Genomic DNA, 41,413 nt, shown 5'->3' on the forward strand with positions numbered 1-41,413 from the left:
ATATTCCCCAATACTAATTCCCAAGCCCTGCCTACTGAAGGGTCAGAACGAAATGGGGATGAACCTGTGGATAACCCATATGTGTGGAGGAACGGTCGCGAGCGGTGGTGCGGCGGGCGGTCTCTCCCGTGGCTGACATGCTGGGTCGCAAGGGCTGCGCCCATCGACGATTCTGGCAGCGTGGCCTGCAGAAACTGTTCTCGGCGGTCGGGATTTCTCTGTGCTCACGGGCCCATATTGTGGGGGCGGAACGGCATAGAGCGGGCGGGACCGCGCACGGTAAGTGGGATTGCGCTGAGCTCAAAAAAGTTCCGGAACTTCTCGGAGAGAAATGGATTTGTCAAGACGGGCCGCGTAAATGTGGATAACTCGCGTTAGGGGGGAATGGTGCGGCCAGGCTCTATGTGAATCGCTCCGGTGACGCCGAGGGCGAGGGCGAGGCCGAGGGCGAGGGCGAGATCCGGGAGCACGCTGTCGCGCACCGCCAGCGACGAGCGCTCGCGACCCAATCCTCTGGGGATGACCCGACCCCTGTACATACAGCGACATACAGCGCACGATGGCTCCATGGCGACGCCCCACCCGATGAACCCCATCCGATGAACCGCTCCACGCCCCCGTCGATCCGTGCGACCTCCGCGAACCCCTTCACCCCCGGCTTCGGGCTCACCCCGATGATCCTCGCCGGGCGCGACCTCGCGATCGAGGAGTTCACCGCGGCGCTGGCCGGGAACGTGCCCGAGGCGAGGGCGATCCTCATCTCGGGTGCGCGCGGCTCGGGCAAGACCGTGCTGCTCACCGAGTTCCGGGAGCTGGCCCTCGACGCCGGATGGACGGATCTGCGGCTGCACACCTCCTCGACCTCCCTGGTCGAGGAGCTGCGGGGCCAGGCCATCGCGCACCTGAGGGAGATGGACCCTGACGCAGAGACCTCGCGGCTGACCTCCGCCGGGGCCTTCAACGTCAACGCCTCGCGCGACGTCATCCAGCGCTACGAGGGGGAGGGGGAGGTGCTCTCCACGGTGCTCGACCGACTGGCCCAGCTCACCGATGAGGATGGCGGAGGGCTGCTGATCACCCTCGATGAGCTGCAGTCGGTCGAGCGTGATCAGCTGCATGCCCTCACCCAGCACGTGCAGGACCTCATCGGGTCCGGCCATGCCGTCGCCTTCATCGCTGCCGGGGTGAGGCCGGGGGTCGATGCGCTGCTGGACCATGAGCGCACCACCTTCCTGCGCCGCGCCCACCGGATCGAGGTGGGCAGCGTGGATGTGGGCACCGCGGCGGAGGCGATTCGCATGACCGTCGCCGACACCGCGAAGACGATCACCCCCGAGGCTGCAGTGCTGGCCGGCGAGATCTCGCGGGGGTACCCCTACCTGATCCAGCTCGTCGGCTCGAAGGCCTGGCAGAACAGCGGCGAGGCGGACACGATCGAGATCGAGGACGTGCGCGGCGGGCGCGACGCCGTGGTCGCGGCGATGATCAAGAACGTCCACGGCCCGGCGCTGCGCGGGCTGAGCCCCCGCAAGCGCGAGTACCTCCACGCGATGCTCGCGGACGAGGGGCCCTCCGCCGTCGGCGACATCGCGGCACGGATGGGCATCGACCCGCGCAACCAGTCCACCTACCGCGAGCGCCTCATCGAGGAGGAGCTGATCCGCCCCGCCGGGCGCGGCTTCGTCGAGTTCTCCCTGCCCTACCTCGGCGATGCGCTGCGGCATGAGGCGCGGGAGGGGGTGGGGGCGGATGTCGAACCAGATCGCGGGGTCCGACGCTCTCACCGTGCGCGGCGCAGCCCTCGACGATAGGCGGAGGCGGGCGCCGGGACGGCGTCGGTAGCGTGAAGGGCACCATGAGCACGATCATCAGTAAGTCCCAGCGCCCCGTCCGTACCTACACCACCGGCCCCATCACCAGGGCGCTGCGGTGGTTCGCGGTGCTGTCGACGGTCGGCATCACGGCCTGGCTGCTCGTGCGCTACCCCTCCCTCCCGGACACGGTGGCGACCCATTTCGACGCCCGCGGCGAGGCCGACGACTGGGGGCCGAAGTGGTCGATCCTCGTGCTCGCCGGCGTGATGCTGCTGCTGTCGCTGGGCTTCGCCGCGCTGTCGACGCGGCCGCGGGCCTTCAACTATCCGCTCGAGATCACCACGCGCAACGCCCAGGCCATCTACCGCGAAGGGGAGCGGATGATGGTCTGGACGCTGCTCGCGATGGTGGTGGTCTACCTGGGGATCGCCTGGTCGGTGCTGGAGACCGGTGGGGCGCCGCTGATCGCCGCGGGGCTTGCGGTGATGGTCGCGGCGGTTGTCGTCGGGGTGATCCGCCTGGTCCGCGCCGGGCGCTGAATCGGCGCCGTCAGAGCCGTGCGAGCGCGAGGGCGATGTTGTCCGGGGCGCCGGCGGTGAGGGCGAGGTCGACCAGCCGGGCGGAGAGCGCGTCGACGTCGTCGCGGCTGTTCTCCAGCGCCTCCACCAGCGTCTCCGCCAGGGCCGACGGGTCGACGACGGCGTGCAGTCCGTCGGTCGCGACCAGCACCAGATCGCCCGGGGCGAGGCGGCGTACCAGCAGATCTGGCGCGGTGGGAGCGCCCGCGGCCAGCGCCCGGTTCAGCACTGCGCGATCCGGATGCGCGGCGACCTCCTCGGGGGAGAGCCTGCCCGCCTCGACCAGCGAGCGCAGACGGGTGTGATCCTGCGTGACCACGTCGACCTGCTCGCCGCGCACCAGCACCACCCGGGTGTCGCCGAGATGCGCGATGTGGAGCTTCTCGCCGTCGATCAGCGCCGCGGTCAGGGTCGAGCCGGCGTCGCCGTCGGCCGGCACCAGGGCTTCGGCGGCGGCCCAGGCGGTCTCGAGGGCAGCCAGCGGCGCGGCCGACGGATCGGCCTCGAGGGCCGACGAGAGCGCCGCCGCGAACGCGGCGAGGATCTGTGAGGCGAGGCCATCTGCGCTGCCGAGACCATCAGTGCTGCCGAAGCCATCGGCGACGGCGAGTAGGGTGCGGCCGCCCGGCAGCTCACGGACCAGCACGGCGTCCTGCTGAGCGCCTCGGACGAGGCCCTGATGGAGCGCCGAGGCGGTGCGAGGGGTGAGGGTGGAAGTGGTCATGATGTCCTCCGTCGGACGTTCCCCGAGGTCACGGGCGAGTGAGCGGACGGACGCGGCACGGGAGAGGGCGTCGGCCTCCTCCTGCCGCCACCAGGAGCGCAGCTCCGCGGCAGCGGCATCGCTGTCCAGATCGCACAGCACGCCGATGCGCGCGAGCCCCATCCCGAGGCCGCGCAGCGCGGCGATCAGCCGCGCCCGCTCGACCTGGTCACCGCCGTAGGAGCGGTAGCCGGTGAAGGGGTCGACGCGTCGGGGCACGAGCAGTCCCGATTCGGCGTAGAGGCGCAGCGCCTTGGGGCTCAGCCCGCTCGCGGCGGCCAGCTCCCCGATGCTCAGCAGCGTCTCGTCCATGCCATCCTCCGTCATCTCTCGCCCGGTCCCCGGGCTCCGGGTCTCTCCCGGTGAGCACCACGTTCCGGATTGTCCCAGGGGGAGAGTCAAGCGCTGCCGAGAATATTCCGTCGACCAGCACGGATCTGGTGTGGTCTGCTTTCCGCATGCATGTGATGATCCGACCCCTGGACCCCACCTCCGATCTCGAGCTCGACCAGTACCTCGCGCTCGGGAGGGCGCTGGACGAGCACACCTACGGCGGCAGTCAGGCCCTCACCCGGGAGCAGCTGCGGGCGCAGTTCAGCGAGTCGCCGTACTGGATGGTGCGGCGCTGGGTGGCGATCGCCGAGGTGATCGAGGGCGGCGAGCTGCTCGTCGGCCGAGCGAACACCTTCATGCCGCTGCAGGAGAACCTCGAGACCATCTCCGTCGGGGTCTCGGTGCATCCCGCCTTCCGCGGTCAGGGGATCGCGACTGCGCTGGTCGAGGAGGTGCTGCTGCCTGCGATCCGCGAGTCCGGCCGCACCCTGGTCGAGGGCTATGGCGAGGTCCCATCCGAGGGCGACCCCGACAGCCCCGAGGAGCCCGTGAACCGGCTCGCCCGCCGGCTCGGGATCACCCGCAAGAACCTCGCCGTCTGCCGGGCGCTGGCACTGCCGCTCGAGGCCTCCCTGCTGGAGATGCTGCAGGCCGAGGCTGCGGAGAAGATCGGCCAGTACCGGGTCGAGGTGTGGGACGGGGAGATCCCCGAGGAGCACCTCGAGACCTACGGCCTGCTGCTGCGCCAGCTCGAGCTCGATGAACCCGACGAGGACGTCGAGCACGAGGCACCCGAGTACACCCCGGAGCGGATCCGCGAGAGCGAGCGCCGCATGCGCGAGGCGGGGACGCTACGGATCACCGCAGTGGCCATCGCACCCGACGGCAGCTTCGCCGGGAACTCCGAGGTCCACGTGCACACCGCTGCGGACAGCACCCTCGGCTGGCAGGAGAACACCCTGGTGATGCCCGAGCACCGCGGGCACCGGCTGGGCCTCGCGCTCAAGGTCGCCACCCACCGTCAGCTGGGCGAGCGCGCGCCGCAGCTGCGGAGCCTGGTCACCTGGAACTCGCACGTGAATCCCTGGATGATCCAGATCAACGAGAAGCTCGGCTACCGCGCCCTCTATCGGGAGCTGGTGCTGCAGGGGCGTCCCGCGCTCTGAGTCTGAGCCCCGAACCTCCGACACGCCGCGCCGCCTCCCGCTCGGCGGCGGCTGTCGGGCTAGGTTCGGCCGCATGGGAGCGGACGATCGATGAGCGTGCAGGCGAAGCACCGCAGGAGGCCCCGGCGCGAGCGACCGCATCACCAGTTCACGATCGCCATCGCGATCCTGTCGTTGGTGATGGCCGGGGGCATGGTCGCAGGGCTGGTGACCAGCGTCGCGGGGCCCGACGGCGGGACATCGGCCGCAGGCTCCGAGCTGCCGCCCGGCGAACCCTCGAACACCACCCGCCTGACCCACCTGGACAGGATCACCGGGGACATCACCCCGAAGTCCGTGGTCGCGAGCCCGGCCGGCACCGTCATCGCGAACAACATGATGTACAGCCACTCCTCGACGCTCTACGACGCCGAATCCCTCGAGCTCACGAACACCGTGGCCGACACCGTGGATCTCGCCGAGTTCGGGTATCCGGACCGCGCCGGGACGACGGAGGGAGCGCCCGTGGAGGCGGTGTTCTCTCTCGACGGGAAGTACGCCTACGTCTCCCAGTACCGCCTGCGCGGCCCCGGCGAAGGAGCCGCTGCCACCGACGACTGCGCAGGTGGTGAAGAGATCGGGCGCTCCGCAGTGTTCCGCCTCGACATCGCCGCCGGTGAGTGGGACCAGGTGATCGAGGTGGGACGGGTCCCGAAGTTCATCTCCCTCTCCGCCGACGGCAGCACCGCGCTGGTCTCGAACTGGTGCGATGAGACCGTCTCCGTGCTCGACCTCGAGGCGGGGGAGGAGGTCCGGGAGATCCCGGTGGACGCCGCTCCGCGCGGCAGCGTGATCCTGCCGGACAACCGCACCGCCTATGTCACCGCGATGTACGCCGATGAGCTGTACAAGGTCGACCTCGAGACCGGGCAGAGCGAGCTGGTGCTCGAGACCGGGCGCAAGCCCCGCCATCTGGTGCTCTCGCCCGACGCGACGCGCATGTACCTCACCGTCTCCGGCAGCGATGAGCTGCTCGAGCTCGACGCCGCCACCGGCGAGGTGCTGCGCACCGCGCCGACCGGCCGCGAGCCGCGCACTATGGCGATCTCCCCGGACGGCCTCGCGCTGTACGTCGTGAACTACTACGCGAACACCGTCTCCAAGTTCGACACCGCGACCCTGGAGGAGATCCAGAGCGTCGAGGTGGGCAAGAACCCCATCGGCATCACCTACGAGCCCACCCAGCGCCGGGTCTGGGTCGCGAACTACGCCGGTTCGATCGACGTCTTCGACGACACCACCTCCTCTGGCGGCACGCTCGAGCCATGAGGCACGATGGAGCCATGAGCCAGGACCTCGAAGGCATCGTCACCGCGACCCGTGAGATCGACGCACCGGCCAGCGCGATCTTCGCGCTGATCGCCGATCCCTCGCAGCAGCCCCGCTGGGACGGCAACGACAACCTCGCCGAGGCCGCGCCCGGCCAGCGGGTCCATGCCGTGGGCGAGCTCTTCGTGATGACCAATAAGAACGGCGGGGTGCGCGACAACCACATCGTCGCCTTCGCCGAGGGGCGCGAGATCGCCTGGCGCCCGGCACCGCACGGCGAGCAGCCGGCCGGCCACCAGTGGGGCTGGGAGCTCGAGCCGCTCGAGGACGGTCGCACGCGCGTCACCCACACCTACGACTTCACCGCGCTGCCCCCCGAGCAGGAGAAGCGCCTGGCCAAGGCTCGCCTGATGACTGCGGAGAGACTGATGGCCTCGATCGACCGCCTCGTCCGGCTCGCCGAGGAGGGCGGGCAGTCCTGAGCTCGGCACCGGAGGGGCCCGTCGACCCTGAGCCCGTCGACCCGAGGACCCTCGGGCCGGTGATGGCGCCCGACGTCGCGCGCGTCGAATCTGCGATCGAGCAGGCCGCGCGGCGCGGGGACTTCGACAACCTCCCCGGCGCCGGGAAGCCGCTGAACCTGCCGGCCACCCACGATCCGGACTGGTGGATCAACCAGCGCCTGGCCAGCGGCGAGATCGACAGCCAGGCCCTGCTGCCGGTGGTGGTGCTGCTGCGCAAGGAGTTCGAGCAGCGCGCGGAGACACTCGCCGCGCTGACGGACGAGCGCGCGGCCCGCGCCTACGCCGAGGATTTCACCGAGCGGGTCCACCGCGACCGGCGTGAGAACCCCTTCCAGCGGATGCTCGCCCCGGCCTGGGATCCGGACGACGCGGCGCAGCGGTGGCGGGAGCTGCGGGCGGCAGCGCCGACATCGGTGGCGGAGCCGACAGCTCCGCAGGAGTCGGTGGCCGAGCCCCGCCGGCGGCGCTGGTGGCAGCCCCGCCGGCGGCGCTGGTGGCAGCCGCGCCGACGGGGCTGATCGAGACGTAGGAACTGTGCTGTTCCGGGCTCGGTGGCGCACGTTTCCTACGGCTCGGTCAGCGCAGTGCCTGCCCGGCGGCGGCGCACCACTCCTCGGGATCGCTCAGCGCCGTCGGCGCCCCGTTCGCCCGCAGCCAGGTGCACACATTGACGCAGTCACGGCGCAGGAACTCTGTGCCATTCGGGTTCGCGATCAGGTCGATCACCTGCGGGACGTCGATGATCACCGGATCGGGCTCGTTCTGCCGAGAGTCGACGAGGATGTTGTACGGGGAGAGGTCGCCGTGGACCAGGCCCAGGAGGGCGAGATCCAGGACCGCGCCCCGCAGCAGGTGGGCCCAGCGCTCGATCGTGCGTGGATCAGGCGTGGTCTCCTGCAGGCGCGGGGCGGCGACCGTGCCGTGCTCGTCGTCGGTGCCGATGAACTCCATGCACACCTCGGTGCCGACGAGCTGGATCGGGTAGGGCACCGGCAGCCCGGCCTCCCACAGCCGGCAGAGCATGTCGAACTCGGTGCGGGCCCACTGCGCGGCGGCGACCTGCTTGCCGAAGGCGGTGCCCTTGGCCATCGCCCGGGCCTCGCGGGTGTCCTTGGTGCGACGGCCGTCGGTGTAGGCGCTGCCGCGGTGGAAGGTCGAGTGGTCGGAGGAGCGGTACCGCTTGGCGACCATCAGCACTGCCTCGCCGGGAGCACCGCTCAGGAGCTCCTCGGGCAGGGCGCGTTCGAGGAGGAAGGCGTCGGCCTCCTTGCCGGTCTTGAGGATTCCGAGCTCGGTGTCGATCGCCCCGTCGTGCTGGACGACCCAGTCGGGGAAGGGCTGCGGGCCACGGTCGATGGTGCGGGCGGTCTCGGGCCAGGTGGACCAGCGCTGATCCTCGTCGAGCTCGGCGATGGTGGCGGTGAACATGGCGTGGGCGAAGAAGGCGTCCTGGTCGAAGGACGTGGCCATAGGGGTCTCCTGAGGGAGGACCTGCGAGTTGCTCAGCAGGTCGTGGCGGAAGGGAGGACTGCAGGGGTCAGCACGGTGACAACCATCAGCTCCTCCTTCCCTCAGGGCTCCACGCGGAACCGGGGACAGCGTATGACGGGACGTCGGCGGAGTGCGAGCGAATATTCGGCAAGCGAGGAAAAGGCGTGGTGACCAGTGGATTGGGGAAAACTCTCGTCGCCCGGAGAGAGGGCAGGGTGCCGAGGAGGAACCGCCTCCGCGCGCGACGGTCACGCTGGCGCCGCTGACCATCTCCGAGGCCCTGCTGCCCACGGTGCCCGTAAGAGCCGGGACCTGGACCGCGACGCTCCTGCCTGACGGCGAGGGCCGCTTCCCCGGGGTCCATCTCGCCGAGGACGGCGAGGACGTGGTGGTGCTCGCCATCGAGCAGGACGTGCCCCGGGGATACCGAATCGTCGGGGCCAGGTCAGAAGTGCTCAGGGCCGGGGAGTGAATCGAGGGGCAGCCGTCGGCCGTCACAGTCATGATGCGATTCACCAGAAGCTGTCCCGATCGCCGGACGAATGTGGTCAGATTTCAGGATGACCGCCTCGCGCTCCACGCTCCGCACCGTCCCGCCCCGCACCGTCCCGCTCCGCCCCGCTCGCCGCTCCGTGCTGCTCTCCGGCGCTCTCCTGGTGCCGCTCGGACTGGCAGGATGCGACCCGGAGCGGGACGGTCCTCCCGAGGAGCTGTCCGCGCCCACCCTGAACTTCGAGCCGATGACGAGCGACGAGAAGCTCCTGCCCGAGCAGCCCATGCTCGAGGACTCCTGGAACATCTCGCCGACGGACGAACACCCTCTGGCGGTGCTCGTGAGCCGGACTCTCGCCCAGGAGCGGGATCTCTTCGTGATCACGCGCGAGCAGCCGAGAGGCATCGCGGTCCCGATCGATCCGGCGACGACGGGGCTCGCCGTCGACCGCCACGCGGCCACGGTCGGAGTCCTCGCCTCGACCGTCGTGGACGCCGAGCATCGGCAGCAGCTGTGGAGCTCCGCGGACCTCGCCGACTGGACAGCGGTCGAGGTCACCGGCATCGACCGGGAGATCGCGGCCTTCGGCGGCGGGATCGTGGCCTCCGCCGTCAACGGGCGCACCGTCGCCGTCTGGGAGCTGCCCGCCGACGGCACGGCTGCCGCTCTCACCGCACTGGAGGTGCCCGAGGGTGTTGAGTGGGAGGTGCTGGACGTCGCACGGAACAACGCGGCGATCGTGCTGCTGGTGACCGCGAGGGACGCCGCCGGCACGGAGGCGCCCGCGATCCTGGCCTCTCAGGACTCCGGCGCCACCTGGGCAGAGCCTCAGGTGCTTCCCGACGACGGGAAGGACGCCGTCGCCATGTCGGTCTCTCCCCTCGGCGAGGGCTTCGTGGTGATCGGGAGCCACGAGCCGGCATCGGATGACGGCGCGTATATGAGACCGACGGCCTGGGTGAGCCCCGACGGCACCTCCTTCACGCAGGAGGAGATCCCATTACCGGCGTTCGGCCTGGACGGATGGACGAGGAGCGGCGAGAAGATCCCCGTGGACGATCCCATCGACTGGGGGTCATTCGGTGCGTCCCCGGCGGTGGTCGACGCGAAGACCGGGACTGTCCATTTCGCGGCCATCCTCGAAGACGACTGCCGCTGCGCGACCCGGTCCGCTGAGGGGACGTGGACGGTCTCAGACATGGGCGACTTCGTCGGGCACACCCTCACCCACGGCGCGGCGACCCCCGACAGCCAGATCCTGCTGGGTGAGACGAGCACCTACGCCCGTGAGGGCGGTGGCGGATCCCTCGCACTGGGGCTGCCCTTCACAATCGGTCGGAATTACATCCGACTGATACACGATGTGCACAACGGTATCGATGCCGTGATCCAGGGCTACCGGAGCTTCGTCGACAAGTCGAGCACACATAGCTCGACCTCCGTCGCCAGCAACCTCGGAGTGAGCATCCGCGATGGCGGATTCGTCCTCGCCGAGGACTTCCCCCAGCAGGTGGAGGAATGGGACTGGGGCCGGGTCCATCGGCTGCCGGACGGGGTGGAGATCCTGTCCGGCCGGGAAGAGGACGAGGACGGCAACGGACAACTCCTCTCCCTGGCCCGGGGCGACGGCGAGTGGGTCGACACCGAAGGGCTCGAGATCCCCGGGCTCTACATGCTGGGAAGCACCTCCATCGTCGGCGAGACCAGCTACTTGTCCGGTGCTGGCACCATCGCGGACCAGGACGGATCAGCCCTGGGCGGGATCAAGGTCCTCTCCTCCTCGGACGGGCTCACCTGGGAACAGGTCGGATCGGGCCCCGACTCGCCTTCGGAGGATCCCGCCTTCGGCGGAGGTGGATACATCACGACCGTCACCTCTGTCGACGGAGTCCTCATCGGCCTGGGGACGGCAGTGGCCGAGCACGGTCTGAATCGTGCCGCGACATTCGTCCTCACGGTCGGTGTCTGGACGCCGCGGGTGATCGAAGACATCCCGCCGGGCCTCAACTTCGGCTTCCCCTACCTGGTCGGGGACGCCGTGCATGTGTTAGCGGCAGGCTATGACAGGGTGTATCACGGTGTCCTCGCTGCGGACGGGAGCTGCACACGGACCTACCTGTCCTCGGACCAGGAACAGCGCGATATGCTCACCGACCTCGGCGGCGGGGCGCTGCTCGCCTCCGGGTGGAGCCGGACCGCCTCGGCCTTCGGGGCGTGCGTGTGGGCGAGCCGAGACGGCGGCGAGACGTGGGCGGCGACGGTGCTCCCCGAGCATGAGGGCCGGTTCCCCCGCGTCGACCTCGCCCGAGACGGGGAGGACGTCGTGGTCATCGCGGAGCATGACGATGCTCCAGTGGGCTTCAAGATCATCGGTGCGCAGAAGGCCGTCCTGCCGGACACAGGATCTGAAGGGTGACCCACGCGAGGAAGACCGCCGGATGCCTGGCGACGCTGCTCGGCGGAGCGGGGATCCTGCACCTGGCCCGGCCCGAGCCTTTCGACAGCATCGTCCCACCGGCGCTGCCCGGCCCGGCGCGGACCTACACCTACGCCTCCGGGGTGGCGGAGCTCGGCATCGCCGGGCTGCTCGCCGTGCCGCGCACCCGACGGCTGGGCGGGATCGCCGCAGCGGCGCTGTTCGTCGCGGTGTTCCCCGCGAACCTGCAGATGGCCTACGACTGGCGCCACGCCCGGCCCCGGAAGCGCGCGATCGCGTGGGGGCGCCTGCCGCTGCAGGCGGTGCTCATCGCGCAGGCGCGGCACGTGGCGCGATGACGGCACCTGTGCCCGCAGCCATCCTCGATGATCTCGAGCGCTGCCGGGTCCAGCGGCGCACTCTCGCGATCCTCATCGCGGGACAGATCGTCTCCGGCCTCGGCGTCGGTGCGGCGTTCAGCATGGGCGCGCTGCTGGTCGCCGCGGTGACCGGCAGCGAGGCCTGGTCCGGGATGGCCGCGACCATGAACACCCTCGGTGCCGCGGTCTTCGCGATCCCGCTCGCGATGCTCGCACGCCGTCGCGGCCGACGGGTTTCGCTGACCACGGGCGCCCTGTTCGCCGCGCTCGGCGCCCTCGCAGTCACCGTCGCCGCGGCGCTCGACAGCCCGGCCCTGCTGCTGCCCAGCATGGCCGTGATGGGCATCGGCTCCGCCCTGAACTTCCAGTCGCGCTTCGCCGCGACCGACCTCGCGACCGAGGCGACCCGCGGCCGGGACCTGTCCCTCGTGGTCTGGTCCACGACCCTCGGCGCGGTGATCGGCCCGAACCTCGCCGAGCCCAGCGACGCCCTCGGCATCGCCCTCGGGCTGCCTGCGCTCAGCGGAGGGTTCGTCATCGCCGCTGCAGCTCAGCTGGCGGGTGCGCTGCTGTATGCGATCGCGCTGCGGCCGGATCCGCTGCTGCTGGCGCTCGGCCCGCACCGAGTGGTGCCCGCCGGGCCGGAGCGTCGGGCGGCGCGCGGTCTCGCGATTCTGCGCGCCAACCCGACCGCCCGCAGCGCCGTGCTCGCCGTCGCCCTCGGTCACGCCGTGATGGTGGCACTGATGGGGATGACGCCGATCCACCTCATGGGCCACGGCGGGTCCCTGTCGATCGTCGGCATCACGATCAGCCTCCACGTCGCGGGGATGTTCGGGCTCTCGCCCGTGTTCGGGATCCTCACCGACAAGATCGGCGGGCGTGCCGTGATCCTCGGCGGTCAGGCCATGCTCGCCGCCGCGATGCTCATCGCGGCGGTCGGCGCGGAGAGCAACGCGCTGGTCGCGGTCGCGCTCACACTGCTGGGCCTCGGCTGGTCCGCGTCGAACGTGGCCGGGTCGACCCTGGTCAGCGGCGCCGTCCCCACTGCGCAGCGCCCGGCCGTGCAGGGCACCTCGGACCTGCTGATGAACCTTGCCGGGGCGACCGGCGGCGCGCTCGCCGGGCTGATCCTCGCCGGGATCGGATTCTCGGGCCTGGCACTGGTCCTGCTGGTGCCGGTGGTGATCGTGACCGCGGACCAGCTGCGGAGGCGCCGCTGAGCGAAGGGCTCAGGCGCCGGCGGCCTGCTGGGCGCCCATGACGGCGGAGGTGCCCAGGTCGCTCTTGGGCAGCGGCTGCTGAGCGGAGAGCGCCTCGGTCCAGGCCTCGGTGGTCACGACCGCGGCCAGGTTCGAGTTCAGCACCGCCATGATCGTGCGGTGCACCGTCTCGGCGGAGGCGAAGCCCGCGTCGTTGGCGATATTGATCGCGCTGGTGGCGTCGGACAGCACCTCGGTGGTGAACCCGAGGCCCTCGCCCTCCACGGCGGAGGCGAGGATGCAGTTGTTGGTCATGTAGCCGACCAGGGTGACAGTGTCGACCTACTGCTGGCCGCCGCGATGCTGATCGGGCAGTGATCGCGCGGAGGTGACCTCCCGGCGGTTCAGAGTTGGGACTCGAGCCGCCCTGCCACGATCGTCGCGAGCACCGTGGTCTCCTGCAACAGCTCGGAGGCCTCTCGAGCGGCGGCGTCGACCATCAGCCCGTCGGCGCCGAGTGGGACGTCGGCGAAGGGTGAGTGCTCGAGCAGCACGATGTCTCCTGGGCCGCCCACCTGCAGGGACGTGATCTCGTCGGTGGAGGCGGCGAGGGCCTCGCGGGGCTGCAGCTGCTGGCCGGGATGCCAGCCCGGGCGCTCGTCTGCGCTGCGGTGCACGGCGGCGGCCATCGCGAGCCAGGGATCCAGCGGTGCGACGGGCGCATCGGAGCCGAGGGCGAGCGGCACTCCGGCGTCCAGCAGGTCCCGCAGCCGGAAGGCCTGGGTGCCGTGCCCGGGCCAGATCGCCTCGGTCGCGTCCCGGTCGTCCAGCAGATGCGCGGGCTGGACGGAGGCGATTACGCCTAGCGCGGCCATCGCGTCGATGTCGTCATCGGTGAGCATCTGCGCATGTTCGATCCGGGCGCGCTCGACGCCGACGCTCCTGATCGCATCGAGCGCGACCTGCGCGGCGGCGTCCCCGATCGCATGGACCGCGGCGGCTAGACCCTGCGACGTCGCCCTGGTCAGCACCTCGCGGAGCGCCTCGGGGCCGACGCTGAGGACACCGCGCCCCGCATAGCCGTGGCCGTCGGTGTAGGCGTCACGGGTGTAGGCCGAATGCGAGCCGAGGGCACCATCCACGATCACCTTGAGCGGCCCCATCGTCACCAGGCCCAGTTCATCGAGCACCGTGCCCGTCGGGCCGGGTGCCGCAGCGAGCTCCTCGGGGTAGACGGCAGTGCGGATCCGCATCCGGGCTGCGCGGTGCAGCCATTCCTCCCACGGCCGGCCCCACTCCATGTCCGTCATGCCCACCACGCCGCGCTGCAGGGCTTGACGCTGCAGCATCGCCGCGCCCGTGGCCACCGACTCGGCGACCCCTGGCAGCTCGGGCAGGCGCGGGGCGATCACGAACCACTCCTCCTCCGCGACGATCCCGTCCCGCGGCGGCATCCCCAGGGCACGCAGCGCGGCGGAGTTCAGCCAGGCATGGTGCGCATCCCCGCCGATCAGCACGGTCGGCACCGCGCCGGTGGCCTCATCGAGCGCCGGCACCGTCGGCTGCACCGCGAAGTCCACCAGGCGGTGCCCGAAGCCGATCAGCGCCTGCGCGGGATCGAGGGCGGAGTCACGACGTGCGGCGAGCTCGGCCCGCACCAGTTCGAGGATCACGCCCACGCTGCCCGCCCCGGAGGTGTCCAGGCGGGCATGGGCCTGGGCGAGCTGGCCGGAATGGACATGCTGGTCCCACAGGCCGGGGATCGCGAGGGCGCCGGCGGCCTCGTGGATCTCCTCGCCGGGAGCAGCTCGGAGGTCGGTGGCGAGCTCGATGATCACCCCGTCGCGAAGCCGCAGGTCCACCGGGCGGGCCGGCGCCTCTCCCGTGGCGGCGTTGAAGGGCCGCACCTGTCTGATCAGCACCGATCCAGACTAGCCGCACGAGGTCATGACGACTGTCATGGCCCGGTCATGACCGCGGGGACTGGGGCGGGGGCCGCCGCTGCGGAAGCCTGGAGCCATGACCACGACCACCGCCTCCGCCACGGCTGCCGAACCCGCCTCCACCACCCCCGCCGCTGCCGCCACCGCTGCGATCAGCCTGCGCGGGCTCACCAAGCACTACGGGAGCGTCCGCGCTCTCGACGGCCTCGACCTCGAGATCCAACCCGGGGAGATCGTCGCCCTGCTGGGCCCCAACGGCGCCGGCAAGTCCACGGCGATGGAGATGATGGTCGGCCTCGCCACGCCCGACGCCGGCACCGTGGGCGTGCTCGGCACCGAACCCGCGACCGCCACCCGCACCGGACTGATCGGCACCATGCTCCAGGCCGGCGCGCTGCTGCCCGACCAGTCCGTCCGCTCGATGCTGCGGATGCTCCACTCCCTGCAGGCCCACCCGATGCCCATGGCCGAGGTGATCGCCCAGGCCGACATCCAAGACCTGGTGAAGCGCAAGATGGGGGCGCTTTCCGGCGGGCAGGCTCAGCGGGTCCGCTTCGCGATCGCCCTGCTCGGCGACCCGCAGGTGCTGCTGCTGGACGAACCGACCGTCGGGATGGACGTCGGCGCTCGCCGCGCCTTCTGGGACCAGATGCGGGACGTCGCCGCGACCGGTCGCACCGTCGTCTTCGCCACCCACCACCTCGACGAGGCCGAGCGCGAGGCTCGCCGCGTGATCGTCATGGACCGCGGCCGGGTGGTCGCCGACGGCACCGGCGCCGAGATCAGCGCCGTCGTCGCAGGCCGGGTGATCACCCTGCGCGGTGCGGAGCCCGCACAGATCGCCGCACTGCCCGGCGTCGAGAGCGCCACGGCCGACGAGACGGATCCCCGCCGCGTGCGTGCCGTCTGCTCCGACTCCGACGCCGTGCTCAGGGCGCTGTTCACCTCGCCCCTCGCCGCCGATGTCCACGAGGTCCTGGTCTCCGCACCCGGGCTCGAGGAAGCCTTCCTGCGCATCACCGACCACGAGGGAGACCAGCGATGAGCCACGCCGCCGCCACGTCGGCCGCCCGAACCATCACCGATCAACGGAGCTCCGTCATGACCTCGCCGACCATCGCCACCACGCTCACCTCCACCGCCGCCGCCGGGATGCCAGCGCCGCGCACCGCCGCCGCCCCGTCGGCCGCGACCCGCACCGTGCGCTACGCGCTGCACACCACGCGAATGACCGTCACCAACGTCATGTTCATGGTGTTCACGATCGCGATGCCGGTGGGGATGTACCTGCTGTTCGGGATGATGTTCGGCGATGAGGCCGAAGGGACCGCCCGCGGGATGATCATGGTCAACATGGCCGCCTACGGCGGGCTCGGCGCTGCCGTCACCGCCGGCACCCAGATCCAGGAGGACCAGCGCAACGGCTTCCTGCGTCAGCTGATCGTCGCGGGGCTGTCCCCGCGCTCCTTCCTGGCCGGCTCGGTGATGGCTGCCAGCGCCGTGATCCTCCCCGCGCTGTTCGCGGTGGGCGTGGTCGGGATCGCGACCGGCGTCGAGGTGGCGCCCGGAAGTTTCCTCACCACCCTGGTGGTGCTGTGGCTGGGACTGCTGCCCACCATCCTCATCGGCCTTGTGCTGGGCATGGTCCTCAAGGGCGGCGCGGCGATGGCGGGAGGCGTGGTCACCATGATGGCGATGGCGATCTTCGGCGGGCTGTGGATGCCGCTGGAGACGTTCCCGAGCTGGATGCAGCAGATCGGGCACGCCATGCCCACCTACTGGATCTCGCGACTCGGGCAGTGGTCGATGTACGGCGGGGAGCTGCCGGCGACCGGCCTGCTTGTGATCGGCGCCTGGACCCTGGTGCTCGGCGTGCTGTGCGCGTTCAGCTTGCGCCGCGCCGTGGGGCTGAAGCGTCGCTGACACAATGGCCGCCATGGGAACTCTCGAGGCGACGACGTGGGGCACCGGCGTGCGCGGCAGCCAGGAGCAGGATCCGGCGTCCCGTCTCCTCACCCCGCGTGCGCTCCACCGGGCCGCGCTCGAATCCGGCGGGCTCACCTACTCCCTCGCCCCCGTCCTGTTCATCGCGATCCCGGTCGCCTTCGCCTGGATCCAGAACCCGGGCCCCGGAGCCGCCGTCGTCACCGGGCTGCTGCTGGTCTACGCCGTGGTCTTCGTGTACTGCTGCGGCATCAGCCTGTACCCGCTGCGGGTGCGGCTGGCCTGGTTCGCCCTGTGTACCGGGCTGCTGCTCGTGCTCATCCCGTTCCTCGGCCTGAACGTGCTGTTCATGGTGATGTTCCAGGCCATGACGCATGTGCTTCTGCTGCCGTGGAAGTGGGCGGTGCCGACGATGGTGGCGATGAGCCTCGCCGTCATGGTGCTCGCGATCGTCACCGGGGTGTACGTGGCCGCCGGCCTCGCCCTGACGGGCATGCTGATGTCCTGGGGCATCGGCTACGGCATCCGCCAGGAGCTCCTGCAAGGGCAGCTCGAGGCCGCCCAGCACCGCAACGCCGTGCTCGCCGTCGCTGCAGAGCGCGAACGCATCGGCCGTGACCTGCACGACCTCGTCGGTCACTCTCTGACCTCCCTCACCATCTCCGCGCAGCTCGCCCGCAGGCTCCTGGACTCCGATCCCGAGGCGGCCCGCGAGCAGCTCGTCCACATCGAAACCACGGTGCGCCAGGCCCTCGCCGATGTCCGCGCCACCGCCTCCGGCATGCAGCACGTCCGCGCCGCAACCGAGATCGCGTCGGCCCGCACCGTGCTGTCCACGGTCGGCATCCAGGCCGAGGTCCCCACCGCCCTGCCCCCGCTGCACGACGACCTCGCCGAACTGTTCGGCTACGTGATCCGCGAAGGGGTCACCAACATCGTGCGCCACTCCCGCGCCACCCGAGCCGAGATCAGCGTCAGCGAGGACTCCGTGAGCATCGAGGATGACGGCGTCGGCATCCCCCAGGGAGCGGACCGCTCCGGGCTGCGCGGCCTCGAGGCACGGATCGCGCTCGCCGGCGGGCGCCTCGAGGTCCGCTCCTCCGAGACCGGGACCCGCCTCACCACGACCATGGGAGCGGCGGCATGATCCGCCTGGTGGTCGCCGACGATCAGGCGATCCTGCGCTCGGGCCTGGTCGCGCTGCTGCGCCTGGAGAGCGACCTCGAGGTGGTGGGGGAGGCGGCCGACGGGGCGGGCGCCCTCGCGGCGGTGGCCGAGCACCGCCCCGATGTGCTGCTGCTGGACGTGCAGATGCCCGCCGGCGTCACGGCCGAGGGCGAGGAGGGTCCCGCGGATGGGATCGAGGTCGCCGAGGCTCTGCGGGGGCGCGACGGCGCACCGCGGATCATCGTGCTGACCACCTTCGGCCGGGCCGGCTACCTGCGCCGCACCATGGAGGCCGGGGCACACGGCTTCATGGTCAAGGACACCCCCGTCGAGCAGCTCGTCGACGCGGTGCGCCGCGTGGACCAGGGGCTGCGGGTGGTGGACCCCGAGCTCGCCGCGCAATCCCTCGCCGTCGGCGCGAGCCCGTTGACCGCCAAGGAGACCGAGGTGCTGCAGGCTGTCGCCGCCGGCGGCACCACCGCGTCGATCGCGCGGAGCCTCTTCCTCTCCGAGGGCACCGTGCGCAACCACCTCTCCGCCGTGATCGGGAAGCTCGGGATCACCAACCGGGCCGAAGCCGTGAGGACCGCCTCGGACAACGGCTGGATCTGACCCCTGTCCAGTCAGCCCGCGTAGCCTTTCGGGGTGCACACGATCGAATCCCCGTTCGGCCTGCTGATCCAGATCAGCGTGCCGATCTTCGCGATCGCCTCGATGCTGTCGATGGGCCTGCGCACCCCGCTGCGCGCCTTCCGCAAGCAGCTGCGGGACCGCCGCACCGTCTTTGCGGTGCTCGGCGCGAACTTCGTGGTGGTCCCCGCCGTGGGCACGCTGCTGATCTGGCTGCTGAAGGACCTGCTTCCGCACCAGACCGGGGAGGGCTTCATCATCGCTCTGTGCGCCGCCGGAGCCCCCTTCGTGCTGCAGCTCGGCGCGATGGCCCGCATCCCCTATGGCGAGACCGCTGGCCCGATGGCGGTGCTGCTGCTCGGCTCGATCCTGTTCATGCCGCTGGTGGTGCCCTTCCTGCTCCAGGACGTGACCGTGCAGGGCTGGGCGGTGGCGCAGCTGCTGCTGGGCACCATGCTCTCCCCGATGATCGCGGGCATTGTCATCGCGGCCGTCTGGCCGGGGTGGGCCGACCGGTTCGCCCGCACCGCCGGCAGCGTCGCCGCGATCTCCGCGGTGCTGATGTTCCTCTCCGGTTTCGGAGCCAACAGCCACCTGGTGCTGGATCTGCTGCTCTCACCGGTGCTGCTGGTCGCGGCAGGCCTGGTGGCGCTCGCCTTCCTCACCGGCCGCATCGCCGGAGACCTCGCCGGGGACACCCTGACCGTCCATGACGGACCCGCGATCCTCACCTCCCAGCGCAATATCGCCGCCGCCCTGCTGGTGGCCCGCACCGGCGCCGAAGGGTCCGACGGCGACGGCTCGATCGTGGTCGCGATCCTGCTGCTCAGCGCCGTCGGCTTCGTGATGCTGGTGCCCTACGCGCTGGCAAGCGGCGTGCTGCGACGACGGCGAGCGGGGGAGAGGACCTCCCTCGGCGTGCTGCTGGGCGTGGTGGGCCCGAAATCGGACTGAGCCTGAGCGGTCACGTACTCCTCGGTATCCCCTCTGAGCTGTCGCCTAGGAGAGGTCGCAGCGACAGCTCAGAGGGGATACCCGCGAGGAAGGGGAGAGCAGAAGCACGTGGTCAGTGCTCGGGACCCCGCCTAGGCTGACCGGGTGACATCCCTGCTGCGCATCGTCCGCTTCACCCGTGCTCTCGCCCCGCTGTACATCGCGATCATCGCCTGCTCCGTGCTCACCGCGGTCGCGGGCCTCGCGGTCCCCTTCCTGATCGGTCACGCGACCGACACCGTCGCGGGCGCCGTGGGCGGGCAGGGCGCGACCGGCACCGCCGTGCGCACCGTCATCCTCATCGCCGTGGCGGTGCTGGTGGCCGAGCTGGCCGTCACCGTGATCTCGAACGTCGGCGGCTGGTTCGGCGACGTGATGAGCAACCGGATGCGCACGATCCTCTCGGTGCGCTACTACGACAAGCTGCTCCACCTGCCGCAGCGCTGGTTCGACGGCGAGATCACCGGCACGATCGTGGCGAGGCTGAACCGTTCGATCACCGAGATCACGAACTTCACGAAGATGATGTCGAACTCCTTCGCGTCGATGCTGATCACCACCGCCGCGGTGCTCGCGATCAGCGCCTACTACGCCTGGCCGCTCACGGTGCTGCTGCTGATCGTGTTCCCCGTCTACGTGTGGCTGACCTCGCTGACCTCGGTGAAGTGGCAGCGCCTGGAGGGGGAGAAGAACGAGCAGATCGACATCGCCTCGGGCCGCTTCGCCGAGGTGGTCGGGCAGATCCGGGTGGTGAAGTCCTTCGTGCGCGAGCGCGGGGAGCTCGCGGACTTCTCCCGCCGCTTCCGCTCCACCGACGCCACCACGCGTGCGCAGTCCACGCACTGGCACCGGATGGACGTGATCCGTCGGGCGTTCCTGAACCTCATCTTCTTCGGCATCTACGTGATCATCTTCGTGCGCACCGTCCAGGGGCAGTTCACCCTCGGCGAGATGGTGCTGCTGATCCAGCTGATGGCCATGGCCAAGGCCCCGGTGGAGTCGATGAGCTGGGTGATCGACTCCGCCCAGCGCGCGATCGCCGGCTCCAAGGACTACTTCCGCGTGATGGAGACCCCCGTGGATCCCCGCACCGCCGCGGTGATGGCGGCGCGGCCGACGGATGCTGCGGATGCGGGCCACGCGAGCGGCACCGCCGCGGCCGACGAGCGGGCCGACGAGCGCGCCGGCGACAGTGCGCTGTCGACCGTGCAGGCCGCGGCACCGGCGGCTGTGCTCACCGTGTCGCCGGCGATCGAGCCCGTGCCCGGTGCGCCCGTGGTCGCGTTCCGTGATGTGTCCTTCGCCTATGAGGACGGCGAGGACGTGCTGCACGAGATCGACTTCGCGGTCGAGCGCGGCGAGAAGATCGCCCTGGTGGGGGAGTCCGGCGGCGGCAAGTCCACCATCGTGAACCTGCTGCTGGGTCTCTACGAGCCGCGCCGGGGCAGCATCGAGGTGGTGGGCCACCCGAGCGCGGACCTGCCGCTGGACCAGCTGCGCTCCCGTATCGGGGTGGTCTTCCAGGACGCCTCCCTGTTCTCCGGCAGCATCCGCGACAACATCTCCTACGGGCGGCCCGAGGCGAGCGAGGAGGAGGTCGTCGACGCGGCCCGTCGCGCGAACGCCGACACCTTCATCCGCCGCTTCCCGGCCGGCTACGAGCAGGTGATCGGGGAGCGCGGGCTCAAGCTCTCCGGCGGGCAGCGCCAGCGGATCGCGGTGGCCCGCGCGATGCTCAAGGACGCCCCCGTGCTCGTGCTCGACGAGGCCACCTCCGCCCTGGACACCAAGGCCGAGATCCAGGTGCAGAAGGGGCTCGAGGAGCTGATGACCGGGCGCACCTCGATGATCATCGCCCACCGCCTCTCCACAATCGCCGGGGTGGATCGGATCATCACCCTGAGCGACGGGCGCATCGATGAGATCGGCTCCCCGGCCGAGCTCGCCGTGAGCGGCGGCATCTATGCCCAGCTGCTGGACCTGCAGAGCTCGGGGAACACGAAGAAGCTCGCGACGTTCGACATCACCGGCTGAGGCGGTTGTCGCTGACCGGTGAGAGGATCGCTTCATGACCTCCCACCCTGCCCCTGTCCGTCCGGACGTTACGGAGACCCAGCTCATCGGAGGCGTGGAGAAGCGCACCATCGAGATCGTCGACTATGACGAGCGCTGGCCCGACTGGTATCTCGCCCACGAGCAGCGGATCCGCGACGCGCTCGCCGGCGCCGGTATCCAGATCGAGCACATCGGGTCGACCTCCGTCCCCGGCCTCGCCGCGAAGCCGATCCTCGACGTCCTGGTCGTGGTCGAGCACATCACCGCCGAGGAGGACCATGCCGAGCCGCTCGTGCGGGCCGGCTACGAACTGCGGGTTCGTGAGCCGGGGCATCGTCTGGTGCGCACTCCGGAACGTGACGTCCATGTCCATCTGCTCGAGCGGGGTGACCCGGGCATCGAGGCGTACCTCCTGCTGCGCGATCGGCTGCGGACCGACGCCGCGGACCGTGCGCTCTACGCGGAGACCAAGCGCGAGCTCGCCTCGCGGGATTGGGAGGAAATGAACGACTACGCGGACGCCAAGACCGATGTGATCGCCGCGATTCTGAGCCGTGCACGCCAGCGCCGTGGGGTCGCTGAGTGAGCACCTGGAACGGCGTGGCGGAGGCATATCGACGGTCCTTCGCGACTCTGTGTGCCGGGACCGATGACGCTCTTGTGGAGGCGACAGGACCGGCGCACGTCCATCTCGACGTCGGGTGCGGGACAGGTAGCCTCGCGCTCGCTGCTGCGCGTCAGGGCCGACGGGCCATCGCGGTCGATCCAGACCCGGACATGGTCGCCGTGACCCGCAGGGCAGTGAGCACCTCGGGACTCGACGTCGATGTCTTCGGCGCGGGAGCACCGTCACTTCCGCTGGACGACAGCTCGGTTGATGCCGTCACCGCGAATTTCGTCATCAACCATGTGTCCGATCCTCGCGCGAGCGTCCGTGACCTTGCCCGGGTGGCCGCACCGTCGGCCCGGGTAGCGATGACGATCTGGCCCGCATCTCCGGGGCCGCATCTCGCCGCTTATGCGAGCGCAGCTGAGGGAGCCGACGCAGTCCCAGTTCCGAGCTCTCGGCTGGCTCCTGAGCGGGACTTCGAGCGCAGCCCTGCGGGGCTCGCCGAGCTGGCAGAGGACGCGGGGCTGCGCACCGAGCACGCGGGGGAGGTGCACTGGACCTGGCGGGTCACAGCCGACGATCTGTTCGCCGGCATCGCCGGTGGCATCGCAGGGCCCGGCCGAATCCATCAGGCGCAGACGGAGGCGGTGCGGGAGAAGATCGAGGAACGGGTACGAGGGCTGTGGGCGCACTATTCCGCCGATGGCGGCGTCCTCACCTTCCCGGTCACCGCAGTGCTGGTGGTTGCGGTCCGTCCCTGAGCAGCCGAGGCAGGATCCGCACCAGCACCACCATGCCGAGCAGCTCGACAAGGGTCTGGGTGACGACGGCGGCCGGGACGAGCGGGGACGGCATCGCGAGAGCTAGCGGCAGCACGACGAGGGAGTTGCGGGTCGCCGCAGAGAAGGTCAGGGCGCGGGATTCACCGACCCCGAGCTTCGCGAGCCGGGAGACGAGGATCCCGGCGGCCGTCGCCAGGACCAGGAATCCGGCGTAGATCGGCACCAGGGCCAGCAGCGCCGTGCCCGCGCCGAGCACGCGCGGAGTCTGGGACGCCACCACCGTGACCAGCACCAGCACCATCAGCGGCACCATCGCGGGGGAGAGGTCCCACCGCGGGGCGAAGCGTTGGATCAGGGCGGCCACCAGCAGGGGGAGCAGCACCAGCAGCACCAGCGCGCGCAGGAACGGGACCGGGTCGATGAGCCCCGCCGCCCCGCCGCCGCTCAGCAGCGGCACCAGCACCGGCAGGGCCAGCATCTGGGCGAGCATGAGCAGCGGCGTCGCCGCGAGCAGCCGTTGGTGAGCGCCGCCCGCGAGCGCGGTGAACACGATGACGTAGTCGATGCAGGGGGCCAGCAGCACCAGCAGGGCGCCGATCAGCAGTTCAGGGGAGTCGGCGAGCGGCCGGGTGAGAGCCCAGACGATCAGGGGGACTGCCAGGAGGTTGACTGCCAAGAGGGCCAGCAGGAAACGGCGATCCGCCAGCGCCGCCCCGATCCCGCGCAGCGTCACCCCGAGAAAGGTCACCAGCAGCAGGGCGGCGATCGCCGGTTCCACCGCGAGCTCGAGGGCCGGTGCCGCCCCGGGCAGGAGCGCCCCGAGCACCGCGCCCGCCCCGATCGCCAGCAGGTAGATCGCGACCTGATGACGCTCGGCCCACCGCCGGCTCTGCTCACGCTCCATACCCAGCGACGGTAGCCCGCGGATCCAGCGAGCATTCGGGTGCTTCGCGATAGCATGGCTCCGATCACACAGTCGCGGGGGAACGAAGGAGCTGACATGGGATTCATCCAGGCATTCAAGGGCGCGGTCGGCGGGATGCTCGCCGATCAGTGGAAGGACTTCCTCACCGTTCCGAACGGTCTGCCGCAGACGGCAGCACTGTTCCCGGCGGTCCCGCGGGGCACCAACGCCGGCCGCGGCTCGAACACCCGCGGCTCGGAGAACATCATCTCCAACGGGTCGAAGATCCTGGTGCCCCAGGGCTACGGCCTGATCACCGTGGTCGATGGCCGTGCGACCGGCCTGATCACGGAGGCCGGCGGCTACGAGTTCAACGACTCCTCCCCGGATGCTCGCTCCGTCTTCGCCGGTGACGACATCCTCGCCTCCACCGTCGGCACCTCCTGGGAGCGGTTCAAGTTCGGCGGCCGCCCCTCCTCGCAGCAGCTCGCCTTCTACGTGAGCCTCAAGGAGATCCCGGATAACCGCTTCGGCACCCAGTCGGAGATCTACTGGGACGACGCGTACCTCAACTCGCAGGTCGGCGCCGTGTGCCGCGGTTCGTACACGCTGCGGATCATCGACCCGCTGCTGTTCGTGCACAACTTCGTGCCGGCCACCTTCATCTCCGCGAACGCTCCGGTGTTCGACTTCGCCGATGTGGACAACAAGGCCGGCAGCCAGCTGTTCCAGGAGGTCGTCGGCTCTCTCGCGCAGGCGTTCTCCCGCTACACGAACGATCCCGACAAGGGCAACCGGATCTCCAAGATCCAGGGTGATTCGGTGGGCTTCGCGCAGTCGCTCTCCGCCGCCGTCGAAGAGGGCTACCGCTGGTCCAGCGACCGCGGCCTCGCGATCGTGAAGACCGCGATCGTCTCGATCGAGTACGACCAGCACACCCGTGAGCTGCTCAAGGACGTGCAGAAGGCCGACGCCCTCTCCGGCGCCCGCTCGCAGTCGTTCATGAACCAGGCCGCCGCGCGCGGCGTGCAGGCCGCCGGGGAGACCGGTGGCGGTGCGGGTCTGGCGATGTTCGGGGCGGGCATGGGCGCGGCCGGCGGCATGGTCAACCCCGTCCAGCCGTGGGCGCCGCCGGGCCAGCAGGGCGCCCCGCAGCAGGCCGCGCCTCAGCAGGGTGCACCTCAGCAGCAGACGGCGCAGCAGCAGGCGGCGCCGGCGCAGGACGACCCGGTGGCCAAGCTCGCCCAGTACAAGCAGATGCTGGATCAGGGCCTGATCTCCGACGAGGACTACGAGGCGGCGAAGAAGGCCGCTCTCGGCCTCTGAGCCGGCGCCCCGCAAAGCGATGACAGTGCCTCCTGAGCGCCCGCCGTGGGCGCGACCGGACCAGCCTGCCAGGCCTTCTCAGCCTGGCGGGCCGGTCCCGCCCGCCCCGACCGGGCAGCCGCTGCGTCCCGGACAGCCCGGACGGGGGGCAGCGCCCGACGGAGACCCGCGGTTCACCCCGTCGGGCGCCCCGAGTGCCGCACCGCAGGCGATGCCCCAGTGGCCCGCCGGCGCTCAGCCCGGCGGCGCTCAGCACAGTGGAGCTCAGCAGGGTGGAGCGCAGGGCGGACCGCCCCAACAGCCACCGAAGCAGTCTCAGCAGCCCCCGCAGCAGCAGATGCTCGGGAACGACGCGGTCGCCGGGGCGGCCGAGGCGGCGCTGAAGCACTCCTCGAACCGGATCATCGACACCAGCTCGGGCAAGGACGACGGGCTGAACAAGTGTCCCCGCTGCGGTGGTTCGGACATCCACTATTCGCTGAGCGCGAAGGCGCTGTTCTGCTCCTACTGCCGACACACCTGGAACGAGGAGAACGCGGAGCGGGCCTTCGGGCTGGACTCCTCGATCGCGGAGCTGCGCGGCCACACCCTGGCCTCGGGCACAGCGGACATCCGCGAGGACCTCACCACCGTGACCCTGAAGTGCCAGGGCTGCGGCGCCGAGGTGGTCATCAACGTCGAGCAGCAGCTGCAGGCCCGTTGCCACTGGTGTCGGCAGACCCTCTCGATCAACACCCAGATCCCCAACGGCGCGATCCCCGATGCGGTGCTGCCCTTCCAGCTCACCCGCGAAGAGGCGATCGAGCGCATCAGTGCTTTCGCGGGCAAGCGCAAAGCCTTCGCGCACGCCCGCTTCAAATCGGAGTTCGTCCCCGACAACGTGATGGGCGTGTACATCCCGTACATGGTGGTGGACGGGAACATGCATGCCGTCCTCCAGGGCACCGGTGAGGTCACCACCCGCCAGTACACGGTGCGGCGGAAGGTCGGGAAGGACAACTACGTCACCGAGACCTACTACGACGCGGACGTGTACTCCGTCCAGCGAGCCTTCGACCTGCTGGTGGACGACCTCACCGTGGAGTCCGCCGAGCGCTTCGATGTCAAGGACAACAAGCAGGCCACGAACAACATCCTCAATGCGGTGCAGCCGTATGACACCGAGAACGCCGTCGCCTACAACTCGAACTACCTCAAGAACTTCACCTCGGAGCGCCGTGACCTGAACGTGCGCGACGTGGACGACGAGGTCGAGAACCGATTCCTGGCGATCGCCCGGGCGAAGGCAGGCCCCACCATCGGCCGCTACGACCGCGGGGTGCGCTGGGAAGAGGAGGGGGTCGCCGTGCGCGGCACCCGCTGGGTCTCGGTGTACGTGCCGGTGTGGCTGTACAGCTACGCGGACTCCGCGAAGGGCGAGGGCTCCCTCGTGCACTACATCGCGGTCAACGCGCGCAACGGCAACACCATGGGTTCGGTGCCCGTCTCGCACCCGAAGATCTTCGCCGTGGCCTGCGCCGCCGGCACGGTGGCCGCGGTGATAGCGGGCGCAGTCGGCGTCGGCTGGTTCCTGATGGGATGAGGCCGACGATGATCCAGAGGATGCCCGCCCACTGCCCCCGTTGTGATGGTCCTGCCCGAGGAGGATGCGATGCTCCCGCTGCTCGCTGAGCTGGCCGCCGATCCGACGACCACGATGCTGCTGGCCGACTCCGACTCCGGAGCCATCGGCATCGCATTCCCCTTCCTCGCCGGCCCGGCGGTGTTCGCCGCGGTCTACGGCGGGATCTACCGCTACTACCGCAACACCGACAAGCGCCACCAGTTCGAGAAAGAGACGGAGGTCGCCGTCGGCAATCTCCGTCAGGGCGATCGGAAGGTCGGGACCAACAACCGCCAGAAGAGCAGCTCCATGTCCGGGCGCAACAGCACCGATCACCTCAAGCGCGTGCGCCGCGTCAAGGTGCAGTGACATGAGCGCCGAGGTGATCGTGGTGGGAGCCGGGCTGGCGGGGCTGGTGGCCGCCACCGAGATCGCCGACGGCGGCAGGCGCGTGCTGCTGCTCGAACGCGAGGGGGAGCAGGACCTCGGCGGCCAGGCCTGGTGGAGCTTCGGTGGGCTGTTCCTCGTCGACTCCCCGGAGCAGCGCCGACTGGGGATCCGCGACAGCCTCGACCTGGCCCGCCAGGACTGGCTGGGCTCCGCCGCCTTCGACAGCCCCGCAGACCACTGGCCACGGCGCTGGGCAGAGGCCTACCTGCAGTTCGCGGCCGGGGAGAAGCGGGAGTGGCTGCGCGAGCTCGGCCACCGCAGCTTCCCGGTGGTGGGCTGGGCCGAGCGGGGGGACGGTCGCGCCGAGGGACACGGCAACTCAGTGCCGCGCTTCCACATCACCTGGGGCACCGGCCCGGGGATCCTCGAACCCTTCCTGCACAAGCTCGCCGCACATCGCGAGGCCGGCCGCATCGTGCTGCGCACGCGGCACGCGGTCGAGGATCTGCTGGTCGAGGACGGGCGCGTGACCGGGGTGCGCGGCAGCGTCCTCGCAGCCGAAGCCAGCGCGCGCGGAGTCGGCTCGACCCGAGAGGTCACCGGGGAGTTCGAGGAGCACGCTGCGGCGGTGCTGGTGGCCACCGGCGGCATCGGCGGCAACCAGGAGCTGGTGCGTCAGCTGTGGCCCGCGGAGCTGGGGACCATGCCCGAGCAGTTCGTGCACGGGGTGCCGGCGAGCGTGGACGGCACGGGGATGCTCGCCGCGACCCGGGCCGGCGGTCACTGGATCCACCAGGACCGGATGTGGCACTACACCGAGGGAATCCGCAACTGGGACCCGGTCTGGCGGGGACATGGGATCCGCATCCTGCCCGGCCCCTCCTCGCTCTGGATCGACGCCCGTGGGAGACGGCTGCCGGCGCCCGCCTATCCCGGCTTCGACACCACCTCGACGCTCCGCCACCTGCGCACCACCGGCCATGACCACTCCTGGTTCGTGCTCACCGCGAAGATCATCGAGAAGGAGTTCGCGCTCTCCGGCAGCGAGCAGAACCCGGACCTCACCGGCAGGGACGTCCGGCAGGTGCTCTCTCGGATCAAGCCCGGCGCGCCCGGCCCGGTGCAGGCCTTCCTCGATCACGGCGAGGACTTCCTGCAGGCGGATTCCGTTCCCGACCTGGTCCGCCAGATGAACGCGCTGACAGGTGAGGAGCTGATCGAGGCTGAGGAGCTCGAGCGCGTGATCCGCGCCCGGGACGCAGAGGTGCGGAACCCGTTCTCGAAGGACGCTCAGATCACGGCCCTGCGCGGAACGCGGAAGTACGTGGGTGACCGGCTGATCCGCACTGCCGCCCCGCATCGGCTGCTGGATGCGAAGGCCGGTCCGCTGATCGCGGTGCGCCTGCACGTGCTGCTGCGCAAGACCCTCGGCGGCCTCGAGACCGATCTCGGCGGGCGGGTGCAGCGCGAGGCGGGTACGGCCGCCGGCACCGAGCCGCTGCCCGGTCTGTACGCGGCGGGTGAGGCGAGCGGGTTCGGGGGCGGCGGCGTGCACGGGCACAACGCCCTCGAGGGCACCTTCCTCGGTGGCTGCCTCTTCTCCGGCCGGCAGGCCGCCCGCGGCGTGCTCGAGGACCTGCGATGAGTACGGCTCCGGGATGCCGGGCGCTGCTGCTCATCGGCGCGGTGGGGGTCGGGAAGACGACCACCGCCGACGCGACCGGCGCGGAGCTCGAGGCGCGTGGCGTCCCCGGCGCGGTGATCGACCTCGATGCGATCCGCCGAGCCTGGCCCTCCCCGCCGGGGGATCGCTTCAACTCCTCCATCGAGCTGGCGAACCTGCGCGCCGTGGCCCGGAACTACCGGGAGGCTGGCGCGCGGCGGCTGGTCGCCGCCGGGGTGATCGAGGAGAGGCGGCATCGTAGCCGGTACGAGGAGGCGATGGGCGCCCCGCTGACCGTCGTGCGTCTCACCGCGCCGCGGGAGCTGGTGCGGTCGCGCCTCCGCCGCCGCCACGAGCTCGACCCGGAAATGCTGGCGTGGCACCTGGACCGCTTCGACGAGCTCACCGCCATCCTCGACGCCGCCGAGATCGAGGACCACATGGTCCCGATCGCCGAGGACCCCCGCGCCACGGCCCGCGCCGTGCTGGCAGCCGCTCTGCCGGAGGGGAGGGTCTGAGCATGGAGATCACGAGCAGCCCGCTGGACGACCTTGACGGGGTGCTGGGTGTGGCAATGACACACCTGCTCGAGCTCGGCAGAACGGAGGGGACACACGTGCACCTCGCGCGCCTCGCGGCGGGCTCTTCGCGGCCCAGGCATCCTGCGGGGCCGGACCAGCTCTTCCACGTCGTGTCGGAGCGTGGGAGCGTCGCGACATCTGACGACGTGCGCGTGCCCGTCGGCCCCGGCGACTCCGTGCGCTGGACGCGCGGCGAGGAGCACACGCCCTGGGCGGAGACGGGCATGACGGTGCTCATCGTCCAGCACCGGGCGGCGGACTGACCCGCCCGGCTCACTTCCCGGTGCGCTCGGCCTCCTCGAGCAGGATGGTGGAGAAGTCGTGCTCGCTGTGTCCGGCGGCGATCTCCGCCTCGAGCGAGGCGAGCGCCCCGTGCAGGGCCGGCAGGTCGGAGCCGGGGCGGGGCCCGGCGTCGTCGCTCGCCGTCCCGTCGGCCGTGCCGACGACGCTGTCGATCATCAGCCGGGCATCCTTCGCGATCGCATTCGCCGTGAAGTCTCCGCCCTCGGTCGTGCGCTCGCCGCGGACGAAGGGGCCCTTCATCGTGGCGATGAAGGCGAGACCGGTCCCGCCGAGCATCTCGAGGGTCTCCTCGGCGGAGGCGCCGGTCGCCTCGCCGAGGGCGAGCGCCTCGCGCAGGCCCTGCGCGCTGATCGCAAGGGCCAGGTTCGCAAGCAGCTTCCCGACGGCGGCCTTCCGGCCGGAATCCACCCCGATCAGCCGCGTCGGATCGGCCCAGGGGGCCACCAGCTCCATCACCCGGGCCCGCAGGGCGGCGTCAGGGGTGCCGACGTAGACGCCGAGCGCGCTGTGGCGGGCGGGGCCCAGCGAGCCGACCACCGGCACACCCACATAGGTGGGGACTGCGGCGGCGAACTCGTCCGCATCGGCGGGGGAGACGGTCGTGGTGTCCACCCAGGGGATGCCCCCGGGGATCAGCGCGGGCGCGATGACCGTCTCGCGCACCGCGTCGGGTCCGAACAGGGAGGTGATGACCAGTTCGGCACCGTCGACGGCCGCAGCGGCGGTGGCGGCGACCGCGGCACCCGCATCGGCCAGCCGCGCGGTGCGGTCCGCGGTGCGGTTCCAGACCGTCAGCTCGTGGTCCTTGATCAGGTGAAGGGCGAGCTCGGTGCCCATGCGGCCGGTTCCCAGGAATGCGATTCTCATGCTCCCCAGTCTGTCATCTGGCGCGCATCTGGCGCGGCTCACGGGAGGGGGTGCAGGCGGGCCGTCCACAGCGAACTGTCGTGCGCTCTCCGGAGAGTGCACAATGGAGGGTATGACTCCTCGCGTAACCCGTCGTCGAGCACTCGTCGCGGCTGCTGCCGCCGGTTTCGGTCTGCCCGCCGTGGCGGAGGCCGCCCCGGCACCTGCTCGTCACAGCGGCCGCTTCCAGAACCTGCGAGTCGCGACCTTCAACGCCTCGCTCAATCGGGGCCGGGCCGGGCAGCTGCTCGAGGACCTCGCCACCGGTGAGGACCCGCAGATCCGCGCGGTCGCCGAGGTCATCCAGATCAACAACCCCGACGTGCTGCTGCTGAACGAGTTCGACCACGACGAGGCCGGTGCCGGCCTGGACCTCTTCCGCGAGAAGTACCTCGAGGTGCCGCAGAACGGCAAGAGCGCGGTCTTCTACCCCTACGTCTTCACCGCCCCGGTGAACACCGGGGTGCCCAGCGGGATGGATCTGAACCGTGATGGGACCGTGGGCGGGCCGGATGATGCCTGGGGCTTCGGGGAGTTCCCCGGCCAGTACGGGATGGCGATCCTCTCCCGCTTCCCCATCCTCAAGGATCAGGTGCGCACCTTCCAGAACCTGCTCTGGGCGGACATGCCCAGCAACCTGCTGCCCACCGAGTTCTACGGCCCGGAGATCGCGGCCCGGCTGCGCCTGAGCTCGAAGTCGCACTGGGACGTTCCGGTGCAGGTCGGTCCGAGCACCCTGCATGTGCTGGCCGCGCATCCCACCCCGCCGAGCTTCGACGGGCCCGAGAAGCGCAACCAGCGCCGCAACAGCGACGAGATCCGCCTGTGGGCCGACTACCTCAGTCCCGGCCGACGCTCGAGCTGGATCGTCGATGATGCCGGCATTCGCGGAGGGCTCGCACCCCAGGAGCAGTTCGTGATCCTGGGCGACTACAACTCCGATCCGCTCGACGGCGACTCATGGCCCGGTGCTATCGATCGGCTGCTCTCCCATGCGCGGGTGCAGGACACCAAGCCCCGCAGCTCGGGCGCGGTGGAGGCTGCGACCACGCAGGGGGCGGCGAACCGCGAACATCTCGGGGACCCCCAGTTCGACACCGCCGACTTCGGCGACGATCCCGCCCCGGGCAACCTCCGGGTGGACTATGTGCTCCCCTCTCGGCCGCTCCAGGTGGTCTCCTCCGCGGTGTTCTGGCCGTCGCAGGGACACCCCGGCAGCGAGCTGACCGGCGTGTACCCGTTCCCGACCTCCGATCATCGCCTGGTGCGGGTGGACCTCCAGCTCAAGTCCTGAGCCCTGCGTGAACGCACTGTGGGGTCGTAGGCTTCTGACATGACCTCCGCACTGCCTCCGATCATCGACATCGCCCACCTGCAGACGCTGCTCACGGGAGCCGCTGCGGGTGACAGCCAGGTCCAGCTGCTCGACGTGCGCTGGGCGCTGGATGGTTCCAAGGGCCATCACACCTATCTCGAGGGTCATCTGCCGGGTGCGGTCTACCTCGACCTCGACACCGAGCTGGCCGCTCCCGCCCGGCGCGAGGCGGGGCGTCACCCCCTTCCTGCGGCGGCTGACTTCGCGGCGTCGCTGCGCAGGGCCGGCATCACGGAAGGCTCCACCGTGGTCGCCTACGACGACAGCAACGGGGCCCCGGCCGGTCGCCTGGTGTGGATGCTGCGAGCACTGGGGCACGACGCCGCGGTGCTCAGCGGCGGTCTGGATGCCTGGGACGGGCCGCTGGAGACGACGGACGTGCGTCCCACAGCCGGTGACGTGCCGGTGCGTGACTGGCCCGCGAGCCGCATCGCCACCGCTGACGAGGTCGCCGCCGGGGCGGCCCTGGTGATCGATGCCCGCGCCGCCGAGCGCTACCGCGGGGAGGTCGAGCCGATCGACCCCCGCGCCGGGCACATCCCCGGCGCCGTGAACCTGCCCTTCGCCGAGAACCTGGATCCGGAGGGCCGCTTCCTGTCCCCGCACCAGCTGCGTCGCCGCTTCGAGGCCGCCGGGGTGCGCGAGGACCGTGAGACCGTCGTGTACTGCGGCTCGGGCGTCACCGCGACCCATGACCTGCTGGCTCTGGAACGTGCAGGCTTCACCCGGGTGCGCCTGTTCCCGGGATCGTGGTCGCAGTGGAGCGCGGAGGCATCCCGTCCCGTGGCCGTCGGACCCATGCCCTGAGCGGGCGCGGTCTCCTGCACGCAGGAGCACCGCTCACGGCTGCTCTCATGGCTGTGGGGTGATCTCGCGGATCGCGTCGACGATCGCGCGGAGCCAGCGCCGCTGCGCCATCTGCTGCGCCTCGGTTCCGGCCCCGGCGCCGTCCTGGCCCAGCACCGCGGCCCAGATCGGCACCATCTCCTCGTGATAGGAGTGACCGTGACCTCCTCTGACCTTGATCGACAGCGGCATATCCGCCGCGATCTGCCAGAAGGTGATCCAGGGGAACCAGCGCATCGCGGGGGTGACATCGTGACCCACCCGTTCCCGCAGCCAGGCCGGTTCCCGCCAGAGCAGTGAGAGATCCATCCAGACCACCGGGTCGGAGGGGTGCTGGGCGTAGACCACCCGCGGATGCTCCCACGGCGCGTAGAGGCCGCCCCAGTAGTTGCGCACCAGGTCCCGCGGCCGGGTGACCACACGGATGTTGCGCCCGCTGTCGATGATCGGGGCGACGGCGGGGGAGCCGGGACGGGAGTGCGCGGTGAGCTGCTGCCAGAGCGGCGTGATGCTCGGGGTCCCGGTCCAGACCGCGCCGTCGATCGTGGAGAGCATCTCCGGGACGTCCCGGAAGGCGGCCTGACCGCCATAGGAGCCCAGGGATTCCCCGGCCACATAGAGCGCCGGCCGGCGATCCGCCGGGAGCTCGGCCAGCCGGCGCCGGACCGCGTCGAGCAGCAGGCGCCCGGCCCGCTGGGGGGAACGACGGTCCACCAGATACGTCAGCGGGCTGGGGTAGAAGGAGTACTGGATCGAGGCGGTGGCGCAGTTCCCGGCCGTGAGGAACTCGATCGCCGAGAGCGACCATTCCTGCAGCCAGCCGGTGCCGGTGCCGGTGAACAGCACCAGCACCTCGCGGTCCCAGGCCCCGGTGCGGTCCAGCTCAGCGATCAAGGCGGCGGTGGTGTCCTCGAGCGAACGGGAGGCGGACTTCGCTGCGTAGACGCGGATCGGCTCGAGCGCCTCCCGGCCGACGGTCCGGGTGATCAGGCGGCGGTCCGCGCCGCCGGAGACGATCTTCCGGCCGGGCGCACCGAGCGACTGCCAGGTCTCGAGCGACTGGGGACCACCCGAGCGCAGCGGCGAGGTGGGGCGGGGGACATCCGGGGAGATCAGCAGGTTCGCGGCCTCGGCCCGCTCCAGCATGTTCTCCAGCACACGGCCGCGGAGCAGCCGGTCGGTGACCACCGCGACGGTCGCCGCGGTGAGCAGCAGGGAGAGCACGCGCACGGTCCGGGGTGGGAGGTAGGGACGCAGCATCGCGCGGTACAGGTGCGCGGTCGCGATCACCGAGCGGGCCAGCACCAGGGCGCCGAGAGAGGCGCCGAGGCCCGCCGCGCTGCCCACCACGTGGGTCGCGAGGCTCTTCGGCTCCTGCTGCACCCGATGGCTGATCTCCCGCTGACGCCGCACCCCTCGCACCCAGGAGTAGGACGAGATGCCCACCAGCGCGGCCGCTCCGGCCCAGCGAGCCCGGACGCGATGATCGGGAGCGATCTGCACCTGCAGACCGATCTCGCTGGCGATCCGACGCACCAGCTTCCTCGCCAGCACGCCGCTCGCGTAGCCGTAGACCTCGGACAGCCCGATGTTCACGCCCCACATCCACCAGGTGCGCGGCAGCAGGCTCGGGGAGGTGGAGATCCAGGCGGCGACCGATGCGCCGAGGAAGCCACCGGTGTCCAGCGGAGCCGCGACCGCGACCCGGCGGGCCCGCTGCCCCGTACCGCGGGTCGCCGAGCGCAGCATCGCGCGGGCACCGCCCGCCAGTCTGGTCAAGCTGAACAGGGATCGTGCGGGGCCGGAACGCATGCCCGCAGGCTATCGGACCAGCCCCCAGCACGGCATCCGGAAATCGTCGGTCCGGAGAGCGGCGGTGCGGCGCCGGGAGCAGCGCGGATCCGTAGTCTGGGGCCATGAAGATCCTGCTGCCCGACACCATCCCGCTGGACCCCACGCTGCCCGAGGGCTGGGAGGCGGTGACGATCGACGCCCGGGCCGAGATCCCGGCCGCACATCATGACGCGGACGCGCTGGTGGTCTGGGGAGCCTCCCGCCGCCATCTCGCCTCCGCGGCCGAGCAGCTGCCGGAGCTGAAGCTCGTGCAGTCGCTCTCGGCCGGGGTCGACGGGATCCTCGCCGCCGGCTTCCACGAGGATGTGGTGATCGCCGCCGGAGCTGGGCTGCACTCCCTCACGGTCAGCGAGCACGCCCTCGCGCTGCTGCTGAGCCTGGTGCGCCGCCTCCCGGAGAGCCGTGAGGCGCAGCAGCGCCACGAATGGTCCTCGGAGCTCGGCGGCCTGCAGCCTCTGCACCCCGAGGGCCGACTCACCACCCTGATCGGTGCCCGGGTGCTGATCTGGGGCTTCGGACAGATCGGGCAGACCCTCGCCCCCACCCTGCAGGCGCTCGGCGCCGAGGTGCGGGGAGCCGCCCGCAGCGCCGGCAACCGGGCAGGCTTCGAGGTGATCGCCGAGAAGACGGTGCACGCCGCGCTGCCCGAGGTGGACGTGCTGATCAACATCCTGCCCGCGACGGAGCAGACCTCCGGGATCGTGGGCCGCGAGGTGCTGGCCGCGCTCCCGGACCATGCGCTGCTGATCAACGTGGGCCGCGGCGCCACCGTGGACCAGGTCGCACTGCGCGAGGCGCTCGAGGCGGGCACCCTCGGCGGCGCCGCCGTGGACGTCACCGATCCGGAGCCGCTGCCGGCCGAGGACCCGCTGTGGGATGCCCCGCGCCTGCTGATCACCCCCCATGCAGCCGGCGGCCGTCCGGTCGGGGCCGACGCGCGGATCAGCGAGAACCTGCGCGCCCTGGTCCAGGGCGCGGAGATCCTGCACGTGGCGGCCCGCTGAACGGGATCGCCACGTGCAGCAGCGCTCAGGAACCGCGGGTGAAGGGGTTCTTCCGGCTGCGGCGACCGGGGGCGGCACCGCTCCCGGGGGCCTTGCTCGAACCATCCATCGGCGGGAGCTGCATCTCCCCGGTGAAGGTCTGCAGGTGCTCGGCGACCTGGACGTCGACCCGTGCGTCGACGCGATCGCCGATCTCCTCGGAGTAGCGCTCGATGAACTCTCGCTGACGAATCCGCAGCTCGAGCCGCTCGATGACCTCGACCTCCTTGCTCAGGGACCGCCAGAGCGAGATGCACATGCCGATCATCACGATCGAGAACGGAAGTGCTGACAGCAGCGCGAGGGACTGCAGCGCCGTCATCCCCGAGGCTTCGGCATCACCGGACAGCGAGCTGACCCAGATCAGGGAGGCCGCGATGACACCGGAGGCGGAGGCCCAGAAGATCCGGGTGATCCGCGGGGGGTTCGGGTCACCCTTGTGGGCGATCATGTCCATCACGAAGGCACCGGAGTCGGCGCTGGTGATGAAGAAGATCGAGACCAGGATGATGGCGATGCCCGAGAGCAGCGCGCCGGCCGGCAGCTGGGCGAAGGTGTCGAACAGCGCGGTGTTCGCGTCGATCGACCCGTCCTCCCCGGTGAAGTCGATGCCCTCGATGACGGACTTGTACAGCGCGGTGCCGCCCATGATGGTGAACCAGAGGAACGTCAGCGCAGTCGGGACCAGCAGCACGCCGGTGACGAACTGGCGCACGGTGCGGCCCTTGGAGATGCGGGCGATGAACACGCCGACGAAGGGCGACCAGGAGATCCACCAGCCCCAGTAGAACGTGGTCCAGCCGTTGATCCAACTGGCGCCCTCCTCACCGCGGAACGGCAGGGTCTGGAAGGCGAGCTGGAGGAAGTTCTGCAGGTAGTAGCCGATGTTCGAGACCACGTCGCGCAGCAGGAACAGGGTCGGGCCGAGGATCAGCACAGCGATCAGGAGGATCGCCGCCAGGCCCATGTTCAGGTTGGACAGCAGCTTGATGCCCTTGTCGACGCCGCTGGCGGCCGAGAGGGTCGCCAGCGCCGTCACCACGAGCACGATGATGACCTGGACCGTGGTGGAGTTCGGGAGCACTCCGAGGTGGTCGAGCCCGGCAGCGATCTGGTTCACGCCGAAGCCGAGCGAGGTGGCGATGCCGAAGAGGGTGCCCACGAGGGCGATGATGTCGATGACGTCGCCGATCCAGGTATCGGTGCGCTTGCCGAGAATCGGTTCGAGCGCCCACCGGATGGAGACCGGGCGGCCCCGCCGGTGCACCGCGTAGGCGACGGCGAGGCCGACGATGACGTAGATGCCCCAGGCGTGCAGGCCCCAGTGCAGGAAGGTCTGGCCGAGCGCGCGCTCGGCCCGGTCCGGATCCGCCAGACCCGCGGCGTTCGGCGGTGCCCCGGCCTCGCTGTAGAAGGTCAGCGGTTCCGCCGCCCCCCAGAAGACCAAGCCGATGCCCATGCCGGCGGCGAAGAGCATCGCGAACCAGGAGAAGAGGCTGTACTCGGGCTCGTCGTCGTCCTTGCCGAGCTTGATATTGCCCATCCGGCTGGCCGCGACCACGATGCCGAAGCCCACGAAGGCCGTGACGATCAGGACGTAGTACCAGCCGATCGAGCTCACGACCGTCGAGTTCAGGGTCGAGATCGCTGAGTTGAAGACGTCCGGCAGCAGCAGCGCGAAGGCCACGGCGAGCAGGATGATGCCTCCGGCGGTGAAGAAGACCGGCTTCGAGAGGGAGTACCCGCCCACAGGGCGCGGCACGTCATCGGAGGGGGAGGAGGGCGGGGGAGAGTTCGGTGTCGTCGGAGTGGACACGGTGCCTCTTTCCGGAAGGGGACGGGGACAGGCCCGACCGCCGCACCGCACACCACGAGGGTGATCCAGGTCACGAAATCGACGAACCGGGCCTCTGAACCTTAACGCGGACATCGAGGGCGGGGCCCTGCAGGAGCCCTTCAGACGGCCTGCGGGTGCGCCGTCACACAGCACACCGGCCGGGGCGCGGGCCGGCGTCAGCCCTGCGACAGCAGCGCCGCGAGCTCCTCCACCGCGCGCGCAGAGATCTCCGCGACCAGGTCCAGCTCGAGATGGAACTGCTGACCGGCGGCCGGCCCGCACAGGTCCGAGACTGCGCGCAGCGCGATGAAGGGAACCCGGAGCACCGCGGCGGTGCGGGCGCTCGCCGTGGTCTCCATATCGGTGCTCACCGCTGTCGGGAACCGCGCACGCATCGGCTCGGCGAGCTCGGCGGTGACGAAGGCGTCGCCGGAGAGCATCAGGCCGCGCCGCACCCCTCGGCCCGCTCCCTGTGCTCCGTGCGCGTCGGCTCGCAGTGCCGCCTGCTCGGCCAGATCCACCCAGTCCGGTGCAGCCTCGAAGCGCTCGGGACCGCCGGGGACCTGCCCCGGGGCGTAGCCGAAGGCCGTGGCATCCGCGATCGAGTAGGTGAAGGTCTCGCCCACCACCAGCGTGCCCACCTCGACGTCGGCCGCGAGACCGCCGCAGGAGCCGGCGGCGACGACCAGGGCCGGGGCAGTGCTGAGGATGCCCCAGGTGGCGGCCGCTGCGGCGGCGGCGATCCCGATCCCGGTGGTGACCACCACGGTGTCGATGCCCTGCAGGGCACCGCGCACAGCGGCGACGCCCCCGGTGAAGGGGACCTCGAGTTCGGAGGCATCTTCGAGCCGGGCGACCACCGGCGACGCCTCCTCGGGCATCGCGACGAGGACCAGCAGGGGGCCGGGGAACGGATGGGATGGCGCCGACGGAGGCAGGGGCGAGCGAGACATGGGGGAAGGCTACCGGGGCGCGGCGGCGGCCAGGTCCCAGCTCGGTTCGTTAGTCTGGACGCATACGCCAGCGAGGCGACCTTCGAGGTCGCGGACAGGAGGCACTGATGGGACGCATCCGAGACGTCGTGGTGACGGGGGCACGTGCCGTGCGACGGATCCCGATCCCCGCGGCTCTGTCCCACCAGGCGCTGAGCGAGGCTCGTCGCCCCAACCCGCCCGGCCACGTGCTGAAGTCCCACGCGATCGAGCCCGAGATGATCGGCCGGACCCGCACCATCTGGCTCGACGAGCACCGCGCCGAGAACGGCATCATCATCTACCTCCACGGCGGTGCCTACGTCTCCGGCCCGTTCGCGAGCGACTGGGCCTGGCTCTCCCGCCAGGCCGAGGCCAGAGGCTGCGCCGGGCTGATGATCGACTATCGCAACGCCCCCGACCACCAGCACCCGGTGGGTCGGGATGACGTGGAATCGGTGCTCGCCGCGCTCGCCGCCGACGGCCGCCTCACGGACCGTCCCTGGGTGCTGGCCGGTCAGCACTCCGGCGGCGGCCTGGCCTTCGTCATCGCGCGGCGGCTGGGGGAGCAGAGTGACATCCCCGCCCCCGTCGCGCTGATCGCGATGTCCCCCTGGCTGGACCTCGAGCTGTCCAACGCCGGGATCACCGAGACGGATCAGACCGATCCGGTGCATGAGCGGCGCCTGCTGCGGGACGCGGCGCGCCGCTACGCGGGGCGCACCGCGCTGGACGATGCGGATCTCTCCCCGATCAACGCCCGGCTCGACGAGCTGCCGCCCATCCACCTCAGCGTCGGGATGCGGGACCTGTTCCTCTCCGATGTGCGGGTCGCGAAGCTGCAGCTCGAGGAGAACGGGGCGGACCTGTCCTATCGCGAGGTCAGCGGCCGCCTGGGCCTGCAGCTGATCCCCCGCAAGGGCGAGGACATCGAGCGGCTCCACCGCGAGCAGGCGGAGCTGTTGGAGCGGGTGCTGGCACCCTCGCCGCGGTTCTGACCGGCAGAGCCCAGGCTGGCCTCAGTTCTCGACGATCACGAGGGCTGCGGTCGGCGCGCAGGCGGTCCAGCGGCGGCGCGGCAGCGCCTGGACCATGCCGGCGATCAGGAGGGCGTGGCCCACGGTGTACGTGAGCATCACCAGCTCGGTGCTGTAGGCGATCGAAGCGCCCGGCAGGAACCAGTCCATCGCCAGCAGCGAGCTGGACATCAGGAACAGGGTGCCCCCGGTCCAGGTCAGCCCGTTGCCGCCGGCCGAGAGGAAAGCCATCGTGGCCAGCGCCACCGCATAGGCCGCGACCACCGGCAGCAGGGGACCGGCGCCGTCGGCGCAGGCCACGAACAGCCCGATCACCACCCCTGCATAGGGGATGGCCAGGGCGATGCGCATCGCATCGCGGCTGCGCGCCCAGATCGGGGCCAGCGCCGCCGAGTAGAAGACCAGCGCCCCCAGGAAGCCGAACACCGTGAGGAGCTGGACGGCAGCGGGCAGCAGCTGGCCCAGCGTGTCTCCGGCCCAGGCGCACAGCAGCCCGCCGAGCAACAGGGTCGTGGTGCGGGAGCGCTGCGGCGCGGCGGTGAGCAGCACCGCCATCAACAGCGGTGCGAACAGGGGCTGGGTCAGCCGCTGGGCGACGTCCGCGTCCATCATCACGGCACCGATGTGCACGATCACCGTGAGGGCGTAGAGCGCCCAGAGCAGGTGGTGGACGGAGCGGATCGGCGGCACTGCTCAAGCGTAGGAACCGCTTCCCGTCCGGACCAGGGCATGAGCCGCTCGGATCGGGCACGTTTGGATAACGTCGGGCCACGTTTCGGTCACGACGGCCGACAGCTGTATGAATTGCCGCGGGTTGCCCGCCGGAGGCGTCACTCCGGCGGGGCCCAGAGCTCACATCCGGAGCTCACATCTGCTGAGGCGCGTTCACCCCGAGGGCGTCGAGACCGTCGACCAGCACCTGCTCGGTCAGCTGGGCGAGGGCGAGTCGGCCGGCCCGGATCCCCTCGTCGGACTCCTTGAGGATCGGGGAGGCCTCGTAGAACGAGGTGAATGCCTGCGCGAGCGAGAACAGGTAGGCGCACAGCCGGTGCGGTTCGAACTCGGCGCCGACCGCGGCGAGCGTCGGCCCGAACTCCAGCAGCGCCAGCGCGAGCGCCCGCTCCGCATCGTTCTCGACCTGCGGGGCGGCGGCCGCCGTGATCCCCTGGGCGGCGGCCTTGCGGCTGATCGAGCGGATCCGGGCCACCGCGTACTGCAGGTACGGGGCGGTGTTGCCGGTCAGGGCCAGCATCCGGTCCAGGTCGAAGGTGTAGTCCGAGTCGTGCGCGGTGGAGAGGTCGGCGTACTTCACACCGCCGATGCCGATGTCGTGGGCGATCTGCTCCCGCTCCGCCTCGGGCAGGTCCGGTCGCAGTTCCTCGATGACGGTGCGGGCGGTGGCCACGGCCTCCTCGAGCAGCGCCATCAGCCGCAGGGAGGAGCCGGAGCGGGTGCGCAGGATCTTGCCGTCCTCGCCGAGCACCGAGCCGATCTTCACGTGCTGCGCCTGGACGTCCTCCGGCAGCCAGCCGGCCTCGCGGGCGACGCTGAAGACCATCTGGAAGTGGAGTTCCTGGGCGGTGCCGACCACATAAGCGATGCGGTCGGCGCCGAGCGTCGTGGTCCGGTGGCGGATCGCGGCGAGATCGGTGGTGGCGTAGCCGTAGCCGCCGTCGGACTTGCGGATGATCAGCGGCAGCGGCTGCTCGTCCCGGCCCAGGAAGCCCTCGGGGAAGACGCACAGCGCGCCGTCGGAGATCCGCGCGATCCCGGCGGCCTCGAGATCCGTGCAGACCGCCTCGAGCAGGTCGTTGTAGCTGGACTCGCCGGCCAGGTGCTCGTCGGTGAGGGTGACGCCGAGCATGTCGTAGATGCGGTGGAAGTACTGCTTGGACAGCTCCACGAGGTTGGTCCAGATCCGCAGCGACTCGGCGTCGCCGGACTGCAGCGTGGACACGCGCTGGCGAGCGCGGGAGGCGAAATCGCCGCCCTCGGGTCCGGGGGTCCCCGCGCCCGCCTCCTGGGCCGCTTCTGCGGCGTCGAACTTGCCGCGCGCTGCCTGGTAGAAGGCGTTGGGATCGGTCTTGAGCAGATCGGCCTCGGCGCTGTCCTCGCCCACCTCGAGGAGGTGCTCGATGAGCATGCCGAAGGGGGTGCCCCAGTCGCCGATGTGGTTCTGGCG

The 41,413-nt window shown here is 70.7% G+C and carries 38 protein-coding genes and 1 pseudogene; 28 read left to right on the forward strand and 11 right to left on the reverse strand.

Annotated elements, in window-relative coordinates:
- Nucleotides 1-599: 599 nt before the first annotated feature.
- Entirely contained in the window at nucleotides 600-1,811 is a 1,212-nt protein-coding gene (locus ACTH43_RS12605; protein WP_441445248.1) for an ATP-binding protein, read from the forward strand.
- Nucleotides 1,812-1,855: 44 nt separating this feature from the next.
- Nucleotides 1,856-2,353 (forward strand): DUF1648 domain-containing protein, encoded by a 498-nt coding sequence (locus tag ACTH43_RS12610; RefSeq protein WP_441445249.1) that lies wholly within the window; start codon nucleotides 1,856-1,858, stop codon nucleotides 2,351-2,353.
- Between the two features lie 10 nt (nucleotides 2,354-2,363).
- Here the strand turns inward: ACTH43_RS12610 and ACTH43_RS12615 are convergent, their stop codons facing one another.
- Nucleotides 2,364-3,467 (reverse strand): MerR family transcriptional regulator, encoded by a 1,104-nt coding sequence (locus ACTH43_RS12615; protein WP_441445250.1) that lies wholly within the window; start codon nucleotides 3,465-3,467, stop codon nucleotides 2,364-2,366.
- 146 nt (nucleotides 3,468-3,613) lie between these two features.
- On the opposite strand from ACTH43_RS12615, the gene ACTH43_RS12620 reads away from it, so the two are divergent.
- The 4 genes from ACTH43_RS12620 to ACTH43_RS12635 all read left to right on the forward strand — a co-directional run bounded on the left by ACTH43_RS12620 (nucleotide 3,614) and on the right by ACTH43_RS12635 (nucleotide 7,004).
- Nucleotides 3,614-4,654, forward strand: coding sequence for a GNAT family N-acetyltransferase (locus ACTH43_RS12620; RefSeq protein WP_441445251.1), 1,041 nt, complete (start codon nucleotides 3,614-3,616; stop codon nucleotides 4,652-4,654).
- Between the two features lie 90 nt (nucleotides 4,655-4,744).
- The gene (locus ACTH43_RS12625) at nucleotides 4,745-5,962 is read left to right on the forward strand and encodes a YncE family protein (protein WP_441445252.1); all 1,218 of its coding nucleotides are present in this window, start codon (nucleotides 4,745-4,747) and stop codon (nucleotides 5,960-5,962) included.
- 14 nt (nucleotides 5,963-5,976) lie between these two features.
- Nucleotides 5,977-6,444 carry an SRPBCC family protein gene (locus ACTH43_RS12630; protein ID WP_441445253.1) on the forward strand — a complete coding sequence of 156 codons (468 nt, stop codon included), beginning with the start codon at nucleotides 5,977-5,979 and terminating at the stop codon, nucleotides 6,442-6,444.
- A 62-nt stretch (nucleotides 6,445-6,506) separates the two neighbouring features.
- A complete protein-coding gene (locus tag ACTH43_RS12635; protein WP_441445254.1) occupies nucleotides 6,507-7,004 on the forward strand; it encodes a J-domain-containing protein in 498 nt (165 codons plus the stop codon).
- Nucleotides 7,005-7,062: 58 nt separating this feature from the next.
- Here the strand turns inward: ACTH43_RS12635 and ACTH43_RS12640 are convergent, their stop codons facing one another.
- Entirely contained in the window at nucleotides 7,063-7,956 is an 894-nt protein-coding gene (locus tag ACTH43_RS12640; RefSeq protein WP_441445255.1) for a serine protein kinase RIO, read from the reverse strand.
- Between the two features lie 313 nt (nucleotides 7,957-8,269).
- Here ACTH43_RS12640 and ACTH43_RS12645 point away from each other — a divergent pair, with 313 nt between their 5' ends.
- From ACTH43_RS12645 to ACTH43_RS12660, 4 genes are all read left to right on the forward strand, one after another.
- Nucleotides 8,270-8,449, forward strand: a complete 180-nt coding sequence (locus tag ACTH43_RS12645; RefSeq protein WP_441445256.1) for a hypothetical protein — start codon at nucleotides 8,270-8,272, stop codon at nucleotides 8,447-8,449.
- 88 nt (nucleotides 8,450-8,537) lie between these two features.
- Nucleotides 8,538-10,886 (forward strand): hypothetical protein, encoded by a 2,349-nt coding sequence (locus ACTH43_RS12650; protein WP_441445257.1) that lies wholly within the window; start codon nucleotides 8,538-8,540, stop codon nucleotides 10,884-10,886.
- Nucleotides 10,883-11,245, forward strand: a complete 363-nt coding sequence (locus ACTH43_RS12655) for a DoxX family protein (RefSeq protein WP_441445258.1) — start codon at nucleotides 10,883-10,885, stop codon at nucleotides 11,243-11,245. The genes ACTH43_RS12650 and ACTH43_RS12655 overlap by 4 nt, the downstream gene beginning before the upstream one ends.
- A gap of 8 nt (nucleotides 11,246-11,253) precedes the next feature.
- Nucleotides 11,254-12,489 carry an MFS transporter gene (locus ACTH43_RS12660; protein WP_441445259.1) on the forward strand — a complete coding sequence of 412 codons (1,236 nt, stop codon included), beginning with the start codon at nucleotides 11,254-11,256 and terminating at the stop codon, nucleotides 12,487-12,489.
- A gap of 9 nt (nucleotides 12,490-12,498) precedes the next feature.
- Here ACTH43_RS12660 and ACTH43_RS12665 read toward each other — a convergent pair.
- Nucleotides 12,499-12,798 (reverse strand): annotated as a pseudogene (locus ACTH43_RS12665) (cysteine hydrolase); the annotation flags it as partial.
- A gap of 74 nt (nucleotides 12,799-12,872) precedes the next feature.
- Nucleotides 12,873-14,390, reverse strand: coding sequence for an amidohydrolase (locus ACTH43_RS12670; RefSeq protein WP_441445260.1), 1,518 nt, complete (start codon nucleotides 14,388-14,390; stop codon nucleotides 12,873-12,875).
- A gap of 97 nt (nucleotides 14,391-14,487) precedes the next feature.
- On the opposite strand from ACTH43_RS12670, the gene ACTH43_RS12675 reads away from it, so the two are divergent.
- From ACTH43_RS12675 to ACTH43_RS12710, 8 genes are all read left to right on the forward strand, one after another.
- A complete protein-coding gene (locus ACTH43_RS12675; RefSeq protein WP_441445261.1) occupies nucleotides 14,488-15,456 on the forward strand; it encodes an ABC transporter ATP-binding protein in 969 nt (322 codons plus the stop codon).
- A gap of 56 nt (nucleotides 15,457-15,512) precedes the next feature.
- Nucleotides 15,513-16,334 carry an ABC transporter permease gene (locus tag ACTH43_RS12680; RefSeq protein WP_441445262.1) on the forward strand — a complete coding sequence of 274 codons (822 nt, stop codon included), beginning with the start codon at nucleotides 15,513-15,515 and terminating at the stop codon, nucleotides 16,332-16,334.
- A 13-nt stretch (nucleotides 16,335-16,347) separates the two neighbouring features.
- Nucleotides 16,348-17,502, forward strand: a complete 1,155-nt coding sequence (locus tag ACTH43_RS12685) for a sensor histidine kinase (RefSeq protein ID WP_441445263.1) — start codon at nucleotides 16,348-16,350, stop codon at nucleotides 17,500-17,502.
- Nucleotides 17,499-18,134, forward strand: coding sequence for a response regulator (locus tag ACTH43_RS12690; protein ID WP_441445264.1), 636 nt, complete (start codon nucleotides 17,499-17,501; stop codon nucleotides 18,132-18,134). The genes ACTH43_RS12685 and ACTH43_RS12690 overlap by 4 nt, the downstream gene beginning before the upstream one ends.
- A gap of 33 nt (nucleotides 18,135-18,167) precedes the next feature.
- Nucleotides 18,168-19,106 carry a Na+-dependent transporter gene (locus ACTH43_RS12695; RefSeq protein ID WP_441445265.1) on the forward strand — a complete coding sequence of 313 codons (939 nt, stop codon included), beginning with the start codon at nucleotides 18,168-18,170 and terminating at the stop codon, nucleotides 19,104-19,106.
- Nucleotides 19,107-19,250: 144 nt separating this feature from the next.
- Nucleotides 19,251-21,179: an ABC transporter ATP-binding protein gene (locus ACTH43_RS12700; protein WP_441445266.1), complete on the forward strand. Its 1,929-nt coding sequence runs from the start codon at nucleotides 19,251-19,253 to the stop codon at nucleotides 21,177-21,179.
- Nucleotides 21,180-21,213: 34 nt separating this feature from the next.
- Nucleotides 21,214-21,786: a GrpB family protein gene (locus ACTH43_RS12705; protein WP_441445267.1), complete on the forward strand. Its 573-nt coding sequence runs from the start codon at nucleotides 21,214-21,216 to the stop codon at nucleotides 21,784-21,786.
- 74 nt (nucleotides 21,787-21,860) lie between these two features.
- Nucleotides 21,861-22,571, forward strand: coding sequence for a class I SAM-dependent methyltransferase (locus tag ACTH43_RS12710; protein ID WP_441445293.1), 711 nt, complete (start codon nucleotides 21,861-21,863; stop codon nucleotides 22,569-22,571).
- Here ACTH43_RS12710 and ACTH43_RS12715 read toward each other — a convergent pair.
- Nucleotides 22,537-23,496, reverse strand: coding sequence for an arsenic resistance protein (locus tag ACTH43_RS12715; RefSeq protein WP_441445268.1), 960 nt, complete (start codon nucleotides 23,494-23,496; stop codon nucleotides 22,537-22,539). The two genes, ACTH43_RS12710 and ACTH43_RS12715, sit on opposite strands and share 35 nt — an antisense overlap.
- Before the next feature lie 96 nt (nucleotides 23,497-23,592).
- Here ACTH43_RS12715 and ACTH43_RS12720 point away from each other — a divergent pair, with 96 nt between their 5' ends.
- The 6 genes from ACTH43_RS12720 to ACTH43_RS12745 all read left to right on the forward strand — a co-directional run bounded on the left by ACTH43_RS12720 (nucleotide 23,593) and on the right by ACTH43_RS12745 (nucleotide 29,322).
- Nucleotides 23,593-24,822, forward strand: a complete 1,230-nt coding sequence (locus ACTH43_RS12720) for an SHOCT domain-containing protein (protein WP_441445269.1) — start codon at nucleotides 23,593-23,595, stop codon at nucleotides 24,820-24,822.
- A gap of 337 nt (nucleotides 24,823-25,159) precedes the next feature.
- Nucleotides 25,160-26,404 carry a TFIIB-type zinc ribbon-containing protein gene (locus ACTH43_RS12725; protein ID WP_441445270.1) on the forward strand — a complete coding sequence of 415 codons (1,245 nt, stop codon included), beginning with the start codon at nucleotides 25,160-25,162 and terminating at the stop codon, nucleotides 26,402-26,404.
- A gap of 69 nt (nucleotides 26,405-26,473) precedes the next feature.
- Nucleotides 26,474-26,794 carry a hypothetical protein gene (locus ACTH43_RS12730; RefSeq protein WP_441445271.1) on the forward strand — a complete coding sequence of 107 codons (321 nt, stop codon included), beginning with the start codon at nucleotides 26,474-26,476 and terminating at the stop codon, nucleotides 26,792-26,794.
- Nucleotide 26,795: 1 nt separating this feature from the next.
- The gene (locus ACTH43_RS12735) at nucleotides 26,796-28,460 is read left to right on the forward strand and encodes an FAD-binding dehydrogenase (RefSeq protein WP_441445272.1); all 1,665 of its coding nucleotides are present in this window, start codon (nucleotides 26,796-26,798) and stop codon (nucleotides 28,458-28,460) included.
- A complete protein-coding gene (locus ACTH43_RS12740) occupies nucleotides 28,457-28,996 on the forward strand; it encodes an AAA family ATPase (RefSeq protein WP_441445273.1) in 540 nt (179 codons plus the stop codon). Before ACTH43_RS12735 ends, ACTH43_RS12740 begins: the two co-directional genes overlap by 4 nt.
- A gap of 2 nt (nucleotides 28,997-28,998) precedes the next feature.
- Nucleotides 28,999-29,322, forward strand: coding sequence for a cupin domain-containing protein (locus ACTH43_RS12745; protein ID WP_441445274.1), 324 nt, complete (start codon nucleotides 28,999-29,001; stop codon nucleotides 29,320-29,322).
- A gap of 10 nt (nucleotides 29,323-29,332) precedes the next feature.
- Here the strand turns inward: ACTH43_RS12745 and ACTH43_RS12750 are convergent, their stop codons facing one another.
- Entirely contained in the window at nucleotides 29,333-30,229 is an 897-nt protein-coding gene (locus ACTH43_RS12750) for an NAD(P)-dependent oxidoreductase (protein ID WP_441445275.1), read from the reverse strand.
- A gap of 112 nt (nucleotides 30,230-30,341) precedes the next feature.
- Between ACTH43_RS12750 and ACTH43_RS12755 the strand changes: the two genes are divergently transcribed.
- Nucleotides 30,342-31,562 (forward strand): endonuclease/exonuclease/phosphatase family protein, encoded by a 1,221-nt coding sequence (locus ACTH43_RS12755; RefSeq protein WP_441445276.1) that lies wholly within the window; start codon nucleotides 30,342-30,344, stop codon nucleotides 31,560-31,562.
- A gap of 39 nt (nucleotides 31,563-31,601) precedes the next feature.
- Entirely contained in the window at nucleotides 31,602-32,450 is an 849-nt protein-coding gene (locus ACTH43_RS12760) for a sulfurtransferase (RefSeq protein ID WP_441445277.1), read from the forward strand.
- 45 nt (nucleotides 32,451-32,495) lie between these two features.
- Here ACTH43_RS12760 and ACTH43_RS12765 read toward each other — a convergent pair whose 3' ends face one another.
- The gene (locus ACTH43_RS12765) at nucleotides 32,496-34,301 is read right to left on the reverse strand and encodes an alpha/beta hydrolase (protein ID WP_441445278.1); all 1,806 of its coding nucleotides are present in this window, start codon (nucleotides 34,299-34,301) and stop codon (nucleotides 32,496-32,498) included.
- 104 nt (nucleotides 34,302-34,405) lie between these two features.
- Here ACTH43_RS12765 and ACTH43_RS12770 point away from each other — a divergent pair, with 104 nt between their 5' ends.
- Nucleotides 34,406-35,347, forward strand: a complete 942-nt coding sequence (locus tag ACTH43_RS12770; RefSeq protein ID WP_441445279.1) for a phosphoglycerate dehydrogenase — start codon at nucleotides 34,406-34,408, stop codon at nucleotides 35,345-35,347.
- 25 nt (nucleotides 35,348-35,372) lie between these two features.
- On the opposite strand, the gene ACTH43_RS12775 is transcribed toward ACTH43_RS12770, so the two are convergent.
- Together ACTH43_RS12775 and mtnN are read right to left on the reverse strand one after the other, a co-directional pair.
- A complete protein-coding gene (locus ACTH43_RS12775; protein WP_441445280.1) occupies nucleotides 35,373-37,202 on the reverse strand; it encodes a BCCT family transporter in 1,830 nt (609 codons plus the stop codon).
- A gap of 197 nt (nucleotides 37,203-37,399) precedes the next feature.
- Nucleotides 37,400-38,176 carry a 5'-methylthioadenosine/S-adenosylhomocysteine nucleosidase gene (gene mtnN / locus ACTH43_RS12780; protein ID WP_441445281.1) on the reverse strand — a complete coding sequence of 259 codons (777 nt, stop codon included), beginning with the start codon at nucleotides 38,174-38,176 and terminating at the stop codon, nucleotides 37,400-37,402.
- 107 nt (nucleotides 38,177-38,283) lie between these two features.
- On the opposite strand from mtnN, the gene ACTH43_RS12785 reads away from it, so the two are divergent.
- The gene (locus ACTH43_RS12785) at nucleotides 38,284-39,192 is read left to right on the forward strand and encodes an alpha/beta hydrolase fold domain-containing protein (protein WP_441445282.1); all 909 of its coding nucleotides are present in this window, start codon (nucleotides 38,284-38,286) and stop codon (nucleotides 39,190-39,192) included.
- 21 nt (nucleotides 39,193-39,213) lie between these two features.
- Here the strand turns inward: ACTH43_RS12785 and ACTH43_RS12790 are convergent, their stop codons facing one another.
- The gene (locus tag ACTH43_RS12790) at nucleotides 39,214-39,921 is read right to left on the reverse strand and encodes a lysoplasmalogenase family protein (RefSeq protein WP_441445283.1); all 708 of its coding nucleotides are present in this window, start codon (nucleotides 39,919-39,921) and stop codon (nucleotides 39,214-39,216) included.
- A 175-nt stretch (nucleotides 39,922-40,096) separates the two neighbouring features.
- Nucleotides 40,097-41,413 (reverse strand): arginine--tRNA ligase (gene argS, locus ACTH43_RS12795; protein ID WP_441445284.1); only part of this gene is annotated, 1,317 nt, incomplete at its 5' end.

The sequence above is a fragment of the Brachybacterium sp. genome, assembly GCF_052095815.1.
GTDB lineage: Bacteria > Actinomycetota > Actinomycetes > Actinomycetales > Dermabacteraceae > Brachybacterium.

Coding starts and splice junctions, on each gene's coding strand:
- ACTH43_RS12605 (WP_441445248.1), top strand. CDS start 600: ATGAACCGCTCCACGCCCCCGTCGATCCGTGCGACCTCCGCGAACCCC.
- ACTH43_RS12610 (WP_441445249.1), top strand. CDS start 1,856: ATGAGCACGATCATCAGTAAGTCCCAGCGCCCCGTCCGTACCTACACC.
- ACTH43_RS12615 (WP_441445250.1), bottom strand. CDS start 3,467: ATGGACGAGACGCTGCTGAGCATCGGGGAGCTGGCCGCCGCGAGCGGG.
- ACTH43_RS12620 (WP_441445251.1), top strand. CDS start 3,614: ATGCATGTGATGATCCGACCCCTGGACCCCACCTCCGATCTCGAGCTC.
- ACTH43_RS12625 (WP_441445252.1), top strand. CDS start 4,745: ATGAGCGTGCAGGCGAAGCACCGCAGGAGGCCCCGGCGCGAGCGACCG.
- ACTH43_RS12630 (WP_441445253.1), top strand. CDS start 5,977: ATGAGCCAGGACCTCGAAGGCATCGTCACCGCGACCCGTGAGATCGAC.
- ACTH43_RS12635 (WP_441445254.1), top strand. CDS start 6,507: ATGGCGCCCGACGTCGCGCGCGTCGAATCTGCGATCGAGCAGGCCGCG.
- ACTH43_RS12640 (WP_441445255.1), bottom strand. CDS start 7,956: ATGGCCACGTCCTTCGACCAGGACGCCTTCTTCGCCCACGCCATGTTC.
- ACTH43_RS12650 (WP_441445257.1), top strand. CDS start 8,538: ATGACCGCCTCGCGCTCCACGCTCCGCACCGTCCCGCCCCGCACCGTC.
- ACTH43_RS12675 (WP_441445261.1), top strand. CDS start 14,488: ATGACCACGACCACCGCCTCCGCCACGGCTGCCGAACCCGCCTCCACC.
- ACTH43_RS12680 (WP_441445262.1), top strand. CDS start 15,513: ATGACCTCGCCGACCATCGCCACCACGCTCACCTCCACCGCCGCCGCC.
- ACTH43_RS12685 (WP_441445263.1), top strand. CDS start 16,348: ATGGGAACTCTCGAGGCGACGACGTGGGGCACCGGCGTGCGCGGCAGC.
- ACTH43_RS12690 (WP_441445264.1), top strand. CDS start 17,499: ATGATCCGCCTGGTGGTCGCCGACGATCAGGCGATCCTGCGCTCGGGC.
- ACTH43_RS12705 (WP_441445267.1), top strand. CDS start 21,214: ATGACCTCCCACCCTGCCCCTGTCCGTCCGGACGTTACGGAGACCCAG.
- ACTH43_RS12715 (WP_441445268.1), bottom strand. CDS start 23,496: ATGGAGCGTGAGCAGAGCCGGCGGTGGGCCGAGCGTCATCAGGTCGCG.
- ACTH43_RS12720 (WP_441445269.1), top strand. CDS start 23,593: ATGGGATTCATCCAGGCATTCAAGGGCGCGGTCGGCGGGATGCTCGCC.
- ACTH43_RS12725 (WP_441445270.1), top strand. CDS start 25,160: ATGCTCGGGAACGACGCGGTCGCCGGGGCGGCCGAGGCGGCGCTGAAG.
- ACTH43_RS12730 (WP_441445271.1), top strand. CDS start 26,474: ATGCTCCCGCTGCTCGCTGAGCTGGCCGCCGATCCGACGACCACGATG.
- ACTH43_RS12735 (WP_441445272.1), top strand. CDS start 26,796: ATGAGCGCCGAGGTGATCGTGGTGGGAGCCGGGCTGGCGGGGCTGGTG.
- ACTH43_RS12740 (WP_441445273.1), top strand. CDS start 28,457: ATGAGTACGGCTCCGGGATGCCGGGCGCTGCTGCTCATCGGCGCGGTG.
- ACTH43_RS12745 (WP_441445274.1), top strand. CDS start 28,999: ATGGAGATCACGAGCAGCCCGCTGGACGACCTTGACGGGGTGCTGGGT.
- ACTH43_RS12750 (WP_441445275.1), bottom strand. CDS start 30,229: ATGAGAATCGCATTCCTGGGAACCGGCCGCATGGGCACCGAGCTCGCC.
- ACTH43_RS12755 (WP_441445276.1), top strand. CDS start 30,342: ATGACTCCTCGCGTAACCCGTCGTCGAGCACTCGTCGCGGCTGCTGCC.
- ACTH43_RS12760 (WP_441445277.1), top strand. CDS start 31,602: ATGACCTCCGCACTGCCTCCGATCATCGACATCGCCCACCTGCAGACG.
- ACTH43_RS12765 (WP_441445278.1), bottom strand. CDS start 34,301: ATGCGTTCCGGCCCCGCACGATCCCTGTTCAGCTTGACCAGACTGGCG.
- ACTH43_RS12770 (WP_441445279.1), top strand. CDS start 34,406: ATGAAGATCCTGCTGCCCGACACCATCCCGCTGGACCCCACGCTGCCC.
- mtnN (WP_441445281.1), bottom strand. CDS start 38,176: ATGTCTCGCTCGCCCCTGCCTCCGTCGGCGCCATCCCATCCGTTCCCC.
- ACTH43_RS12785 (WP_441445282.1), top strand. CDS start 38,284: ATGGGACGCATCCGAGACGTCGTGGTGACGGGGGCACGTGCCGTGCGA.